Annotated in this window: 50 protein-coding genes and 2 pseudogenes (1 of these 52 running past the window's edge); 14 read left to right on the forward strand and 38 right to left on the reverse strand. The window is 44.8% G+C overall.

All coding sequences use genetic code 11. From position 1 onward, the window contains the following. Window positions 1-95: 95 nt before the first annotated feature. A complete protein-coding gene (gene ylbJ, locus PPM_RS21510) occupies window positions 96-1,394 on the forward strand; it encodes a sporulation integral membrane protein YlbJ (protein ID WP_013372942.1) in 1,299 nt (432 codons plus the stop codon). A gap of 66 nt (window positions 1,395-1,460) precedes the next feature. Next, window positions 1,461-2,264, forward strand: a complete 804-nt coding sequence (locus tag PPM_RS21515) for an NAD kinase (RefSeq protein ID WP_013372943.1) — start codon at window positions 1,461-1,463, stop codon at window positions 2,262-2,264. Between the two features lie 133 nt (window positions 2,265-2,397). Here PPM_RS21515 and PPM_RS21520 read toward each other — a convergent pair whose 3' ends face one another. Next, entirely contained in the window at window positions 2,398-3,261 is an 864-nt protein-coding gene (locus PPM_RS21520; RefSeq protein WP_013372944.1) for a YutD family protein, read from the reverse strand. 24 nt (window positions 3,262-3,285) lie between these two features. Continuing rightward, on the reverse strand, window positions 3,286-4,188 hold the full coding sequence (gene lipA / locus PPM_RS21525; RefSeq protein WP_016324696.1) for a lipoyl synthase: 903 nt from the start codon (window positions 4,186-4,188) through the stop codon (window positions 3,286-3,288). A gap of 243 nt (window positions 4,189-4,431) precedes the next feature. Between lipA and PPM_RS21530 the strand changes: the two genes are divergently transcribed. After that, the gene (locus PPM_RS21530) at window positions 4,432-5,538 is read left to right on the forward strand and encodes a M23 family metallopeptidase (RefSeq protein WP_013372946.1); all 1,107 of its coding nucleotides are present in this window, start codon (window positions 4,432-4,434) and stop codon (window positions 5,536-5,538) included. A gap of 46 nt (window positions 5,539-5,584) precedes the next feature. Here the strand turns inward: PPM_RS21530 and yunB are convergent, their stop codons facing one another. The 16 genes from yunB to PPM_RS21610 all read right to left on the reverse strand — a co-directional run bounded on the left by yunB (window position 5,585) and on the right by PPM_RS21610 (window position 24,203). Then, window positions 5,585-6,334 carry a sporulation protein YunB gene (yunB, locus tag PPM_RS21535; RefSeq protein ID WP_013372947.1) on the reverse strand — a complete coding sequence of 250 codons (750 nt, stop codon included), beginning with the start codon at window positions 6,332-6,334 and terminating at the stop codon, window positions 5,585-5,587. 196 nt (window positions 6,335-6,530) lie between these two features. Continuing rightward, on the reverse strand, window positions 6,531-7,463 hold the full coding sequence (locus PPM_RS21540; RefSeq protein ID WP_013372948.1) for an aldo/keto reductase: 933 nt from the start codon (window positions 7,461-7,463) through the stop codon (window positions 6,531-6,533). A gap of 83 nt (window positions 7,464-7,546) precedes the next feature. Further along, window positions 7,547-8,383 (reverse strand): carbohydrate ABC transporter permease, encoded by an 837-nt coding sequence (locus PPM_RS21545; protein WP_016324698.1) that lies wholly within the window; start codon window positions 8,381-8,383, stop codon window positions 7,547-7,549. Window positions 8,384-8,385: 2 nt separating this feature from the next. Then, a complete protein-coding gene (locus tag PPM_RS21550) occupies window positions 8,386-9,288 on the reverse strand; it encodes a carbohydrate ABC transporter permease (protein ID WP_013372950.1) in 903 nt (300 codons plus the stop codon). 32 nt (window positions 9,289-9,320) lie between these two features. Then, window positions 9,321-10,682, reverse strand: a complete 1,362-nt coding sequence (locus PPM_RS21555) for an ABC transporter substrate-binding protein (RefSeq protein WP_013372951.1) — start codon at window positions 10,680-10,682, stop codon at window positions 9,321-9,323. Between the two features lie 97 nt (window positions 10,683-10,779). Beyond that, window positions 10,780-12,624: a sensor histidine kinase gene (locus tag PPM_RS21560; protein WP_013372952.1), complete on the reverse strand. Its 1,845-nt coding sequence runs from the start codon at window positions 12,622-12,624 to the stop codon at window positions 10,780-10,782. 23 nt (window positions 12,625-12,647) lie between these two features. Next, the gene (locus PPM_RS21565) at window positions 12,648-14,243 is read right to left on the reverse strand and encodes a response regulator transcription factor (protein WP_013372953.1); all 1,596 of its coding nucleotides are present in this window, start codon (window positions 14,241-14,243) and stop codon (window positions 12,648-12,650) included. 70 nt (window positions 14,244-14,313) lie between these two features. Further along, window positions 14,314-15,003 carry a DNA alkylation repair protein gene (locus tag PPM_RS21570; protein WP_013372954.1) on the reverse strand — a complete coding sequence of 230 codons (690 nt, stop codon included), beginning with the start codon at window positions 15,001-15,003 and terminating at the stop codon, window positions 14,314-14,316. A gap of 19 nt (window positions 15,004-15,022) precedes the next feature. Continuing rightward, on the reverse strand, window positions 15,023-15,640 hold the full coding sequence (locus tag PPM_RS21575) for a DNA-3-methyladenine glycosylase family protein (protein ID WP_013372955.1): 618 nt from the start codon (window positions 15,638-15,640) through the stop codon (window positions 15,023-15,025). A 62-nt stretch (window positions 15,641-15,702) separates the two neighbouring features. Then, window positions 15,703-16,518, reverse strand: a complete 816-nt coding sequence (locus PPM_RS21580) for an SPL family radical SAM protein (protein WP_013372956.1) — start codon at window positions 16,516-16,518, stop codon at window positions 15,703-15,705. A 14-nt stretch (window positions 16,519-16,532) separates the two neighbouring features. Further along, a complete protein-coding gene (locus PPM_RS21585; protein WP_013372957.1) occupies window positions 16,533-17,066 on the reverse strand; it encodes a methylated-DNA--[protein]-cysteine S-methyltransferase in 534 nt (177 codons plus the stop codon). Continuing rightward, window positions 17,047-17,652, reverse strand: a complete 606-nt coding sequence (locus PPM_RS21590; protein ID WP_013372958.1) for a bifunctional transcriptional activator/DNA repair enzyme AdaA — start codon at window positions 17,650-17,652, stop codon at window positions 17,047-17,049. Before PPM_RS21590 ends, PPM_RS21585 begins: the two co-directional genes overlap by 20 nt. A gap of 153 nt (window positions 17,653-17,805) precedes the next feature. Further along, window positions 17,806-19,296 (reverse strand): alanine/glycine:cation symporter family protein, encoded by a 1,491-nt coding sequence (locus PPM_RS21595; protein ID WP_013372959.1) that lies wholly within the window; start codon window positions 19,294-19,296, stop codon window positions 17,806-17,808. A 221-nt stretch (window positions 19,297-19,517) separates the two neighbouring features. Next, a complete protein-coding gene (locus tag PPM_RS21600; RefSeq protein ID WP_013372960.1) occupies window positions 19,518-21,407 on the reverse strand; it encodes a beta-glucoside-specific PTS transporter subunit IIABC in 1,890 nt (629 codons plus the stop codon). Between the two features lie 250 nt (window positions 21,408-21,657). After that, the gene (licT, locus tag PPM_RS21605) at window positions 21,658-22,488 is read right to left on the reverse strand and encodes a BglG family transcription antiterminator LicT (protein WP_013372961.1); all 831 of its coding nucleotides are present in this window, start codon (window positions 22,486-22,488) and stop codon (window positions 21,658-21,660) included. Window positions 22,489-22,763: 275 nt separating this feature from the next. Then, complete coding sequence (locus PPM_RS21610) at window positions 22,764-24,203, reverse strand: 6-phospho-beta-glucosidase (protein WP_013372962.1); 1,440 nt, start codon at window positions 24,201-24,203, stop codon at window positions 22,764-22,766. Window positions 24,204-24,629: 426 nt separating this feature from the next. On the opposite strand from PPM_RS21610, the gene PPM_RS21615 reads away from it, so the two are divergent. From PPM_RS21615 to PPM_RS21655, 9 genes are all read left to right on the forward strand, one after another. Beyond that, a complete protein-coding gene (locus tag PPM_RS21615) occupies window positions 24,630-26,090 on the forward strand; it encodes an L-fucose/L-arabinose isomerase family protein (RefSeq protein WP_013372963.1) in 1,461 nt (486 codons plus the stop codon). A 23-nt stretch (window positions 26,091-26,113) separates the two neighbouring features. Beyond that, the gene (locus tag PPM_RS21620) at window positions 26,114-26,959 is read left to right on the forward strand and encodes a transketolase (protein WP_013372964.1); all 846 of its coding nucleotides are present in this window, start codon (window positions 26,114-26,116) and stop codon (window positions 26,957-26,959) included. A gap of 3 nt (window positions 26,960-26,962) precedes the next feature. Continuing rightward, window positions 26,963-27,898: a transketolase family protein gene (locus PPM_RS21625; RefSeq protein WP_016324699.1), complete on the forward strand. Its 936-nt coding sequence runs from the start codon at window positions 26,963-26,965 to the stop codon at window positions 27,896-27,898. 15 nt (window positions 27,899-27,913) lie between these two features. Continuing rightward, window positions 27,914-29,455, forward strand: a complete 1,542-nt coding sequence (glpK, locus tag PPM_RS21630; protein WP_016324700.1) for a glycerol kinase GlpK — start codon at window positions 27,914-27,916, stop codon at window positions 29,453-29,455. Window positions 29,456-29,586: 131 nt separating this feature from the next. After that, window positions 29,587-31,533 (forward strand): BglG family transcription antiterminator, encoded by a 1,947-nt coding sequence (locus tag PPM_RS21635; RefSeq protein ID WP_016324701.1) that lies wholly within the window; start codon window positions 29,587-29,589, stop codon window positions 31,531-31,533. A gap of 187 nt (window positions 31,534-31,720) precedes the next feature. Further along, window positions 31,721-32,077 (forward strand): PTS lactose/cellobiose transporter subunit IIA, encoded by a 357-nt coding sequence (locus PPM_RS21640; protein ID WP_016324702.1) that lies wholly within the window; start codon window positions 31,721-31,723, stop codon window positions 32,075-32,077. After that, window positions 32,074-32,373 carry a PTS sugar transporter subunit IIB gene (locus PPM_RS21645; protein WP_013372970.1) on the forward strand — a complete coding sequence of 100 codons (300 nt, stop codon included), beginning with the start codon at window positions 32,074-32,076 and terminating at the stop codon, window positions 32,371-32,373. Before PPM_RS21640 ends, PPM_RS21645 begins: the two co-directional genes overlap by 4 nt. A 156-nt stretch (window positions 32,374-32,529) precedes the next feature. Further along, window positions 32,530-33,831: a PTS sugar transporter subunit IIC gene (locus PPM_RS21650; protein ID WP_013372971.1), complete on the forward strand. Its 1,302-nt coding sequence runs from the start codon at window positions 32,530-32,532 to the stop codon at window positions 33,829-33,831. A gap of 75 nt (window positions 33,832-33,906) precedes the next feature. Further along, the gene (locus PPM_RS21655) at window positions 33,907-35,187 is read left to right on the forward strand and encodes a DUF4038 domain-containing protein (protein WP_016324703.1); all 1,281 of its coding nucleotides are present in this window, start codon (window positions 33,907-33,909) and stop codon (window positions 35,185-35,187) included. 133 nt (window positions 35,188-35,320) lie between these two features. On the opposite strand, the gene PPM_RS21660 is transcribed toward PPM_RS21655, so the two are convergent. From PPM_RS21660 to PPM_RS21730, 15 genes and pseudogenes are all read right to left on the reverse strand, one after another. After that, window positions 35,321-35,797 carry an RNA polymerase sigma factor gene (locus PPM_RS21660; protein ID WP_016324704.1) on the reverse strand — a complete coding sequence of 159 codons (477 nt, stop codon included), beginning with the start codon at window positions 35,795-35,797 and terminating at the stop codon, window positions 35,321-35,323. Between the two features lie 39 nt (window positions 35,798-35,836). After that, window positions 35,837-36,211: pseudogene (locus tag PPM_RS21665) on the reverse strand (polysaccharide deacetylase); the annotation flags it as partial. A gap of 143 nt (window positions 36,212-36,354) precedes the next feature. After that, window positions 36,355-37,569: an ABC transporter permease gene (locus PPM_RS21670; protein ID WP_016324706.1), complete on the reverse strand. Its 1,215-nt coding sequence runs from the start codon at window positions 37,567-37,569 to the stop codon at window positions 36,355-36,357. Continuing rightward, window positions 37,566-38,303: an ABC transporter ATP-binding protein gene (locus PPM_RS21675; RefSeq protein WP_016324707.1), complete on the reverse strand. Its 738-nt coding sequence runs from the start codon at window positions 38,301-38,303 to the stop codon at window positions 37,566-37,568. The genes PPM_RS21670 and PPM_RS21675 overlap by 4 nt, the downstream gene beginning before the upstream one ends. Continuing rightward, complete coding sequence (locus PPM_RS21680) at window positions 38,300-39,760, reverse strand: efflux RND transporter periplasmic adaptor subunit (protein WP_016324708.1); 1,461 nt, start codon at window positions 39,758-39,760, stop codon at window positions 38,300-38,302. Before PPM_RS21680 ends, PPM_RS21675 begins: the two co-directional genes overlap by 4 nt. A 35-nt stretch (window positions 39,761-39,795) precedes the next feature. Beyond that, window positions 39,796-40,905, reverse strand: coding sequence for a TolC family protein (locus PPM_RS21685; protein WP_016324709.1), 1,110 nt, complete (start codon window positions 40,903-40,905; stop codon window positions 39,796-39,798). A gap of 182 nt (window positions 40,906-41,087) precedes the next feature. After that, entirely contained in the window at window positions 41,088-43,100 is a 2,013-nt protein-coding gene (locus tag PPM_RS21690; protein WP_016324710.1) for an ABC transporter permease, read from the reverse strand. Next, complete coding sequence (locus PPM_RS21695; RefSeq protein WP_040102904.1) at window positions 43,066-43,845, reverse strand: ABC transporter ATP-binding protein; 780 nt, start codon at window positions 43,843-43,845, stop codon at window positions 43,066-43,068. The genes PPM_RS21690 and PPM_RS21695 overlap by 35 nt, the downstream gene beginning before the upstream one ends. A gap of 101 nt (window positions 43,846-43,946) precedes the next feature. Next, window positions 43,947-44,933, reverse strand: a complete 987-nt coding sequence (locus PPM_RS21700) for a sensor histidine kinase (RefSeq protein WP_016324712.1) — start codon at window positions 44,931-44,933, stop codon at window positions 43,947-43,949. Continuing rightward, the gene (locus PPM_RS21705; RefSeq protein WP_016324713.1) at window positions 44,930-45,631 is read right to left on the reverse strand and encodes a response regulator transcription factor; all 702 of its coding nucleotides are present in this window, start codon (window positions 45,629-45,631) and stop codon (window positions 44,930-44,932) included. The genes PPM_RS21700 and PPM_RS21705 overlap by 4 nt, the downstream gene beginning before the upstream one ends. 1,110 nt (window positions 45,632-46,741) lie before the next feature. After that, a complete protein-coding gene (locus PPM_RS28810) occupies window positions 46,742-46,936 on the reverse strand; it encodes a helix-turn-helix domain-containing protein (RefSeq protein WP_144399885.1) in 195 nt (64 codons plus the stop codon). A gap of 137 nt (window positions 46,937-47,073) precedes the next feature. After that, complete coding sequence (locus PPM_RS21715; protein WP_013372985.1) at window positions 47,074-48,144, reverse strand: hypothetical protein; 1,071 nt, start codon at window positions 48,142-48,144, stop codon at window positions 47,074-47,076. Beyond that, window positions 48,134-48,709: a sigma-70 family RNA polymerase sigma factor gene (locus PPM_RS21720; protein WP_013372986.1), complete on the reverse strand. Its 576-nt coding sequence runs from the start codon at window positions 48,707-48,709 to the stop codon at window positions 48,134-48,136. The genes PPM_RS21715 and PPM_RS21720 overlap by 11 nt, the downstream gene beginning before the upstream one ends. 820 nt (window positions 48,710-49,529) lie before the next feature. After that, window positions 49,530-50,318 carry a TrmH family RNA methyltransferase gene (locus tag PPM_RS21725; RefSeq protein ID WP_013372988.1) on the reverse strand — a complete coding sequence of 263 codons (789 nt, stop codon included), beginning with the start codon at window positions 50,316-50,318 and terminating at the stop codon, window positions 49,530-49,532. A 77-nt stretch (window positions 50,319-50,395) separates the two neighbouring features. Further along, a pseudogene (locus PPM_RS21730) lies at window positions 50,396-51,064 on the reverse strand (potassium channel family protein); the annotation flags it as partial. A 157-nt stretch (window positions 51,065-51,221) separates the two neighbouring features. On the opposite strand from PPM_RS21730, the gene PPM_RS21735 reads away from it, so the two are divergent. Beyond that, complete coding sequence (locus PPM_RS21735) at window positions 51,222-51,455, forward strand: small acid-soluble spore protein SspI (protein WP_013372990.1); 234 nt, start codon at window positions 51,222-51,224, stop codon at window positions 51,453-51,455. A gap of 152 nt (window positions 51,456-51,607) precedes the next feature. Here the strand turns inward: PPM_RS21735 and PPM_RS21740 are convergent, their stop codons facing one another. From PPM_RS21740 to PPM_RS21750, 3 genes are all read right to left on the reverse strand, one after another. Further along, complete coding sequence (locus tag PPM_RS21740; protein ID WP_013372991.1) at window positions 51,608-53,188, reverse strand: peptide chain release factor 3; 1,581 nt, start codon at window positions 53,186-53,188, stop codon at window positions 51,608-51,610. Window positions 53,189-53,486: 298 nt separating this feature from the next. Further along, a complete protein-coding gene (zwf, locus tag PPM_RS21745) occupies window positions 53,487-55,043 on the reverse strand; it encodes a glucose-6-phosphate dehydrogenase (RefSeq protein ID WP_013372992.1) in 1,557 nt (518 codons plus the stop codon). Between the two features lie 187 nt (window positions 55,044-55,230). Further along, window positions 55,231-55,995 carry a YwmB family TATA-box binding protein gene (locus PPM_RS21750; RefSeq protein ID WP_013372993.1) on the reverse strand — a complete coding sequence of 255 codons (765 nt, stop codon included), beginning with the start codon at window positions 55,993-55,995 and terminating at the stop codon, window positions 55,231-55,233. Between the two features lie 248 nt (window positions 55,996-56,243). Between PPM_RS21750 and PPM_RS21755 the strand changes: the two genes are divergently transcribed. Further along, window positions 56,244-56,699, forward strand: coding sequence for a hypothetical protein (locus PPM_RS21755; protein WP_025675777.1), 456 nt, complete (start codon window positions 56,244-56,246; stop codon window positions 56,697-56,699). Window positions 56,700-56,775: 76 nt separating this feature from the next. Here the strand turns inward: PPM_RS21755 and PPM_RS21760 are convergent, their stop codons facing one another. Then, on the reverse strand, window positions 56,776-57,426 hold the full coding sequence (locus PPM_RS21760) for a response regulator (RefSeq protein WP_013372995.1): 651 nt from the start codon (window positions 57,424-57,426) through the stop codon (window positions 56,776-56,778). Continuing rightward, window positions 57,404-57,671 carry the 3' portion of a sensor histidine kinase gene (locus PPM_RS21765; protein ID WP_013372996.1) on the reverse strand. It continues 812 nt past the right edge of the window, so the window shows 268 of its 1,080 coding nt (coding positions 813-1,080); its start codon lies beyond the right edge, outside the window; it ends in the stop codon at window positions 57,404-57,406. Before PPM_RS21765 ends, PPM_RS21760 begins: the two co-directional genes overlap by 23 nt.

Consider the following 57,671-nt stretch of genomic DNA (forward strand, 5'->3'; position numbering starts at 1 on the left):
AACAGCATTCCATGTAATCGTTTTCTTTACTTTTTTGTACTCTTTGTCCATCCCCGACATAGGTATAATAGTACAACTCCAAAGGAGGGGCCTCTATGTCGCTGTATCGCCGTTTCTCGCTTCCTTTGCTCATCCTTATGCTGTTATTCCTATTCATACTGATGGCCGCGTATCCGCAATCTTCTCTGAATGCCGGGCTTCGCGGTCTTGCCATCTGGTGGGATGTGCTATTCCCGTCCTTATTCCCATTTTTCGTTATTTCCGAGCTTCTTCTCGGCTTTGGAATTGTTCATTTCATAGGTGCGCTACTGGACCCACTGATGCAACCTCTATTCCGTGTACCTGGCTGCGGGGGGTTTGTCGCTGCGGTCAGCTGTGCATCCGGCTACCCTATAGGGGCCAAATTAACCGCAAAGCTGTGGGAGCAAAAATGGATCACACGCATTGAAGGTGAACGTTTGGTCGCGTTTACGACTTCCTCTGATCCGATATTTCTGATCGGTGCAGTTTCGGTTGGCTTCTTCCATCAACCCGAAATTGCACTCGTACTGGGAGCGGCCCATTACGGTGGTGTTCTCATCATCGGACTACTCATGCGTTTTCATGGTTCCCGTTCAGAAAAAAACGATATTCGCAGCGACCGTTCTCAGCTTCCTCAAAAAACCTGGTCGAAGTCTGCTAACACAATAACAACAGGTCGCAATAAGCAGCCTGGACCACTGCGCCAAGCGTTATATGCTATGCATACAGCACGTTTGGAAGACGGACGTCCATTGGGTGAGTTGCTTCGTCAGGCGATTGCTTCCTCCCTACGCCTTATTATTGTCGTAGGAGGGCTGGTTGTATTCTTCTGCGTCATTTTAGAAGCTTTGACGAACTCTGGCTTAATGAGCGGACTACATCTGCTTACGGCTAGCCTATTGTCTGCCTGTGGTCTTCCTCCTGCATTAACAGAGTCCATCGTAGGTGGTATTTTTGAAGTCACTTTAGGTGCGCAAGCTGCAGGTGGAGCCGCAGCAGCGGCATTACCGTTCAAGGTAGCTGCAGCAGCTTTTGTTCTCTCCTGGGGCGGGCTATCGGTCCATGCACAGGTTGCAAGTATTTTAAATATGACGAATCTCCGCTATATGCCATTTTTGCTGGCCCGGGCTGCGCATGGGATCATCTCCGCACTGCTAGCTCTCGTGTTATGGCGCCCGTTAATGGGACAGGGAAGCTCTCCGGTCTTTTCTCCGGTACATGATATCGCATGGTCCCCTGGCTTCTCGTCCGCTATGCTACTGCAAAGTCTGCTGCTTCTTGCTTGTATACTGACTGGAATGCTGGCTCTCTCCTGGTTAAGCGTGGGTACAAATCGCTTATTCGTACGATTGAGAGGAATACACCGGCAATGAACGATTGTGTTCTTGCTCATAATTGATTATGATCGGTATATACCCATGACAAAGGAGCTTTTCATCTTGAGATATTATGTTCTGGATCGCGGGGATCAGCACTCCATGGACTTGAGTCAGCAATTTCACCGTCTTGCCCAAGAAAAGAATTTCAAGCTGGATGCCGAATCGCCGGAAATCGTCGTGTCTATAGGAGGCGATGGTACGATGCTTCATGCGTTTCATACCTTCATTGACCGCATTCCGGATATAGCCTTTGTTGGTGTACATACCGGTCATCTGGGCTTTTACGCGGATTGGCGTGCGGACGAGCTGGAGGAGCTAATCCACCTGATGAGCCAAAGCGGATCTGAGGGACCGCTTAACCCGAGAATCGTTAAGTATCCACTGATTGAGTTGGAAATTCACAAGAAATCAGGCAATGCTTCTTTTATTGCCCTGAATGAGTTTACGTTAAAAGGGGTAGATGGCACGGTCGTTGCCCAAGTAGATATTAACGATATCACCTTTGAAATGTTCCGTGGTGACGGAATATGTGTTTCTACACCTTCAGGAACGACCGCCTATAATAAGGCACTTGGCGGAGCTATGGTTCACCCTACCATCGAAGCATTGCAATTAACTGAGATCGCTTCCATTAATAACCGTGTGTACCGGACACTGGGATCACCACTGCTACTGCCAAAACATCATCATTGTGATATTTTTTCACGGAAAGATCAGCGTCTTCTACTGACAGTAGATCACCTGAACTTTCCTGTGGATGACTTAATCTCTGTTCGATGTCAGGTTGCAAGTCAGAAGATCAGCTTCGCTCGTTACCGTCCTTTCCCATTTTGGGATCGGGTACGCAACGCTTTTCTCAATTAGAACTTGTAAAAGAGCCGACTCCGGCTCTTTTTTTAATTGATCAGGAGGGCATATCCCCACTTTAAATAGGCAAAAAGTTGGTCATAACTTGGCAGCCTTGGAGGAACTTACAAACAAAACGGCTCCTGAAAATTCAGGAACCGTTTTGTTGTGGAGATGTGAATGTTTTATTTTTTTGACGCTGGCCCTCGGGTTCACGCGAGACACGAACTTGCCGTCCCTCCCGATTTTCCTTGGGCTGGCGATCATAGCGTGGCCCACGCGATTCTTTTTTATCGAAATTTCCTTGCGGATTGCGCTGCCTACGTGGTTCACGGGCTTGCTGCCCTTCCCCCGAACTTCGCCCATCTTTTGCTTCACGCGGTTCTCTTGGCTGGCGCGAATCACGTGCTTCACGCTGCCGATTTCCTTCACGTCCTTCTCTGGATGGCCGACTTTCGCGAGCTTCACGTGGCTGTCGTTCACGCACTTCCTGAGCATCCTTCGGTTCCCTACGTTGCAACTCGCGTGGTTCACGGGCTTCTGAAGGCTGTTCCACTCGTGACTCCTCTGTAGCTGCGGAATCCTGCTGTGGTTGCGGCCATTCCGTTTGTCCAGCTGAAGGCTGCGATACCTCTTGGCGCTCTTCGGAATCTAACGTTCCCGCTTGTTCCCTTTGAGCATCTACCAACTGCTGGATGTCGGGAGGAACGAAGTCATCACTGGTGCCGTTCTTATTTTCAACTTCACGGCTTTTTTGCAGCACAAAATAGGCACAGCCAAAATTGCAGTATTCATTAATATAATCGTCCAATACCACAATGGATGTATCCTTATTGGCTTTGGGGTGCCCCTCTCGATAAAACCCCTTCAGACGAAGCTGATTGTAACCCCAATCGCCAATAATGTAATCATAGCGATCCAACACTTCACTATATCGATCACGAAAGGCTTCGGGATTCCACCCGTTCTTGTGATCCTGCAACACTTCATAGTTTTTACCACCGATTTGAAACAAGCTATTCTGACCGCCTTTCCCGGATCAAACCTGCGAAAGGGCGCTTTCTTCCTTATGCTGAGCGGCCGACTTCACCTGCTCATGCGCTTGGTAGGAGCTGCGGACCATCGGACCGGATTCGACGTGGCTGAATCCTCGCTGTAATCCCTCTTCCTTTAACTTCGCAAAATCTTCCGGTGGATAATATTTTTGCACATATAAATGTTTCTCGGACGGCTGCAAGTATTGACCAATTGTCATAATGTCACAATCGACTTTGCGCAGATCATCCATGGTTTGTATGATCTCGTCCCACTCTTCTCCGACACCTAACATGATGCTTGATTTCGTTGGGATCGCCGGATTTAATTGTTTTGCACGTTGAAGCAGCTCCAGAGAGCGATGGTATTTCGCTTTAGCCCGAACCTTGTCGGACATGCGTTCCACTGTTTCAATATTATGATTGAGAATATCTGGCTTGGCATCCATGACAATTCGCAGCGACTCAATATCGCCCATAAAATCGGGAATCAATACTTCTACACTGCAAAAAGGCAATCGGCGGCGAATCGCACGAACCGTTTCTGCAAATATTGTAGCGCCCCCATCTTTCAAATCATCACGTGCCACACTGGTTACGACACAGTGCTTTAGATTCATGTTCTCAGCCGCTTCCGCGACGCGTTCAGGCTCCTGCAAGTCCAGTTCCGTAGGCATTCCCGTATTTACTGCGCAAAAACGACACGCACGCGTACAAATATCACCCAAAATCATAAATGTAGCTGTCCTGTTGGCCCAGCATTCATATATATTAGGGCACCGTGCCTCCTCACATACGGTATGTAATGTCTTGGAACGCATCATGCTCTTGATTTCCTGATAGTTATCGCCTGTCGTAAGTTTAATACGAATCCAGTCGGGCTTAGCTTCCTTCACTTTTTTAGACAATGGCATAGACCTTCTTTCTGATGTGCTTAAGCTGTCATTGCCATACATTATAGCATGAAAGCCATGGAAAAACCTCCATTCATTGTTCCCTTTTTGATATGACATTGATGCCGGAAAAAGTAAACTCTTGAGATGGATAAAAGCGGCGGATATGGCTCAATCTAATCAAAAGCGCCCTATTTACGCGAATACGGGCCAAGAATTTACTGGGCGGTTAAGCCCTTTTATAGGAGGTCGGTTCACGTGCCTTACCCTACGCGGGCAGTCCGCGCTGTTCGTCTGTTATCGCTGCTGTTGTGCGCTACTACACTGACAACGGCTTGTCCGCTTCCTGCTCATGCCTCTGCAGAGCACACAAAGTCCTCGTCAGCCGGAAATAACCTGACAGCAAATATCGATGCTTCACACGCTTCGTCTTCATTGTATACGTCCAGACTTGCTTTATATCACTCCATCGAAGCCCTGACAGGAGTCCCTTGGTACAGACTGGCTGCCATCGACCAGTACGAACGCACACTTACGGTGGCCCATCCCAAGGATCGCAAGCATGCGGAACGGATCATAGGTATTTTTGTGACAGGACCAGTATGGTCCGGTCTGTTGAACCCTGATTCCGAGGATCAAAATCCACGTTCCATTGAACTATTTTCCGGGCTGGGACAAGACGGCTCAGGCGATGGAATCGCTGACCGCAATAATGACAAGGATTTGCTGTTCAGCATCGCTTCTTATCTCGGAAAGTATGGAAATAGCGAGGATGAATTTGGTATTGCCGTGTGGGAATATTACCATAACAGCCGCTCGGTTCAAAGAGTTCAGCAGTTTGCCAAGCTGTATCAGACGTATGGCAAGCTTGATCTGGTCAGTCAAGCTTTTCCGCTGCCTCTAGGCAGCATTTATAGCTACCGCAGCACTTGGGGAAGCCGTCGCAGCTGGGGCGGCTACCGTATACACGAAGGGACTGACCTGTTTGCAGGCTACGGAGTTCCGGTTCGCAGCACCTGCTACGGTGTGGTTGAAATGAAAGGCTGGAATCCCTTCGGAGGCTGGCGAATCGGTATTCGTGATCTCAACAACCGCTATCACTACTATGCACACCTTTCCGGCTTTGATAAAACCGTTCATAACGGAGACATCGTCAAGCCTGGTCAGACGGTTGGCTGGGTCGGAAGCTCGGGCTATGGAAAACCGGGTACCCAAGGCAAGTTTCCACCACATCTGCACTATGGTATATACCGGGACAATGGCTGGACAGACTGGTCCTTTGACCCATATCCGTTATTGAGACAGTGGGAGCAGAGCGAACGTAAAGCGCTAAAATCAGGAAAAACCAAAGGGACCTCCTCATAGGTCCCTTTGGTTTTTCCTGAGTATCTCACACCAATCCCCTCTTTGTTTATGGCGTTGGAGACTGCCTGAGGGAATTGGGTTCTTCCTGTATCTCTGGAACACTTTCTATGCTGGAATCTACAGCGCCGCTACTCTCTATAGAATGGGAAGGCAGTGCCAACTGCGGAGCGGTTGCACCATTTTTGCCGACAGGTTTACCCTGATTGTCATAGTAGTACATCGGGACGTTGCCCACCACCAACAGATAAGAAACCGGGATTTCCGTCTCCACAATCTGAGGTTGCATCTCAAACGGTATAACCACAGACACTTCCGTTGTAATTCGAATGTACACTTCCACCAAGATCATGTTTATGCCCGCATCCTGCTGACGTGTATTTAAATCCACCTTGATTGCTCCATGCGGCTCCACCTTTAGAGGGACCTTGGGTCCATAAGCTGCCAGGAGCGGACTCCCCAATGCCTGACCAATCGGAACGCTCTCGTCAAAATGACTCATACTGTCCATCGTTGCCTTGACTGCTTTGAGTGTGTCTGACGTAATTCTCATATGCTCCGCATAATTTAGAACAAATCCAGAGGTTCTCCCTTGTGTATCCGTTCTCCATTCGATCAAATTATCAGCAGTCTTCCCCTGCTCTACCTGCGCAGTAATTGCTGAATTAATTGCCTCCGTCGCCATTTGTTTGACCCGCACTTTAGCCAGATGCATCATGGGCGGCTTCAAATGCTGTTCCACATAAGCGGCCACCTGTACGATTCCTACCAGCAGCGCCAATGCCACAATGAGCCACATTCTGTGCCTGCCGCGTCGCCGTCTGCTCGGTCTGCTGTGCCATTGCGGTTTTCTATTCATTCTGATCCCCCCGCAGCGATGAGCTTACTTTAGAAGGATATGCCGCAAATAAACGAAAAAGAAGCCGCCCGTCCGGCAGCTCCTCCTGGTGTTAAACATATATGATTTCAAATCCGATTCAGTTCAACTCAACTTATTATTTGAAAATGTGGTCAATCTTTTCGATATCCGCCTGACTCAGTTGGACATTCAGCGTTTTCAGATTCGCCAGAACCTGCTCCGGTCCCTTCGCGCCTGGAATGAGGGCATCAATCGAATCGCGGGTCAAATACCATGCAAGCACCACATGAGCAACCTCTGCATTCAACGCATTGGCAATCTCACGTACCTGCTCCACTTTGTCCAAATTACGGGCAAATGCATCTCCCTGAAACAATGGATCTTTCGCTCTGATGTCCGTGAAGGTCATGTCTTTCGTATACTTACCACCTAGCAGTCCAGAAGCTAGCGGGAAATACGGCACAAACGAAATGCCATTTTCCTTAGTATAAGGCAGCAGATCCTTCTCAGCTTCCCGTTGCAACAGATTATAATGGGATTGAAGCACATCTACATAGCCGTCACTATTCGCATCTTTAAGTTGTTCAATGGTAAAGTTAGATACACCGATAGCCTTAATTTTACCTTCGTCTTTGAGCTTCTTCAGTTCTCCGACTGCTTCTGCCTTCGGTGTAGCTTCATCTGGGAAATGAATATAGAACAGATCAATATAATCTGTTTGCAATCTTTTCAGACTGGATTCGACGGATTCACGTAAAAAAGCAGGCGAGTTGTCAAAAACAACCTCTCCGTTCACAAACTTATGTGCTCCCTTGGTCGCTATGACAGCTTCCTCACGTTTGCCGCGCTCTTTAAGTACCTCACCGATCAACCGCTCTGAGTGCTCAGGCCCATAAATAAAAGCTGTATCCAGGAAGTTGATGCCGTTATCCAAAGCTGTGCGAACGACTTCTTTGCCCGTTTCATTGTTCAAACCGGAAAAAAGATTATGTCCTCCTACCTTATTCGCACCCAAACCGATTGGTTTTACATATAAATCTGTTTTGCCAATACGCACTTGCTCTGCCAATTCACGTCATCTCCTTTTCGAAAGTTACTTCCATTTTATTATTAAATTCCAAAAAAAGCAAAGTGCGTACCTGGCTGCTGCTCTTATCCCTTAATCCCCGTTAAGGCAATGCCTTCCATAAAATACTTCTGCCCTATGGCAAAAAGAATGATAGCTGGCAACACGACAATTAAAGAAGCGGCCATCAAAACACCCCATTGCGCCGAATATATTCCCTGAAACTGCTGTAGCCCAATCGCCAACGTAAATTTGCTTTCATCATTAAGATAAACGAGCGGTCCCATAAAATCATTCCATGTGTTCAAAAATGTAAACAATCCGATGACCAAAATCGCTGACCGGGACAAAGGTAAAATAATGCGAGTAAAGATCGTAAAATGGTTGCCTCCATCCACAAATACAGCTTCATCCAGCTCTCGCGGAAGAGTCATGTAAAATTGTCTAAGCAAAAAAATGTTAAAAACGCCTCCACCAAAAAACGAAGGTAATACCAATGGAACGTAGGAATTAACCATGCCTAATGCCTGCCAACCAATAAAAGACGGAATTAGCGTGACCGCAAACGGCAGCATCATACTGCTTAATAACACGGCAAAAACCTTATCTCTTCCTTTCCATCTCATTCGCGCAAAGCTATAGGCAGAAATGGTACTCGACAGAAGTACACCCACTAAAGTACCTGCAACGACGATAAATGTGTTCACAAAATAGCGCCCAAACGATAACTCTTCAAACGGCTGTAAAAAATTTTCGAATACAAAAGGCTCGGGAATCCATTTCGGCGGGATCAAAAAAATCTGACTTAAATCCATCATGGAGCTTCTCACCAGCCAGTAAAAAGGAAACATGCAAAAAAGTGACCCCACAATGAGCACTGTGTAGAGAAAAACTCTGCTCCAACGCAAGCCATGTTTTTTCATCCTCATGCCCCCCCACCTTCGTAATACACCCATTTTCGGGCTGTCTTGAACAGAAAGGCAGTGAATGTTAAAACTACAATAAAGAGCACCCAAGCAATCGCACAGGCATAACCCATATTCGAAAAAGTAAATGCCTCGCGGAATAAATAAAATGTATAGAATAAGCTAGAATTGTTAGGTCCACCCTGAGTCATGACGTAAGGCTGGACAAACACCTGAAATCCACCGATGAAGCCCATAATCGTATTAAAGAAAATCGTAGGCGATGTCAATGGAATTGTGATATAGATAAGCTTATGAAGAGCGCTACCACCGTCAATTTCAATGGCTTCATAATAATGCCTAGGTATATCCTGCAAGCCAGCCAGAAAAATAATCATTGTTCCCCCAACGGTCCACAAACTCATTAAAACCAGTGTAGGAACTACCGACCCTTCACTATAAATCCATTGACTTTCGGGCAAATGCAGCGCACGCAACACCACATTCAGCAAGCCAAGGTCCGGATCAAACAGCCACATCCAGATCATAGACGATGCTATGAGTGGGACAATCGTGGGCAGATAAAAAACGGTCCTGAAAAAAGCCAAACCTTTTACCTTTTGATTGAGCAATATGGCCAGAAAGAAAGCCACTATAATTTGCAGGGGCACACTCAAAAACACATAATAAAAAGTAACCGCAAGGGATTTGTAAAAAAATTGATCCGTACCGTCAAATAAGTGTACATAATTATCCAGACCAATAAAACGGGCCTGTGAAGCAACCTTGTAATCGGTAAGACTGAACCAGAGACTAGCGATCATCGGTCCCAGAACAAAAATGACAAAGCCCAGAATAGCAGGGGCGGCAAAAAGCCATCCCAACCCATTTTCCTTCTTACGAATAGAAGATAACGATTGCATTCTATCCCTCTCTTTCTGTCAAGACCCTCACCTTATTTTTTCGGATATGTTCCCTTAAATTCAGCGTTCGCCTTGGCGGAAACCTCCTTAAATGCTTGCTCCACCGTTTTCTTGCCCAGCCATACCTGATCTAGCGCCGGGTTAATAATCGCATTGATTTTTTCCGAGTTTTTCAGATAGTAGTCGTAAGAATTGACACCGTTATGCAACGTTTGGATCATGACTGCATCACGATATCCATCCGCATGGCCTGGCTTGACATCTGCCCATTTGCTAATCAAGTCTGGTTCGGTGTACCACTTTTTCATGACAGGCATCCACAATCCGCTGGAATGCATGTCAAGTCCGCTTTCAGCATCCAGCAAGAATTTATAAAACATCCACGCTTCTTTCGGATGTTTGGTTTTGGCAGAAATCACTTCCGGTTCACCAAACAGGATTGTTTTACTGCTTTTCAGTTTGGGTAACACGCCTACACCAAAATTCACCTTCGATTCTCCAAGATCCAATTGGACCCACTGCCCATCCAGATCCATCGCTACACGTTTGCTTTGCAATGCTACGGCCGGAGAAGGAATATTTTTGGACTGCGTCGGCGACGGTGCCACATGATACACGTTGATCAGATCCGCCATCTTTTGCACGGCTTCAATCACATCAGGGTTTTCAAGGTTAAGCGAGTCCCCTTTGTCTGAAATAACACTTACATTATTGGAAGGAACTAGCAGGTGCCACATCCATGTGTCAAACCGAACTCCATACTGTTTGATGTTACTTGCATCAAAATTGGGGCTGAGCGCATTATTTCCCGCTTTATCAATGGTGAGCTTTTGTGCTGTCTCTAAGAACTGTTCCCATGTCCAAGCCTCTTCAGCTTTGACTGGCGGCAAGGCAACACCAGCCTCATCAAACAAATCCTTGTTGTAATAAAGCGCAAAGGCTTCCTCCGTCACCTTGACCCCTGCCACTTTATCCTTATCCCAATAGATAACTGAATTAGGAATGAGGCTTTCCTTCGTTAGCTCCTTATCCTCCTTCAAAAATTCATTTAAATTATATAGTTTGCCTTGTTCAGCCCATTGCAGAGCCTGTGCTTTATAAATAGGAAATACATCTGGTGCCTGGTTGGCGGCAAACATCGTCGTTAATTTAGTTACGTAATCCCCGGGGATGTGCATATAGTTGATTTTGATCCACGGATATTTCTCTGTGAATTTTTTGGCAATCTCCTGCTGAACCTTCTTTTCATTGGTGCTCCCCCAGCTGGCATAGGTCAGTGTCACTTGCTCGTGCCCCTGCAAATCTACTGGCTTGCTGCTCTCATTTGAACTACAGGCTGACATAAGTCCAACGATCAAGCACATGCAGACGATCCATAACTTTCGTTTTAACATGAGTAGCGCCCCCAAACCGTTTATTTTTATCTTTTCGTTTGTTGCTTCGTCACTAAATCCATTCTAGCAAACGCTTACATTTTGAAAAGTCGTACTCTCATTGGATTGGTGTCATTTGATTAGATCTATGCGTTTCTCCGATTCGGATCAGGACAATTGTTCCCTTGCCTTCTGACGAGTGGAGTGCAACCCCATATAACAGCCGCACTCTTCTGTCTACATTTTTAATGCCTGTTGACCGGATTTCTCCAGCTTGAATTCGGCGTATATGATCTTCTTGAATTCCTAATCCATTATCCTCGACTTTAAAACACACCAATTGCGTTTCGATCCAGGCTGTGATCTTAATCTGACCGCCTGATTCCATTTCGGCGAAACCGTGAATAATTGAATTCTCCACAAAAGGCTGCAAGAAGAGTTTGGGAACCTCCATCTGAAGCAAAATGGGATCAATATCATATTCCACCGTGAACTTGTTCTCAAAGCGATTTTGCATAATGTAAATGTATTTTTCCAGCCAATTCAGATCGGTTTCCAGGCTCCATGTATCATTTTTGTTTCGAGTCGTAATTTGCAGCATTTCCGCCAGACTAATGATCAATTGGCCCAGTTCCTGTTGTTTATGCTCTAGTGCGATCCAATACATTGTCGTTAAGGTGTTATACAAAAAATGGGGATTAAGCTGTAAATTAAGTGCCATTAACTCCGACTCTTTAGCTCGCAGACGTGATTTGTAATTTTCTTCGATCAAATCTTTAATTTTCTCATTCATTTGATTAAATCGGATCACCAGGTCCCCCAATTCATCATAGCCACGTTCAGGAATTCGAATATCAAAATCTCCCTTCTCCATTACCTTCATCGCCTGTTTCATATCTGTAATGGGCTTACTGATGTATACAGACAGCAAATAAGCAAGGATAACAGCAATGAGCATCATAATGCCTAAAAAAAACAAGGTGTAGGTACGAATCGTTGACAGATGTCCCAGTACATCTTCCATGGGAATGGCTATATACGATACCCAGCCCGTCGTCTTCATCGCTTCGTAAACCAGTAATATGCTTTGACCCTTAACGTTTACCATTTTCGTCCCTTGTTCCGAAGTAATGGCCTTCTTCAGCCAATCTGCCACCGGCTCCCCCGCTTGTTGCTGTCGATCTGAACTCATGACTATCCCATTGTTATCGTGAATCATACCGTAGGATAGATGTGCAAATCCGCTGCGGGCTGCATAATCTTCAAAACCGACCTTTAGCAAATCAGGCCGGAAATTCAATATAAGTATAGGCTTTTCCTTGCCTTCAGGAAGCGTATGAAAGGTTCCAGCATCATCTAATGCAGTCAAATGAAGCTGCTTAACCACAGCAAATAAAGAACTAAAATCATAGGAACCTTGTTTTAAATCCTGCTGATGAAAGGTGTCGGCATACGAATAGGCAGGAATCCACTTGGTAGCCCCCTCTGCTTGCACCGCTGTTGTCGCCAAGGGAGAAGAATAAAACGGCTGAACGGGAATATACATCCGCTCTGTACTTCCGTATGCATACTTTTGCGTCATAATTTGAGAAGCGTATACTTCCTCCATATTGCCAAAGTATCTGTACAAAATTTTCGTAATACTGCGATCAGTTCGTAAAAGCGATGAAGAATCCGTAGTATCCACGTCTGTAATGGTCTGTAGAAGGTCATGATCAATTGGAATCATATCTACGGTTTTTTGAATAGCTGTCAGCTTGTTATCCAGCAGCTGGTTATTACTTCGAAGTACACTTGTAACACTATCTGTTACGTTTGCAGTAATATTCCGCGCACTAGTTTCGAAGTAGACAAAGCCCAGGATCAAAACGATAAAACCAGACAACAAAAAATAGGACAGCATCAACTTCGTACGAAAGCTACTGTCCAAAAATTTTTGATATATATATTTGACTCGGCGCATTGTACCTTCCTTTCACCTAACGATTAATTGAATTTTCTGCGAAATTCTTCAGGTGTGTGCTTTACGTTTTTTTTGAACACTTTAAAGAAGTATTTGATATCTTTATAACCAACCTGTCTACTAATTTCTGCGACCTTGGCGTCTGTATGCAGCAGTAAGTGCTGAGCCTTTTGCATTCTGAGCTTCACCATATATTCCGTGAACGAGAGCCCAAAATAGTTTTTGAACAGAATGCTAAAATAGGACGCATTATAGTGAAAGCGCCGGGCCACAATCTCCAGACTTAGGTCTTCATGTAGATGTGTATCCAGAAATTCCTTGCATTTTTTCATGATAGGTTCACCTTTGGAGCTGCCGTCAAGCTCAAGAATCAGCTCTTTTAACCATGCTGCAATACGATCCTCAAGATTCTGAAGACATGTGGCCTCTTCGACAGCTCGGTTCAACTGTTCCGAGTAACGTGAGTAGGCTTCCTCACTCCACCCTATATTTAACCGTGGTAAACTAACTAGGAGAAGGTGTATTAATTTAGCTTTAAGCGCATCAGGTGGAGGGTACCCTTGCGTCATTCGTCCAATGAAATGTTGTACCCATTCCAATAGCTGATCGGGCTTTCCATTGGAGATAGCGCTTTCAACGAATTTTAGAAAGGCTATTTGTTCATGAGTGCTCAATTCCTGTACCGGCTGGTCATCATCTGAAGCGACAAGGTTCAAACATCTGATGTGAGGTGTATAAAAACGCATGGAGATCAGGCGAACAGCCCTTTCGTGAGATGGGCTTATTTGCATTTCATCAAAATCAAAAGGCTGACCCCAAGCAAACCAAATGGAGATAGCTTGCTGCTGCTCCAACTTTTTCAGACCAGCTTGAAGTGCACCTTTGGCCTCCTTGCCTTCAGTCCTGTCTCTCCAATTCACCACGGCGATCATATGGTCTTTATGGACTTCAAGTGGGAACACGACAGAAGACGCCCAAGGCCGCAATATTTCAACAACCGTGTTTTGTAGCTTAGAATCCCACATATAAATATCCTCTGGGCGGGATGCAGATGCCCCCAATGCGAGAACTTCACCTACCCCCTGCCACCCAAAGTGACTTTTTAATAGGCTTTTCTCGTTCGACTGCAACTTGTCTGTCACGCATCTGCTAAACAAATGCTCCACAAATGCAGGCATGCTCTGCTCGATTTGATTTAACGCTGTTCGATTTTCACCGAGTACTTCCTGCTCCTCTAGAATGATCTTCTCCATGTGTTGAATCACTTCAATAAGCTTCTGTGATTGCACCGGTTTTACCAAATAATCATTCGCTCCGTATCGTACCGCCTGCTGTGCATAGCTAAATTCCTGGTAGACTGTCACTAAAATAACTTTGGTCTCATGCTGACCCGATGTCCTCAATTGTTGAAGATATTCAATCCCGTTCATAATCGGCATCTGAATATCTGTAAAAACGATCTGGATCGGTTGGGATAATGAAATGTTTAAAGCATCTTTCCCGTTCTTGGCTTCCCAAACCTCGTATTCTGGACGTAAATCCCGGACCATGGCAGCCAACCCACGGCGCTGCCTAGTTTCATCATCTACAACCAGCACTCCCAGCGGGATAGAATTCACTGACTCCCCTCCTGTCGATCTTATACACGTATGTTTTTTTCAGTATAACACTTACAGGCGGGGACCCATCCTATTTTCTTTTTCGTTTCATACTACGAATGGTCGTTTTCGTTGCCTGATCCACCCGGTATGATTCTGTGATTTTTTGCAGAGCCTTGTTGAAAGTAAAATCGTCTAATGCATTATGACTTAAATACGCCATCGTTACCTCAGGCAGCTTGATATAACAGATAGATATAGCCCAGGCTACCGCCATTTGTACATAATAATCCTCACGATGGGTCTGATCTAGCAAAGTAAGCACCCGGTTAATATACTGTTCTTCAATATAAAAATTCAGCAGCATAACCACCCCAAACCGAATTTCATATTCTTTCTTAGAGAACAGATAGGGCTGAATAAAATCCCATACTTTTTCTTTATGTTGTTTCGTGATTTTCAATCCGGCACAGAAACTATCGCATACGGACCAATTATCAATTTTAGGAACAAACTTGGCGGTATAACTCAAAACTTCCTCAATATCTGTTTTTACAGAACCAATCACCATACCTTGCAGCATCACTTCTTCAAAGTGCTCACTTTCGGCGGTCTCCAGATAAAGTCGCCAATCTCCTTTGGCAATATCTTGAGCCAGCTTACGCAGCACCGGCAGACGCACACCCAGCACATTATTAATCGTTGGCAGCAATGCAGCCGTAAATTTCTGAAAATCCGTATCCACTTGTGACAGTATCTGCTCTCTGATGGTCTTCTCCATATTTTCCACTCCCTGTTTGTTAACGAAATGAAATGCTCCACAAATAAATGGAAGCCACTGAACCATAAGGTGAATACACTCGGCGATACTCCTCAAATTGCTGCTTGGTCAGTGTATCTAAATGGTACAACTTCATCATTCCCCGCCGAATAGCCATATCGCCCCAACTGACGACGTCCGGACGTTCCATGCAATTAATCAGCATCATTTCAGCTGTCCAAGGGCCTATCCCTTGTAGCGAGGATAATTTCTGGATCACCTGTGTATCAGAAAGCTCATATAATTCCTGTAAATCCAACAATCCCTGCTCGATCGTTTGGGCTATATTCAGGATACATGCTGCTTTTTTCATGGTTATGCCACAGCTTTGAATTTCCTGAGCCGTCTGAACGGCTATATTTTGCGGAGTGATCGCGCCTAATTTCTCCTGCATCCTTGTCCATATGGTCTGAACCGCCTTGGCCGAAATAAGCTGCCCCACAATCGCATGAACAAGCGCTGCAAACAGGTCGGGAATGATTACGCGTTCTACCTTGCCCATTTGCGTTATAGCGGCACCAAGTACGGTATCTACCGTTTTCAGGTAGTTGATTTCCTTTTCTCCATAGTCAAAGTTTTTGGTCATGACCGTTTCCATTCGTTCTCCCGCTCCCCTTGTATGGTACACTCTTCATTTTAATTGCATAGGCTGCTTTCATATCAGGGCTCAAATCCTTCTTTGCTCACATAGAGCTGTTCTTCGGGAAAAACATGAAGAAAACGCTCATAAACCGCCTTATAGGCGGCAGGGTGATACCATTCTTCCAGCCCCAATGACTCGTACAGCGCACCAATGTTCAAGCTGCGCGTCCGCCTTCCCCCGCTGCCGTCTCCCATAAAATAATCATCAATACAGACACGGTTGACCAGAGGCACAAGCTTGTCTGCAAAATGCTCACTGCTTGGCAGCATCGGAGCAATAGTAGCTTGCGTCGGCACACCTGCCTCTTTTAAAAGTTGCAGCGTTTGGAGACGAGCCTGGATGGGAGGAGCTTCCGGAGTGAAATGTTTGCGTATATCCTCACGGTCTGTTTCTACCGTGATACTCACACGTACACGTTCCTTCAATTGGAGCAATAAATCAACATCTCGTCGTACAAGCGGACTACGCGTCTGTACAAAGAGAAAATCTGGCGGATCTTCCACCATCACTTCCAGCAGAGATCGGGTCACCTCTTCCTTGTACTCGGCCGGCTGATAAGGGTCAGTGCTTGACGACATAAAAATCGTGACTTTCCCTCTAGATTGGGCCCTGCGAAGCTCCTTGCGAAGAATATCTGCCGCCTCTTTTTTAATATCAACCCATGTTCCCCAGGCTTCCCTCCGAAACGTAGAGACTGGCAATTGGCGTACATAACAATACGAGCAACCAAAGGTACAGCCGGTATACGGGTTCAACGAGTGTGTATACCCTGACAAGAAGCCGGTTCCTTTATTCAATAGAGTCTTGGGAGATTTGTAATACTCATTTTTCATACCTAACCTCACTACTATATTGATTTGTGTGTGCGATTTTTTTCAAGCTGCAAAAGCTTCACCTTCATGTCCAGCCCCCCACGATACCCGGTCAAAGCTCCATTCTTACCAATGACCCGGTGACAAGGGATGGTGACCAAAATCGGATTAGCACCGATGGCAGAACCTACCGCACGAACAGAGTTCGGCTTTTGAATAGCGTTGGCAATATCTGAATAGGATTGTGTCTCCCCATACGGAATATTACACAGCGCGTTCCATACAGCCATTTGAAATGCAGTTCCATGAAAGTCAAAAGGGAATGTAAAATGTGTGCGCTCCCCTTGGAAATATTCAATCAACTCCTTGGCATAGAGCTGTAAAACGATATCCTCTTCAACTAAAGGACTGTCGGGAAATCGACTTCCTGCCCATGTTATCAATTCCTCTACAGGTTGATTAAGCGAACCGACATAACATAATCCTTCCGATGTAGCTGCAATATATAAATTCCAATCCTCGTGCGTCAATAATGACCAATAGATCGTTTTATTCATTTGATGTACCATGCTGTGTACCTCCTTTTTGAGTTGCTTTGGATTCGAGTTGGCGATACTGCAACGGGGTGTAACCTGTATTCTTTTTAAACAACGTAATAAAGTAAGGGATATTGGACAGACCTACGTTCTCCCCCACTTCCGCAACAGATTGATGTGAGCAAATAAGCAGCTTCTTCGCTTGTTTCAACCTAGTACGCTGTATATATTCCATCGGAGTGACATGCATGATTCGCTTGAAGGTACGATGTAAATGATACGGGCTTCCATGACTTATCTCTGCCAGGACGTGCAATGTTAAGTCCTTCATATAGTTCGAATCTACGTATTCTGCAACTCCTGCGATCCAGTCGTGATCAGGCAATCGTTGTCCTGTCGGTTTACATCTTTTACACGGACGAAAATGCTCAGCCAAAGCCTGCTCTGCTGATGTAAATAAACGGATGTTCTCTCTTTTAGGAGGTCGGGATTTGCAGGAGGGGCGACAAAATATTTTCGTTGTCTTCACAGCATACAAAAATACCCCGTCATAAGACTTGTCATTTTCTACAATAGCTCTCCACTTTTCGTCTGTTATGGATAAATCGGATGTGCTCATGTTAATCCCCTCTCTTGTGCAATGTCCCCTTCCTCATATCCAAATTATAAACTAAATAGTGAACATATGTACCCCTCCTGGAATGTAAAAGCAAGATAACGAAAAAAAGTGACTCCGCGCGGAGCCACCTTTGATTTTAGTTCTCTATCTTATTTAGGCTTGCAGCTTACCGGGTTCAACCGTAATCTTCGTCTCATCTGAAGGATGCTGATATGCCTGTGACCAATAATCTGCATTTGAAATTCCCGCCTGCTTCGGGTCAAATACCGGGTCTAGCCCTTGGCGCCGTTGCCGCTCGTAATCCTTAAGCACGAGAAGCGCAGGCTTGGCCAAAAGGATCATAGCAATCAGATTCACCCACATCATAATACCGACCCCCATATCCCCCAGTGTCCACGCCAACGCAGATTCCTTGACGACCGTTCCATAAAAGGTCGAACCCAGAATAACCAACTTTAACAGGAACATAGGCCATCTGGCTTTACGGTCGGCAACCAGGTAGGCCATATTGGTTTCAGCGATGTAATAATAGGCGATAATGGTGGTAAAGGCGAAAAAGAACAAGGTTATGGACAAGAGGCTTGATCCGAAACCCGGGAATACCGATTCAATAGCAGCCTGTGTATATTGTGTTCCTTCTTCAACACCCGGGAGATGCTGCACAATATAACCCCCACCCGGTCCCTTCACGTTGTACATCCCTGTAAACAAGACCATGAAAGCCGTGGACGTACAGACTAAAAAAGTATCTACATACACGGAAAATGCTTGAACCAGCCCCTGTTTTGCTGGATGGGACACTTCTGCGGCTGCTGCCGGATGCGCACCAGAACCTTGTCCCGCTTCATTCGAATAAATGCCTCGTTTTACCCCCCAGGCAATGGCTGTCCCTGCTATACCACCGAACACTGAATCGATACCGAAGGCACTGCGAAAAATAAGGGTAAATACATCGGGAAGCGCAGTAATGTTCGTCACCATAATATAGAAAGAGACAAGGATGTAGCCAAGTGCCATGAAGGGTATGACTACCTGTGCCACATTGGCAATTCTTTTTACACCACCAAATATGATAAGCGCCAGCAACACGACAACTACTATCCCGGAAACCTTCATATCCATACCAAACGAATTATGAAAAGCTACCGCAATCGAATTCGATTGAGTTCCCGGCAACAGTAAACACATAGCGACCAACGCTACAACTGCGAAAATAACCGCAAACCATTTTAAGCCTGTCCCTTTTTCAATATAAAAGGCCGGGCCGCCTCGATACTGACCATCACGCTTTACCTTATAGATCTGAGCCAGTGTAGATTCAACAAACGCAGTGGCCGATCCGATAAAAGCCATGACCCACATCCAAAATATTGCCCCAGGTCCCCCCATACCGACTGCCAATGCAATCCCAGCAATATTTCCCGTCCCTACACGTCCCGATAGCGCCATCGTAAAGGCTTGAAAAGAAGAAACGCCTGCCTCTGAACTTTTTCCTTTAAAGACGAGGCGAATCATCTCTTTGAAATGTCTGATTTGCAGAAATCGAGTCATAATTGAAAATAATAGCCCCACGCTCAAACAGACATATACCACAGGATTGCTCCAAATGACGCCATTTACTGCCTCTGCCCACTTCTCTAACATTCCTTGCATTTCCCCCTGATCCATCAATTCATATTCAGTTAATGTTTTCAGAAAATTTTTTCATATTTACAAGAAATTATAGATTAGTTTTTACAACCGTACAAGCTAATTTAATTGACATATTGTCAATTACAAATCGACTTATCTGCTACCTGAAAGGACGACAAAAAAGCTCTGAGGACCCAAAAAAGTGGATCGTCAGAGCTTGGTCTTTAAGAAATTCAGGCGATATCTTCTTGCACATTTGGAGCACTAGATAGTTTCAACAGCGGTGCCTGCTCAGCTATCTGCCCTTGAGAGATTGGGAGAATTTCCGTATATTCAGAAGAATTTGTGATGATAACCGGCGTAATCGTAGGATAACCCTCTGCCTTGATTTGCTCAACATCAAATTCGAGCAGCAGATCTCCCGCTTTAACTTGATCGCCTTCTTTAATATAGGAAGTAAAATGTTTACCGTCCAGCTTAACCGTATCTACTCCGACGTGAATTAGAACTTCTGCGCCCTGATGCGAAACCACTGCCAACGCATGCTTTTTCTTGAACGCCACCGTAATGGTTCCATCGAACGGGGCTACGACTCTGCCTGTTGTCGGCTGGATGGCGATACCTTTACCCATAGCTTCTGAAGCAAACGCAGGATCGGGAACTTCCGTTAGAGCGACCACAGTTCCTTCAATCGGGCTTAATACCTCCTCATTAGAAACGACAACTGTAGAAGTCGACTCTTTAGTCGAATTGTCAGTGGTTTCTTCCTCTTCAACTGGATCTTCGAAGCCTAAAATATAAGTCAAGATAGCTGAGATCAAAAATGAAACAGTAATCCCTAAAATCAATCCCGGGAAACCTTGTCCGCCAGGACCGTAAAAGATCGGCAAGGTCAGCAATCCAGGTGCGCCAGAGGCAAATGCCTGCGTCCCAGCTTGGCCGATAATGGCACCACCGACAGCACCGCCGATAATACCTGCAATAAACGGACGTTTCAGCGGTAGCGTAACCCCATAGACCGCTGGCTCTGTGATACCGAACAACGCTGTAAGCGTAGCGGAACCCGCTAGCGTTTTCAGCTTTTTATTTTTCGTTTTCAGCATGACCCCAAACGCTGCACCGGTTTGAGCAAAGATAGAAGCCGCAGCAGAAGGCTTAATACCGTCTCTGCCGTTAACAGCAATGTTATTAATAAATACAGGTACAAGACCCCAGTGAACCCCGAAAATAACGAGCAACTGCCAGCAAGCACCAAGAATTGCTCCAGCCAGCAGCGGACTAAAGCTGAACGCAGCAACGAGCGCGGTAGCGATTGCGTTGCCCACATACACCCCGACTGGACCAAAAACCATCAGGGTCAGAGGAAGCATAATTACAAGTAGAATTAAAGGTGTAATAAAGTTTTTGACGCTCTCATGGATCACGCGATTGCACCATTTTTCCAGCTTACTCATGACGATCACGGCTAAAATAATCGGAATAACGGTAGATGAATAACTCATCATCACAATAGGAATACCGAAAAAGTCTGTTGCTGTACCTTCTGTTTTCAGCGTGACAATCGTCGGGTAAAGCAGCCCTCCGGCGATGGTCAGAGCAACGAAGATATTACCTCCGAATTTCCGTGCCGTTGTAACCGCTAACAAGAGCGGCAGGAAATAAAACAAGCTGTCGGCCGCAGCATACAAAATCATATAGGTAGTGTCTTTCGGAACCAGCCAGCCAAGGTTGCTCGCAATCAGCAGCAGACCTTTCAAAATACCGGACCCCGCCATAACTCCGAGCAACGGTGCAAAAATGCTGGAAATTACGTCGATTACAGCGCCAAACCCTTTCTTGCCTTTAGCTGAATTCTCTTCTTTTCCAGTTTCATTCAAAATGTTGGATACTTGGCCGATGGCATTATATACTTCTGGTACTTTGTTACCGACCACAACCTGGAACTGGCCACCGCTCTGCTTGACCGTAATAATTCCATCGGTTTTTTCCAGCTTTGCCTTGTCTGCTTTTGCCTCATCTTTTAGCACAAAACGCAGGCGTGTGGCGCAGTGTACGAGCGATACTACATTTTTTTCGCCGCCTACCAGGTGCACAATTTCTTTAGCCAGTTTTTCATAACTCATGATGGACACCTCCATGTTCTAAGGGGCTTTTTACCATATTTAGGCACACAAAAAACCTAAGCCTTGAAAAATGGTGGGCACTTGAGTCCCGCAATTTTTCATGACTTAGGTTTTGCCTGCATAACCAGTAACAATCCCAGTTAAAACTTATTAAATTCCTGTTACTCACATAATATAATTAAACTACCATATTTGTCAACAAAAACATTTAACCTTTTATTTTGATCCTTTTTCGAATAAAAGGTTTAACTTATCTATTCACCACTCGTTCAATATGCACAGTCAAATACAGCTTTTCTTCGTTCGTCAATTCGTGACCGTATTCTTTTTTTACAAAGGTTCCGATTTTCTCCGTACAAGCGGCTGCTTCCTTGTGCTTTTCCTTAATCATGTCATATAAATGATCATAGTTATTTTCATAGTGATTTCCCTTAAATACACGCTGGGCGAAAAATTTCAGATGCGTAATAAAGCGGAAATAACTCAAAGAATCCTCGTCAAAATCCACCTTAAAATGGTACTTGGCGATATTGATAATTTGCTGGATGAACTTCGTAATACTCATGGTCGTAATGACTTCCTCGTTCATTTCAGCATTCACGATGTGAAGGGCAATATAAGCCGCTTCATCCACAGGCAGTTCAATACCGAGCTTTTGTTTGATTTGTTCCAGCGTTCTCAGACCAATAGCGAATTCTTCTTTGTACAGCTGCTTGATTTCCCACAATAACGCGTTTTTGATTTCCAGTCCTTCCCGGTACCTTTCAATAGCAAAATTGATATGGTCGGTCAGAGAAACATAAATATTTTCGTTTAGCTTTCTGTTCAGATTATGCTTGGCGTCATTAATGACTTCCTCCACAATCACGATCAAATCCATCGGTACCTCGCGCAGCAGCATTTTGAAGTTATCGGATGTCTGCTTGTTTTTCAGCGCAAATACCTTCTGAATCCTGGTTTCGTCTACTTTGTCTCCTGGCTTTTTCTTAAAAGCAATCCCTCGACCCATGACCACGAGTTCTGTACCGTCTGTCTGGTAGACACTAATTACATTGTTGTTGATGACCTTTGCTATATTCATCTCGATCCCCCGTTCCCTATGCCAGCAAGAGCCACTCATGCTCCATCCACTTTATTGCAAACAAAAAAAACCGAAGCACGCCAAATAAACTAGACTGTAAAATCCGCTTATTCGTGGCTTAGGTTTTGCCTGCTATGCAGTAACAATCCTAAAAATGATGGAATTGGGTCAAGTATAGCCCGAAAAGGAACGATTGTCAACGCTTTCAATCAAGTAACGAGGATCGGAAATCCCCGTTGATTCAGGACGTCCGATCCTATTTCCTTGTGGTACGATTATTCGCCGAGATTCTCACCGTCGGAATGAATTACGTTTTTGTACCAGTGGAAGCTTTTCTTTTTAACACGCTTCAATGAACCGTTGCCTTCGTTGTCACGGTCTACATAAATATAACCATAGCGTTTTTTCATCTCTCCGGAGGAAGCGCTGACAATGTCAATCGGTCCCCAGCTGGTGTAACCGATAATTTCGACCCCGTCTTGAAGAGCCTCGCCCATTTCGGCAATATGCCGCTTGAGATAGTCGATTCGGTAATCGTCATTCACTTCTCCTTCAGGCGAAACCACATCATTGGCCCCAAAACCGTTTTCCACTACGAATAAAGGCTTTTGGTAGCGGTCATGCAGTTGGTTGGCTGTGATGCGAAATCCTTTTGGATCGATCGTCCAGCCCCATTCTGACTTGTCCAAATATGGGTTGGCCACGGAGCCGAATACATTACCGCTGGTCATGTTTTTGACAACTTCCGGGTCTGTGCTGGTTGTCCGGCTCGAGTAATAGCTAAATCCGATGTAGTCGACGGTATGATCTTTCAAAATGGCTGCGTCGCCGGATTCCATCTCGATGTTTAGTCCATGATCCTTGAAGAAGCGTTTCGCATAACCAGGATATTCGCCGCGTGACTGCACATCGATGAAGAAGTAGGATTCGCGGTCTTTTTCCATCCCCTGATACACATCTTCGGGATTACATGTATACGGATAGAAGCTGCCAGCAGCAAGCATACAGCCAATCTTTGCATCTGGAATGATCTCGTGACATGCTTTCACCGCCAGCGCACTTGCCACAAGCTGATGATGCGCAGCCTGGTACTGAATTTGTTTAACGTTTTCACCTTCTTGAAATACAAGCCCTGCACCGAGAAACGGCAAATGAAGCAGCATGTTAATCTCATTAAACGTCATCCAGTATTTGACTTTATCCTTGTAACGAGTGAATACAGTTTTGGCATAGGTTTCAAACAAACCTACCAGTTTCCGACTGCGCCAGCTTCCATATTTCTCGATCAGAGCTACTGGTACGTCAAAATGAGCAAGGGTCACAACCGGCTGAATGCCATGTTTATGCAATTCGTCAAATAAATCATCGTAAAATTGCAGCCCCGCTTCATTTGGAGTAGCGTCTTCTCCAGTTGGAAAAATACGAGCCCAGGCAATAGAAACACGCAGTGCCTTGAATCCCATTTCCGCAAATAGTGCAATATCCTCGCGATAGTGATGATAGAAGTCAATGGCTTCGTGGGAAGGATAGAATTCGCTTTCAAGTGGAGTCAACGAAGGAACATTCCCTTTCATTATGCTTCTTCTCTTCTCTCCGGTAGGCAGCAGATCCACCAGACTCAACCCTTTACCGTCTTCCAAATAAGCCCCCTCAGCCTGGTTGGCAGCAAGAGCACCACCCCATAAAAAGTCTTTAGGAAAAACATAACTGGACATAAACGTTCTCCTTCCAAATGTGTAATAAAAGGGATACAGAAAGGGTGATGAGTAATAAAAAAACCCAAACCAGCCTGATTACACTTGCAGTGTAAACAAGCCAGTTCAGGTTATGCCCTATCGGTAACATCCCATGAAAAGGTTATTCATATTTGATTGAAACTCTAACAAAGATTTAGGAGCCTGTCAAATTTAATAGATATGATACATACGTGATTCACTCTAAATCAAATACATTTTTTTAGTTTATTTTCGAAAAATAACTAAACTAAACACCTAAATTTTTATAAACAGACTAATTGACAGCGGTTTATAGAGGTGATACGATGACTTTGAAAATAAAACTTTATATAATTCGTACACAATAGTTTAGTTTTGTTTAGTGTGATTTTAATTTGTTTACTTCTAGTACAAGGAGAGTTATTCATGAAAAAGCTGAAACTGGGGTATGCGCCTACTCGACGATTCACCTTCAGTGCTGAGGATGCATTCCGCTACAAAGTTGCCATTCGCAAACAAATCGAGAGCTTCGGAATGAACATGGACATCGTGGATTTGGAAGGACTTAATGAAGAAGGTTTACTGTATGACGATCATATTAACGCAGACTTGATTATCAAACGTTTCAAGGAAGAGGAAGTAGACGCCGTTTTCTTCCCCCACTGCAATTTTGGTACCGAGGATACGGTTGCCCGTGTGGGCAAGGCGCTTGGCAAGCCGGTTCTATTGTGGGGTCCACGTGATGAGGCTCCTCTAGCCGACGGGATGAGATTGCGGGATACCCAGTGTGGATTGTTCGCCAGCGGAAAAGTGCTTCGCCGCTTTAATGTCCCTTTTACCTATATCACAAACAGTCGTGTAGCTGATCCGGTATTTGAACGAGGCTTTAACAACTTTATCTCAGCTGCCAATGTAGTACGACAGTTCAAGAGTTTACGGATTCTTCAGATAGGCCCTCGTCCTGCTTCCTTTTGGACCATGATCTGCAATGAAGGGGAACTGTTAGAGCGATTCGGTATTGAAATTCATCCAATCACACTAGTAGATATTCAGCTCCGTTCAAAGAAAATTGCCTCCGGGATCAGTGCTGAGCTTTCAGAAGCGATTGATTATATCAAAGAAAAGCTGGACTACAGTGAAGTCACCGAAGAAGATATCAGACGTATCGCTGCACTTAAAGTAGCCATGAAATCCTACGCTATCGAAACGGGAAGTACAGCTATCGCCATTCAATGCTGGTCCTCCCTCCAGGAAGCCATGGGAATTATGCCTTGTCTGGCAAATGCTATTTTGACAGATGAACAAATTCCGGTCACCTGCGAAACCGATATTCACGGAGCTATTACTTCGGTTATGGTGCAAGCGGCTGCGATGAACGAACTGCCAACCTTTTTTGCTGATATCACAGTACGTCACCCTGAGAATGACAATGGAGAACTTTTATTTCACTGCGGGAACTTTCCAGTATCCATGTCTATTGAGAACAAACCCAAACTGCGCAAGCACTTCCTGTTCGATGATCACGCACCAGGCACACATGAAGGACAAATCAAAGGCGGCGGCATGACCATCGCTCGTTTTGATGGTGATCATGGAGATTATTCCATTTTCCTCGGCAAAGCTAAAGGAATTGAGGGACCCTATACCCGCGGCTCGTATGTCTGGGTAGAAGTCAACGACTGGCCGTTTTGGGAAGAAAAACTCGTCAAAGGTCCTTACGTCCATCACTGTGTTGGCATTCACGCTAACGTCATCCCGGCTCTGTACGAGGCCTGCAATTACCTTCCAGGCGTTAAGGCAGATCCGGTCGATCCTACCGAACAGGAAATCCAACGCTGGTTGCGTGGTTCCGATCTCGCTGTCACCAAGTCGGGTATTCTGGTTTAACTATATTTTTTCAGGAGGACACTATGGAAATCCTAGACTTGAAAATCAAAGCCGCACAAATCCGTAAGGACCTGCTCACCATTATTCATCGTGCCAAAACAGGGCATACGGGAGGCTCGCTGAGCAATACGGATATACTCACCGCCCTATACTACGAAATCATGAATATTGATATCGCTAATCCTAAATGGGAAGAACGCGACCGCTTTATTGCCAGCAAAGGACATTCCGTCGAATCTTTATGGTGTATTCTGGCAGACCTTGGTTTCTTCCCTAAAGAAGAACTGGAAACCTATAGCCAATTCGGTACCCGTCTGATTGGGCATCCGAACAATAAGGTTCCCGGTGTTGAGATGAATACAGGCGCATTGGGCCATGGCCTCCCCATCTCCGTCGGCATGGCACTGGCTGCCAAGCGTGACGGACGATCCTACCGTGTATTCTGTCTAATGGGTGACGGAGAGCAAGCTGAAGGCTCCAATTGGGAAGCCGCTATGGCAGGTGCCCATTACAAACTGGATAATCTTGTCGGCATCATTGACCGCAACGGCCTGCAAATCAGCGGTACAACCGAGGAGGTTATGGGACTTGAGCCGCTGGAGGAGAAGTGGGCCGCCTTCGGCTGGAATGTTATCTCCATTGATGGCAACAGCATGGAGGAACTAATCCATACATTCCGCAATGTCCCCGAAATTGAAGGCAAACCAACGTTGGTGCTGGCAAACACGATCAAGGGAAAAGGAGTATCCTTTGCCGAGGGTGTTCCAGGCTGGCACCATCGTATTCCAAGTGATGATGAACTTGAACGCGCACTGGCGGAACTAACGCAAGAAATAGACGAATTATCCGGGGAAGGACAGGTGAGATAAACAATGAACAAAATCCCTAATCGTCAGGTCATCTGTGAAACGTTGCTTAGTCTTGCCAAAGAGGATCGGGATATTATGGTGTTGGCTAGTGATTCTCGCGGCTCTGCTGCTATGGCCCCCTTTGCCGATGCCTATCCGGAACAATTTGTGGAAGTAGGCATTGCCGAGCAAAATATCGTCGGTATGTCTGCCGGACTCGCACACAGCGGTAAAAAGCCGTTCGTCACCTCTCCTGCCTGCTTCCTGAGTATGCGTAGTATTGAGCAAATCAAGGTAGATGTAGCTTATTCCGGAACCAATGTAAAACTGATTGGGATAAGCGGTGGTGTTAGCTACGGCGCACTGGGGATGTCTCATCACTCTGTCCAAGATATTGCTGTGGCCAGAGCGATTCCTGGTTTGATGGTCTTACTCCCCGCCGATCGTCATGAAACCAAGAAAATGACCGAAGCGCTGGTTCAGCATGAAGGAGGCGCATATGTACGGATCGGACGTAATGCTGTTGAGGATATCTATCCGTCTGATGATTATCCATTTGAGATTGGAAAAGCTGTCACCTTGCGAGAAGGATCAGACATTACTCTGATTGGCGCTGGTGAGACCGTCCGTATTATTCTGGATGCGGCTGAGTTGCTCCAGCAGATGGGTGTGAAAGCTTGTGTTCTCAATATGCACACCATCAAGCCACTTGATGAGGAAGCGATCATCGCCGCAGCCCGGGAAACGAGAGGTATTGTCACCGTGGAGGAACATAGTGTATTCGGAGGCTTGGGTGCTGCCGTAGCAGAAGTGGTGGTTCAACATCAACCGGTTCCTATGAAAGTGCTGGGCATACCGGATGAACCGGCGATTGCCGGCAAAACAGCTGAAGTCTTTGAACATTATGGACTTACCTCTGACAATATCAGCAAGATTGTGCTCGAATTGATGAACAAGTAAGGAGCTGTAGCTGTAATGAATATCGAGACCTATATTCTGGCGATCGATCAAAGCACTTCTGGAACCAAAACTCTGCTGGTCAATCAGCAGGGCGATGTGATTACCCGTTATTCTTTGGAGCACAAACAATATTACCCACAGCCGGGCTGGGTTGAACATGACCCGCTTGAGATATATCACAATGTGCTTATTGCTGCGAAAGGCGTACTGGAGAAAGCCGGACTTTCTCCCTCCTCGCTGGCCGCAGTAACGATTACGAATCAGCGAGAAACGGCTCTGATCTGGGACCGTTCTACTGGCTTGCCTATCTATAATGCCATTGTATGGCAGTGCCAGCGAACGGCAGAGGTCTGCACACGCTTGAAGAATACTGGCTATGAAGATGTTATACGCTCCAAGACAGGTCTAATGCTCGATCCTTATTTCTCTGCCGCCAAGTTCAATTGGATTTTGGAACATGTACCTCATGCCTCCCAATTGCTTGCTGAAGGTAAACTACTTGCGGGGACCATTGACAGCTGGCTGCTATGGAAACTTACAGGCGGTCAAATACATGCAACCGATTACAGCAACGCCAGCCGTACTTCCCTTTTTAACATTCACACGCTGGCTTGGGATATGGATTTGTGCAGTATATTTGGTGTGCCTTCCTCCATACTCCCTGAGGTAAAAGCATCCGATGCCTTGTATGGCTATACACAGGAAGCGGAATTATGGGCCGAACAAGTAGCTATATCAGGCATAATCGGAGATTCACAGGGTGCACTGTACGGACACCGTTGCTTCGAGACTGGCGACGCCAAAGCGACATATGGGACTGGAACATCTGTACTTATGAATATTGGTTCGCAACCCGTGCAGGGCGGTGACGGCCTGGTCACAACGATTGCCTGGGGGGCTTCAGGAAAGATTACTTATGCATTGGAAGCCGTTATACGTACGACCGGAGACAGTATAAAATGGACAAGGGATAATTTAGGATTATTCTCGTCATTTGAGGAAATGCAATCCATGATCACCGAATTGCAGGACAATGAGGGCGTATATCTGATCCCTGCTTTTGTTGGTTTAGGTGCTCCCTACTGGAATCCCTCTGCACGTGCTGCAATTGTGGGTATGACCCGTGGAAACGGCAAAGCACATATTGTGCGCGCAGCGCTGGAGAGTATCGGGTATCAAGTGAGAGATGCGGTAGAATTTATACGTGAACAATCCGGTGTACCCCTTACTAGTTTACGTACAGATGGCGGGGCCTCATCTAACAGCTGGCTCATGCAGTTTCAGGCAGATATTTTGGGTACCCATGTTACCCGCTCTACCTGTGCCGAGCTGTCTGCAATGGGCTCTGTGTATCTGGGCGGTCTTGGAGTCGGATACTGGTCAGATTCTAAAAGCATCGTCACGGGAAACACCTCTGATCAGAATCTATATGAGCACTACACTCCTAGTATGGATGAAGTCAGGCGCCAGCGGCTTTATACAGGTTGGCAAAATGCTGTGCAGATGGTAATACGTTCAGACCAACCGCTTACATCATCTTCTTCCGCTAACTGTTGATTGAATCTTCCTCATTTACTTTTGAGCTTACTACAAGCTTCCGGTTATTTTACAGGTGTTACACTTGGATAATCGGAGGTTTTTTATGTACACTGCTTGTATTCCGCTTTACAGAAAGGGGGAAACCTTGAATGAATGCACGCATGGTTTCAATTCTTCAGCACTTGCTGGCTGCCGATGCTCCTGTCAAAAGTGATTATCTCGCCAAATTGATTCAGGTTACTTCACGTACCATCCGCAGCGATATCCGGGAACTGGATGAATTTCTATCCAAGCACGGGGCAGCAATTGAACCTGTTCGTTCAAGGGGATATGAACTAAAAATTACGGATAATCGTAGCTTTCGTGCGCTGCTGCAGCAGTTGTTCCTGTCCGGCGAGCCCGATGATCCAGGTTCTCCCGGCTACCGGCAATTGTATTTAATCAAGCGTCTCCTGCTCGCTGATCATTATGTGAAGCTGGAAGACCTCGCAGATGAGCTATATATAAGCAAGTCTACGGTGCAGAATGATTTCAAAGAGGTCAAACAAACCCTACAAGGCTACGGAATCACCATTGACAAACGGCCAAATTACGGAGTCAAACTGAAGGGTGATGAAGTTCAGCTTCGGTTTTGCTTGTCCGAGTTTATTGTAAGTCGTTCCGAAGAACAAGGCGGAACACTTCATGCAGCGCTGCGCATCGTCACCCCGCACGAAATGACGCTGATTTGCGGAATCGTTCTGGAACAGACTCAGAAATATGAAGTAACGCTCTCCGATATCGCGTTCAGCAATTTATCTATTCATATTGCAATCGCCTGCAAGCGTATTCGTGACGGAAACCAGGTAGCTATGCTCTCGACGGAAATAGGAGATCTGCGGGGCACCGACGAATTTCGGGCTGCCGAGCATATTGTCGGGCTGATCGAAAAGGAATTGCAGTTGTCTTTTCCCGAAGATGAAATCGCCTACATTGCCATGCATCTTGCCGGAAACAAGTGGTTTGTCGGAATTGAAGGACAACAAATAGAGGACATGGGACCCGAGAAGCTGCTGGACTGGAACATCTATGAATTGGGCAAGGAAATGCTCGCCGAGATCGACAGGGATTTGAATCTGAACATCAGCCGTGATACGGAACTGCTCATAGGCATCTGCCTTCATCTGAAGCCGGCGCTGAACCGGGTAAAGTACGGGATGAACATCCGAAACCCCATGCTGGAGCATGTCAAGAGCAACTACTCTCTGGCTTTTCAAGCGGGAGTCATTGGTGCCAAGCTGGTCGAGAGCAAGCTGAATATTGCGATCCCGGAAGCGGAGATGGGCTATCTCGCCATTCACATCGGAGCAGCCATCGAACGACAGCGTATGAACACCCGGCCAAAACGCTGTCTGGTCGTCTGCACTTCAGGAGTTGGAAGCGCCCGGCTGCTCAAGTACAAACTGCAAAGCACTTTTGGCAGCTCGCTTGAAGTGGCGGGTACAACGGAATATTACAAGCTTCAGCAGGTCCCCCTCCATGACATTGACTTTGTGGTGAGCACCATTCCCATTCAGCTGCCATTATCGGTTCCGGTCGTGGTCGTGCAGACACTTCTTGGCGGCAGCGATATGGGCAAAATCGGAAGTTTTCTGACTGGTGAAGCCGAGTTTGATTTTCATTACATTCGGGAGGAACTCGTATTTCTGAGACAAAATTTTACCACCAAGGAAGAGGTCATCTCTTTTCTGGGCCAAAAAATATATGCTGAAGGGCTGATCCGCTCTGCAGAAGGTTTTATAGGACTCGTTCTGGAACGAGAACAGGCTGCACCCACGGCTTACGGAAATTTGGTAGCCGTTCCTCACCCTATCATTCCGCAAAGCAATCAAACCGTATGGGCGGTCTGTACCCTTCAACAACCTATCGAGTGGGGCGACAAACCAGTGCAGTTCATCTGTCTCCTCAGCATTGAAAGAAACGGTAAAGAGCCACCGTCTAAAATGTATAACCATCTCATGGAACTGGTCGACAATTCGGATATCGTCCAGCAGATGTTAAAATGCGAAACGTACGAGGAATTCTCCAGGATTATCGTTAAATATAAGCTGTATTGAACCAAGCTTCGCAGTGCATCTAGCTGATATTCACAGAGCGGGTGCTGCTTGGAGCTTTTTAAAATGAAAGCGTAGTAGCAATGAATGAATTTCCGTTACTGGCGGAAAAGACTTGGGTTTAGATCTCGGCAGCAAACCTATACACTGAATCTGTAAGTTAAAGAGAAAAAAGCATGAGGTGAACGAGATGGAGGAGTATCAAGAAATTATTATGGGAATTATCACTAACTCAGGTGTTGCCAAGAGTAAAGCGATGGACGCGATCGCTCTTGCTCAAAAAGGTAACACACAGTTGGCGGCAGAGCGGCTTGAAGAAAGCAAAGCCGAGTTGGTTAAAGCGCATAAATCACAAACGAGGCTGATTCAACAGGAAGCTGGCGGAACCGTCCACGAAGTCACACTGCTTATGGTACATGCTCAAGATCATCTTATGTCAGCCATCACAACTAAAGATCTGGCTGGACATATGATTGAGCTTTACAACAGATTGAATCGCTATGAAGAAATCACAAATCACACTTCCAACGGAGGGAACAACGGATGAAACAAATTACACTGGTATGTGCTGCAGGAATGTCTACAAGTATGTTGGTACAGAAAATGCAAAAGGCCGCACAAGCGCAAAACCTTGAGGTTGAAATCAGGGCTACTTCCGAAGGTTCGTTTAAAGAATATGCCGACAAGACGGATGTGCTGCTGATTGGACCACAGGTCGGCTACCTGGAGGATGATTTCAAGGCAAAATATGAACCTAAAGGCATTAAGGTAAGTGTTATCAATATAGTAGACTACGGTATGATGAACGGCGAAAAAGTGCTAGGAGACGCGCTTAAGCTGTAATGGTCAGAGTCAGATGCTCACTCATCAGCCCGAACAAGGAGGTTGGTCAAATCGGGCAACGATATATGATGATTCTACATGGTGTTCCATCAAATGAAAGCGTTATCTAAGTTATTATATAGGCGGATGAAAGTCTATAGTAGGAGTTGAATAAATATGGCTAGCCAACAAAAATTCTCTTATAAGCTTCAAAAAGTGGCGGGTACAATTCAGCAAAACCGTTACATGAGCGCAATTTCCAACGGGCTGATGTCCACCCTTCCTTTTCTGATTATCGGAGCATTTGCAACTCTCTTCTCTGCACTTGCTTGGGAACCTTACCAGAATCTTATTGCGCCCGTGAAGGCCATAATCGGGTTGGCATCAACGATGACCACCGGCATCATTGCTCTGTATGCGGTATTTTTTATAGCCTACAGACTGGCGCAAGCTTTTGACAAGGACCCCCTTGTTCCGGCGGCAACCGCCCTTCTCTCTTTTCTTATTGTTACACCGATCCAGACCTTTGATAAAGTCCGTGCTTTGCCACTTCAATGGCTCGGCGCGCAGGGATTGTTCGTTGCCATGATCGTCGGTTTGATTGCCGCACGGTTGTATATTTGGATTGTCGACCGCAATTGGACGATTAAAATGCCTGACGGGGTCCCGCCTACCGTTGTCAAAACCTTCTCAGGCTTGATCCCGGCCGTCTTGGTAGCCCTTGTGTTTGTTATCGTTGCTGGTTTGTTTATGCAGACTTCATTTGGTACAGTCCACGATTTTATCTATACTTATCTCCAAATACCACTGGAAGGGTTGGGCGGATCACTCGGCGCTTTGATTATCGCGCTGATCATTATGCAGGCTCTGTGGATGTTCGGAATTCACGGTGCAATTGTTATACTCGCTATCGTGAAGCCCATCTGGATGAGCCTGGATCTAGCCAACCTTGACGCTTTCCAGGCAGGCGCTCCACTTCCAAACATTATCGGGCTGGCCTTCTGGTCCATCTTCTGCAACTATGCACCAATGCTCGGATTTGCCCTACTATTGGTTTTCCTGGCCAAGAGCAAACAGCTTCGCACGATCGGCAAGCTTGGTCTTCCAGGTACCTTTTTCTCAATTCACGAGCCGTTGATCTTCGGAATTCCAATGGTATTGAACCCGTTGCTAGCCATTCCGTTTATCGTTGCCCCCATCATTTGTGCGGTGCTCGGCTATATTGCCACCAACATCGGCTTGTTGCCCGCACCAATCGGGATTTACCCGCCTTTCGGCACCCCTATCTTTGCTCTGGGCTTCATCGAGGGCAGTTGGAAACTAGCCGCCGCACAACTGGTACTCATCCCGATCAGTATGCTGATCTACTATCCGTTCTTTAGAGCGCTGGACAAGCAGGCTCTGAAGAAGGAACAAGAAGCGCAAGAGCAATTGGAAAAGCAAGCAAGTGAAACCACAGCAAGTCCCGCTATCCTATAATAGAAAAAAGGCAGAAGCGGCGGACGGATACACGGTCACCGTTTCTGTCATGACAATCGTTAGGAGAGGAAGCTTTTGATTCAACTGAGTATAGCTGAGAACAAACGATATTTCATGAATGAGGGTAACCCCTTTTTTTATTTGGCCGATACGGTTTGGAGCGCATTTACCAACATCACGCTGGAGGAATGGGCCTATTATCTGGATTACCGGAAAAGTCAGGGCTTCAATGTCCTGCAAATCAATATGCTGCGCCAATGGGATGCAAGTGGCAGCGATTTGAACTATGAGCCTTTCGCATATGCCGAGGATGGCAGCTACAATTTCTATATGCTGAGCGAAGAATACTTTACCAGAGCCGAGACGATGATCGAAATGGCTGTAAACAGAGGTTTTGTTCCTGCACTGGTCCTATTATGGTGTAATTATATCCCGGATACGTGGGCTGCCAAGCTTCGTGAGGAGAAAAAAATGCCGCTTGGGGCAGTGGAACCTTATGTGCGTTATGTTGCCGATCGGTTCTCCAAATTCTACCCCATATATATTATAAGTGGTGACACCGATTTCCCCTCCGAGCGTGCCAACCAATATTACCGACTTGCTCTCCATACCATCAAACAGCACAGCCCGCAGTGCCTGACCACTCTGCATATTCAAGGAAGATTAGCTTCACTGCCAGAGGAATTTATTAATGACCCCCATTTGGATTTTTACATGTACCAGTCAGGACATAATTCACAATTTCAACCAACAGCGTATACACTCGCACTGGACTTCTGTAATAAGCCTGTCACCCGACCGGTGCTCAACTCAGAGCCCTGTTATGAACAGATGGGCTACAGTCGAAAAGTCTATGGCCGCTTCAGCCGCGCCGATGTTCGTAAGGCAGCTTGGCAAAGTCTTCTGTCCGGGGCGTCTGCTGGCATAACCTATGGAGCCCACGGTATTTGGAGCTGGCATCGGAAAGGCAAAAAGTTCGGTGTAACTGGGGAGGGATTCGACAGTCCATATGATTGGCAGTCTGCACTTAAGTTTGAAGGGGCATGGGATTATGGATTGGCCAAATGGCTCTTCGGGATATATGGAATTACGGATATGCAGCCTTGGAACATAGTGCTTAAAAATACGGAAGAAATCCGTGCGGCTGTAAGCGCCGATTACACCAAGGTCGCCATCTACGTTCCAATCAACACTGTGCTGAAGCTAAACGTGGATTTAAGTGAATATGACTTCACGGTCATTGACCTGGAGAATCGTCGTTTTGGCACAGCTTCAATCTCTATGCAAGAGCAGATCACGATCATTGGTATGCATGATTTTGAAGCTGATGTCTTGCTGATCGGCATAAGAAAATAACCGTGATTACTTACCGCCTTTTTCACCATTTCACCTACTATGTACAACATACAAACAGCCCCGCAATCAAGAACTTTCTCATCGGGACTGTTTGTCTTACTTCTTGTTTTAAAAAGCAAGTACTCCATATTGTTTAAGAAATAAATCTCAATTTAATACGTTGGGAAGCTCTGTGAAGCGAAGACTTCACTGCATTTTCACTCTTGTTTAAAATTCTAGCCGTTTCCTTTATGGAGTATCCTTGGACTAATCGCAATTCAAGTACCGTTCTTTGCTCTGTATTACTAGCCAGCAAAAGAATGCGATTGACCTCTTCCTGAATTTCAAAATCGAAGGTATCCCAGTGGTAGTAGAGCATTTCCTTACGCAAAGTATATTCATCCAATTTTTTTCGTTTTCTCATTAAATCTATAGCTAAATTTTTGGCAATTCTCAAAAGATAGAATCGAATACGATCTTCGGGCAAATCAGGAGAAGCTCTTATGAACCGAATAAAGCATTCCTGCAACAAATCTTCAGCATCCTGTTTGTTATGCAACATCCTCAATAGATAACCAAAGAGATCTGATTTGCAAGATACATATAGATCCTCCAGATCTTTAATATCCATATTATTGCTTATCCCTTCTGTTTTGATTGAATCGGTACGTTACTTGATCGTTTTAAATTCATATCCCTGCTTTTTTAAATATCTTATGATTTCAGGCAGGGCTTTGGCTGTTTCTTCCTTCCCGTAAGTGTCATGCATGAGTACCACTGCTTTTTCTCTATTCCCCATATTCCTCATGAATTCGCTAATTAATTGCTCAGCATTCTTAGGTGCACCTTCTGCATCTTTAGGTAACACATTCCAGTCAATCTGATGATAATCCTTATCATGTAGAGCTTTGTCCAGCACTTCCATACCATCGGGGTCGTTTTTCTGCCATGTCATATGACCGCCTGGAAATCGAATCACTCTTGTCGAAAAATTCTGCCCCAGTACTTGTTTTAAAATTTGATTTGTTTTTTCAATATCGCTCATAAAAATGCTCGAATTCTTCTTCTCTTCCTCTTCATTCGATGAGCTCTGGTTCTATTTTGCACATAGCTTTTTTCCATAGTATTTGTTCCTCCAAAAATCTAGAAGCAGTTCACGTTTTATGTTTCGACCATATGCCCATTCAATTATTCGTATCTCAATGCATCTATTGGTTTTAATCTTGCTGCTTTATAAGCCGGGTATACCCCAAATAGAATGCCTGTGCCTGCGGAGCTAAGAAACGAGTATAGGATCGGCGAGATTGTAAATTCAATGGTCATGTGTGCTGTTACTTCGATTATTTTGGAGGCGCCTATGCCTGTAACCACCCCGAGCATACCTCCCAGCAGACCAAAAATGACGGCTTCGGACAGGAATTGAATCATAATATCTCTTGGCTTGGCACCGATGGCTTTTCGAATCCCAATTTCTTTCGTGCGCTCTATAACCGATACCATCATAATATTCATAATTCCGATTCCTCCTACCACGAGCGAGATCGCAGCTACACCTCCCAGCAAGCTGGTCATGATATTATCTACACCGGATGCTGCACCTGCTGCTTCGGACAGACTCATTACTTGAAATTGATCCGGTTCCGAAGGTTTTAGCTGATGCGTCACACGCAAGCTTTCCAATATGTCTGATTGAGCCTGACCCATCAAGCCTGGTGACTTGGCGGATACCTCCAGACCAGTAATGTTTTTCTCACCCAGACGGTTCATCATGGTTGTAGCAGGGATGTAGATTTGATCATTGGTACTGTAGCTTAAATTCGTAACAGGCTGGGTATTTAATACTCCGATTACTTTGAAAGGGATCTGTTTGATTTGAATCGTTCGTCCCAATACATTTTGGGTATCCCCACCAAAAAGACGCACAACCGCTTGGCTTTCCAAAATGGCAACATTCCTACGTTTATCCATCTCATCGTTGGTAAATGTTCTGCCCTCGGCAAAGGAAAACTTTTTGGCCTTATAAAATGAAGCAGATGTCCCTACAATGGTTGCATTATAGTTATATCGACCCCACGCAGCTTTTGAACTGTTTGAAATGCGGGGCATCATTGCTGCAATCGAACTCTTTTGTTCCAATGCCTCGACATCTGTCCAAGTAAATGAGGGCAAGGTGTCCTGATTTATTTCTTCCTCGGTCATTGGCATGACGGGAGCAACCAGAAGCACGTTATTCCCTAACTTATTGATTTCCTCCTTAATACTGGCCTTTGAGCCGTTTCCGATGGCCATAATGGCAATCACCGCTGCCACCCCGATAATAATACCGAGTATCGTTAAAAATGAGCGCATCTTGTTGGTAGTTAAGCTATTCATCGATACACGGATCGTTTCCATCAAATTCATAGACTTACCACCCTTGATGAAATTCGTCTATTCTTAATCGGCTCATCTCGCTCAATGTTACCATTCCGAAAGCTGATCAATCGTTTGGCATATTCCGCTATTTCAAGTTCATGAGTAACCAGGACAATGGTTTTTCCCTGCTCATTCAAGCCTTGGAACAGCTCCATAATCTCGATGCTTGTCTTCGTGTCCAGTGCGCCCGTAGGCTCATCCGCCAGCAGAATGACCGGATGATTCACCAAGGCTCGGGCGATGGAAACCCGCTGCTGCTGACCACCAGAGAGCTCATTAGGCTTGTTATACATCCGTTCTGCAAGACCCACCATCCGAAGCGCCTCTATTGCTCTTTCCCGACGCTCCTTGGCAGGAACACCTGCATACATCATAGGCAGTTCCACATTTGCTAAAGCTGTAGTACGAGGCAGCAGATAAAATTTCTGAAATACAAAACCTAGCTTCTCATTTCTAATCTCCGAAAGTTCATTTTCACGAGCATCTAATATGGAATATCCATCCAGGTAGTATTCGCCTGTATCCGGATGATCCAGACAACCGATGACATTCATCATGGTGGATTTGCCTGAACCAGAGGGTCCCATGATAGCCACAAACTCACCTTCGTTAATAGATAAGTTCACACTGCGTAGAGCCTGAATCTCCTGACCGCCTACCTCATATCTTTTTTTCAACTCTTTAATTTCAATAACGGTTTTACTGGATTGAGTTTCGCTCATTGTGCCTGTCCCCCTCCACTGCCATTCGGGTCAGCACTGCTGTTCTGAGGAGGAATCACAATGGTTTCACCCTCTTTGACACCGGATTTGATTTCGGCCTGGTCCGCTGTATACACACCCAGTTTCACCGGTCTAAACTCATAATCCGCCGGATTCGCCTCGTTCTTCGCCACATATACTCCGTCCACACCGCCTTCAGACCTCAAGGCAAACAACGGCACAGACAGCGCATTTTTGTGTTCAGCTAACAGTAGGGATACATCCATATTCATCCCCGGTTGCAGCCTTATGTTTTGGCTATCCAAAGACAATTCAATTTTGTATGTAGTCACATTCGCTTCCGTCACCGGCTCTGGTGAAACAAAGCGTACTTCGCCTTTAAATTGTTTGTCTGGGAATGAGTTCGAGTGCATTGTCGCCTGAAGCCCGGTCTTTAATTTAGCAATATCACTTTCGTTCACCTTGGCAAGAACCTTCATAACCCCTGTGTTGGAGTTATTCATGACAATAAAAGGTGCAGTAGGACTAGTGCCTACATCGCCGTTGACCTTCAAAATGATTCCGTCCCACGGCGCCGTAACCTGCAATTTACTCAGAACACTTTTCTTCTGCTCCAATGCCGTTTCAGCCTGCAATAAAGAAGCTTGTGCAGATTGGATGTTGGAAGCTTCAGGCGGGGACTGTGCAGCCTTTAATTGTATTAATGCTGTTTTATAGCCCATTTCCGCCTCTTCGATCGCCTCAGTTTGCTTGGTCTGTGCCTTCTTGTACTGCAGCTCCGCATTGCTCATATCCAGTTTTGCCTTGTCCAGATTTTGCTTGGCTGTCGCCAGGTCACTTTCTGCAGCCGCATCATTCTGAACCAGATAAGCCTGGTCATCATAATCCTTCTGGGCTTTATCCAAAGTCACCTTGGCTGCCTCCTTTTGCGCAGCAGCTTCCTCTAATTCCATCGCGTTCTTGGCTGTTTTAATCGCCATCTGTGCCTTTAAGACATTTGCTTTCTGTAGCTCGATATCATTCGTTTTGGGTCCGCGCTTGGCTTCGTCCAGTTTGGCCCTTGCAATTGCGACATTGGATTCGGCATCCTTAATTTGCAGCCTGGCATCTGAATCATCTAGTCGTGCTAGCACCTGACCTGCCTTGACGCTATCTCCTGCTTTGACATTGACAGCGACGAGCTTGGCACCCTCGACATTTGTAAAATTAATATTTACTTCCTTGGAAGCCTGAACGGTTCCAGTCACGCTAAGCGACTCGGTTATGTTAGCTTTCTGTACCTGTACGACCTGATTCGCCGGAGCCTCCACAGGCTTTTCCTGGCCCCTTTTCATGTAGATCGTACCGCCAATTCCCGCTATAATGAGCAAGATCAGAATACCTATGCTCCTTTTCACTCTTCTTTTCTTTCTTAATACTTGTAATGAATCTTTATCTTTCTTTTCTGTTTCCGACAATGTTATATCCCCTTAAATTGTATTTTTGCTAAATCCTATACACTCCACGGCTTGTTTAAAGCATGTTGCAGCAGCGTCATTTGAACAATGAGTTCATCCATATTCCGTTCGATTTGCTTTACTTTCAACTGATTCGTGGCGACCTCCGTACCTGTTGCAAGTCCACGTGCCTTTCTTTTGCGAGAAATGTCCAACACTTTATTAAGGTTCTGTAGATTACTTCGCATTTGCTCGTATTGTTCTTCATTTTGCTGTAAGTTAAAGTACATACTCTTCAGTGTTTCTGCTAGTTGATCCTTGGTATTTTCCAGTCCGCCTTGTGCTGAATCTACATCTATCTGTTTAATTTCATAGTCATCCGTCCCCGAGTTCCACGTGTAATATTTAATTTCCATTTTTGCTAGCTTGACTGCCTCCTCCTGTCTCCATACCGAAGGACTCGCTGAGATGGCACGCGACACCAGTGTATCCAGATTTACGTTATCCATCTTCCGGTAAACGGGTCGGTCCACCAGTTCATATAAATTTCCTTGTGACTGTCCCATTTGTGTATTAAGCGAATCCTGCGCTTTTTGCAGTGCAGCTTTAGCAATGTCTACATTTTTTTGAGCCTCTATACGAGTCTGAATAATCGTACTTCGATCACCTGGAGAAATTTTCCCACGGTTGGCCTTCGCTTCAGCAGCTTTTTCCTCCAATAACGCAAGCGAAAGTGCATCCTCACTACTCTTGACTTTGTTATCAGCCAGAAGTACGTCATAATAATTCTTCATTGCAGTGTAATCTGTCTGATCTTGGGCAAGTTCGATTTGCTTTTTGGATTCCAAATAAGAAACTGTCGATGAAGCATACCCCTTCCATGCTGAACTACTAGCCGCATCTTCTTCACCGTTGCCTTGACCTGCAGGAATGAAATCCAGATTCTTGCCTGCATTTTTCAGCATAATCCGGTTGCGATCTATCGTTTGCTGGGCTTCCTTCAAGCTAAAACTATTGGATCGTGCCCACTGCTGGGCTTGACTCAATGTTAATTTCACACTTGCTTTGCTAACCTGCTGCTGTGCCTCCTCTGCTTGAACAAAGGACTCTGATAAAGAACTGGCCGACAAGGCGAGCAGCAATAAAATGAACATACGTTTTTTCATAGATATCCCCACTTTAAAAATATGGTATCGATTTAAATATAGTTTATAATTACGTTGTTATACGAATTATGTGTTTTCTTCTGTATCCCACTTGAGACTTTTCTTCTTTTCAGTGCAAAATTCCAGAAAGGAGGAACTTCATCCTACCCTTCTGCAACTTTTTACACACAACTTATCCTTCCTTACAGTATCTTTAAATCTAATTGACGAAGATACAGGGAACGTACAATAAGAAAGGAAAGAAACTGGATAGACCAGAAGCACATCATAATCTGAATCAGCGTAAGATGAACGGGTAATCCATATATTCCAGACGGTTCTGACATCACTAAACAAAGCACTATTCCTATAGATGATACGACTAATGGCAGAAGAAACAGAAATGCAATTTGTCTGGAGGCAGCTTGTCTCATTTCCCTTGAGTTTAGTCCAATTTTCGATAAAGCTCGGTATATTTCCTCATCCCGCTGAAGATCTACATACAATCTGAAATACAGCAGGCTTACCGTGCTCGCCAACATAATAATGGCGATAAATCCACCAATAAATTCACTAATAACCAGATCCATTTCCGATGTCAAATAGTCTACGGCCCTAGAGTTAAGCACTCCTTTATTCACCTTGTTGGCCAACACAGAATACAACCATACCTCTTGTTGAGTTTCAGAAGTTTCTAAGGAAAGCTGGCCATTCTTCCATTTGGGCACAAAATAATAAATAGATTTATATGCCAACGGATCATTGAAATACCGATGTTCAATTAAATAGTCGTAAGTTCGATCAGAAACAACAAGTAAGCTTCCTAGTTCAGAGACGATATTTCCATCAAACTTCAGGTTATGATCTATTATCTTAGTATCCATAATCTGAAGATTCATCATATGAGATTTCCCTTGCTTGTAAGTTAGCTTTTTTTCAAAAAAGGTTTTCTTTTCTTCGAAAGACATCCCGTTTGGATCGAAAAGGAAAAAACCTTGATTCTCCCGAAGCGTAGGTACCTGTTTCAGCTTCTTAAACTTGGAAGCAAGTGCTTCATAGTTGGATTGTTTCATCACTGGCGCGACCTGTTCCCGAAAGGGGAAGACTAACACTTCACCTTTCCCATAATCTACCCCAGCCGTATAAAGATTTTGGTCAATCTCTTTTTCAAGCTCGTTAGAACTTACAACATCAGAAGTAAATGCAAATGAATAAGACTGCTCCCTAAGAAATCTTTTTTGCTGCTGCATGGAGTCAAAGGTTGACGCTGCTCCTACACAGGAAATGATAGAAATGAGGGTAATCAATGAAAAAAGCCCGGCATTATTTCGCATTTTATATGTGATCTCAGATAACCATAACAAACGCGATCCGCTCCAAGACCATTTCCTGTTAGCTCTAAGCAATTGAATGAATAGTACACATGATTGATTATAAAATAAGTAAATACCCAGAGATCCCATTATAATTGTATATTTAAAGGTGTCTCCGACCGAATAGTGCAATATATAAAAAGAAAGGGTCCCTAAACGATACGGTGCCAGATAAATGTATGGTGAAAAATCAAGCTTCATTAAACATACAGCTGCTCCTATGAATACTATGGCAAGAATGGAAAGACTCCAAAAAGCTTTAGGTTCTTTGTTAAGCTGAGGAGCCTTGCTAAAAAGCTGCTGTAGTTTAAAATGTCGGATAAAGAAAACAGACACAAGTGAGATCAATATAAACAAAAACATAAAGCCGATTCCTGTAAAAGCCAGTGCTTTCCAGGGAAAATAAAATCTTAAATACATTCCTGTGACATTGGAACCCATAAGCAGGAAAAACTTCGCTAAAACAAATCCTCCGATCATCCCGGTAACCAATGATAAAAAGCCTATAATTAGATTTTCAAAAGCTACCAAAAAACAAATTTGCCTATGACTTGCTCCTAAAATGGTGAGTATACCAAATTCTTTCTTACGTGCAGCAACAAAGATATTATTTGTGTATAATACGAAAAAAAAGGAAAATACAAAAATCAACAGATCCGCAACCTGTAATCCCTTTTTTACATTAGCTGCTGTGATTACATTCGAGACATCCGGGTGAAAAATAAATACCGCATATACGAAAAAAATCGTAATCATCAAGGAGCTGCTTAAATAATAAGGAACGTAAGCACGCGCATTGCGTTTGAGATTATTCCATGCTAACAGACGAAAGCTCATGTGCATGTCTACTTCCCCCCAAAAAGGAGAGCATATCTATGATTTCCTGAAAAAATATTTGCTGACTATGACTACGACGGATTTCATTATATAACTCACCATCTTTAATAAAAATTACCCGGTCGCAATAGCTGGCTTCCAAGGCGCCGTGTGTTACCAGCACAATTGTAGAATAGTCTACACGGTGGACAAGGCTCAGCATTTCCATTACAACACGCGAAGACTTGGAATCGAGATTTCCGGTTGGTTCATCTGCAAGCAGGAGCGAAGGAGAGTGAATCATAGCTCTGCCTATGGCTGCACGTTGTTTTTGTCCCCCTGACACCTCATAAGGCCGTTTGTCCAAAACATCTGTAATATCCAGTTTTTTCGATACTTCTTCCAGTTTGTGCTCCATTTCCTTTAACCCTTTTTTATTCAGCATCAGAGGAAACAGTATGTTTTCACCCAAAGTGAGGGTTTCCAACAAATTATAATCTTGAAATACAAGCCCCAGTTCTTTGCGGCGAAATAAAGCCAGCTTATCCTTCTTGAGCAGATGTGGATTTTCCCCTTTAATGCTAACCTCGCCAGAAGTAGGCATATCAATGGTCGAAATCATATTTAATAATGTTGTCTTCCCACTACCAGACGGACCCATAATGCCGACAAACTCACCTGGTTGAATCGTTAAATGGATATTGTTGAGAGCTCGGTGTGGAACCTTACCATAGTATATTTTGGTGACTTGATCCATTCGTACAATCTCCATCGTTCATTCCTTTCTTTTTCCTATGTCATGATCATAATCCATCCGGAACAGAGCGTCGATCGATTAACATTACAAAAACCTTAAATGTGTTGTAAGGTTTCTTATGGGTGTATTGGAAACAGAATCTCAACAGTCGTTCCTTCACCTACCGTCGATGTGAGTTGAATATTATGATTCAACCTTTTGCAGATTTCTGCCACCAAATAGAGCCCCATCCCGGTAGATTCACTATACTTCCGTCCATTTTCACCTGTGTAATAAGCCTCAAATACCCGCTCTATATCTTTTTTAGGGATACCAATCCCTTCATCCTGTACTTTCAACACAATCACATGATCTCTTACGTCAGATATCAGTTTCAGGCTGTAAGCATAACCTGAAGAATACTTTATCGCATTAGTCACCAATTGATTAATGATAAATCTTAACCATTTGGCATCGGTAATCACACTCAACTGCTCGTCCACTTCATTGGAAGGATAAATTTCGTTGCGGATCAATAACCTTTTGTTATCGTAAATCACTTCACTAACCAGCTTTCGTAATACAACAGGCTCTACATGAAAGTCTGGTTCAAAGGATTCCAATCGTGACATATACAAAATCATTTCCAGTCCTTTTCCCATTCGATCAATCTCATCGTGAATCTGATCCGACTCGGGATCTATTTTTCCTTTGAGAATTAAATGAATCACAGATAGGGGCGTTTTCATCTGGTGAACCCACTGGTTAATGAATGTGATGTGATCACGCTGCTGATGCTCCAATTGATGAATCCGAGACTGGTGCAACTGGTAGAACTGCAAAAGCAAATGCTGTAAAGAAGAGGCTAACGGATTAAGTACCTTCATCTGAATAAGCTCATCTAAATCTCTAATGTTAGCAGTGGATAAAATTCGATATAAACCAGAATACATGACGTACCGAAATAGCAAATAGACCAGCAAAAGGATAAACCCAAAAAAGACCGAATACAAGGCCGTCGACAAGTTACGATAACCATCCATCCAGTAAATAATCAACACAAGAAAAAGTTGGATAATATTAAAAATGATCATGGAAAAATGATCACGCCAAAACAGCTTCACTGTTCTTCCTCCTCAGTCAAGTGCAGCCGGTATCCAGCTCCTCTAACCGTTTCTATAATATCCTCCAACCCCAGTTCGCTCAGCTTTTTACGGACACGGGTAACATAAACGTTCAGCGTATTTTCTCCTACATATTGGTAATCATCCCATAACGCTTCTAAGAGATGAACTCTCCCTACAACCTGCTTGGGATATGTCATCAGTAGCTCCAGCAGTGCAGCTTCTTTATGGCTCATTTCTACTTGCTTGTCATGAAACACCAGCTCCATAGTATCAGGATATAAAGTTAAGCCTGACACTGTTATGGTGCGTGATTTTTGGGCAACTGCATATATACCATAGGCACGTCGCAGATTGCTTTCTACCTTGGCTAACAGTACTTCGGGATGAAACGGTTTGGTAATGTAATCATCTGCTCCGTTTTGCAAAGCAATGACCTGATCCATTTTATCATCACGCGCGGACACAAACAGGATGGGACAAGTAGATTGAGTACGAATTTGCCTGCACCAATAAAATCCATCAAAACGAGGTAAATTCACATCCAGTATGACCAAATCAGGCTTTACCTTCTGGAAAACACCTAAGACTTGATCAAAATTTGAAACGACAACTCCTTGATAACCATATTTCTCAAGATAGGATTGGAGTAAGGAGCTAATTTGAGGGTCATCCTCTACGATTAATATTTTATGCATCGTGTTTTCTACCTTCTTAGTGCTTGAATTTTAAATCACATGATTTTCTCTATATAATGCCTTTATTTGATCGTCCAAGCAATAACAACAACCGAATTCCTTTTATTTGTAGCTTAGGAGAGTCTCATGGTGTAAATTGAATCCCGAATGATATGCATGGTGCCAAACACCAGAGTGATTAACATGATAATTATAATGGCGATAACTATTACTGTAATCATGATCTCTTTATAGTTTTTTAACGTTTCATTACAACATAATTTCGACTTAAATACCTCTTTAATTTTATGCTTTGAATATTTCATACTTTGCTCACTTCTCTCCTCGGCTCGCTATTTTCCATACTAATTAGCTTCTATCTAAGGAACAACAGCCAAAGCTTACAAAAACATTACTTTGTTGTAAGGTATAAAGAATTCAGATCATCAGAAGCGTGTGTCTTTATAAAAAAATGAGTCGGGTTCTATGACCCGACTCATTTTCCGTATTTCTACTAATCCCCATAGGAATGTCCCGCGCTTATGCCTCTTAATTTTGACTTGATGCACTTCTCTCTTGAAGTGATCTACACTTCAAACTTATTTAGATAAAGAAACTGCACCTCTGTTTGTCGTATCCCCTTGTTGTTCCGCTAGTGATATACCTAGCTTCAACTCAGAAAGAATGCTCTCAAAATCACGGATCGTACTTTCAATGGAAATTGTGAAACTTCACATATTTATGCAGTCCAGTTCGCGAGTTGTTTGTTTAGTGTCAACAAAAGTTCTTCCTTCAATTAGTTCAGATTTAAACTCTGCGATACGTAATGGAGCAAGATTCCCCCCATACCACCTGACGTCCGCAAAGTTGTTCCGGAAAATATCTTCTTGTAATCGGAGCTGAGGAATGTTAAAAGCCCTCAATTTTTGTCATAAAGATACAACTTCCTTCCTATTAATGTCACTCATTTCTTAACTTTCACAAAATCAATCTCAAACCAAAAAGTTAAGCTTAAGGTATTCATTTGATACAATGCCATGCTTAAGGAATCTATAGTTGTAGTCAAAGAATAGCAAGACTTATAGTATAAACTCTTTTTAAAAAATATCTTTACCAAGTTTAGTGTCCTTATTATCTTTTATTAAAAATTCTATATTTTTGCGGAGATATTCCCTCCCAGTTCACAAACCACCCTGTAAACGACGATGAATTCTCTAATCGCAATTCTTCACTAATATCAGACATGGACCACTCTGTTGACTTGAATACATGTTTCGCCTCTTTCAATCGAAGTTCAGATATGCATACTGTTGGGACTGACCCCATAACGTGAGACAAATCATAGTGAGCTGACAAATGAAAAGAAAGCTTCAGACCGGATGAATCAGTCTGAAGCTTTCTTTGTTTCGTTTATCGCGTTTTACTTAACTATATCAAACACCATACACTCTGTATTGCTCTCCCTACCAAGGCGTTTCCGTTTTGTGTTCAATCACTTTCAATACTTTGGGTTCAAGAATCCGTTTCAATAGTTCCAGCGTACGATCGTCAACAGTAGCTCCACCATGCGGATCGGCTTGGATTTGTTTTTTAGCCTGCGTACTTGCGATAACGTCCATGACTTGTTGTTTGGAAATCTTTTTAGATGCTGCGATCTCGACGACAGATGCCCCCTTTGCCAATTCTTCTTTCAAGTCTGCTGGACTCATGTGAAGTAAAGAAAAGAGCTCTTCATCGTTTAAAAAGGCATCTGCAGTATAGTCAGGCTTGCCGTTAGTCATGAAAAAGCCTTCCACGGATGGAGCAGGGCCGCCTCCGATCAGAGAAACGCTGATCGTATTCCCTTGAACGAATGCCTGATAAAACGGCGTTGTTGATCCCTTTTCGGTGTAGTTCAATATAAATGTTTTTTGGTCCGGTGTCTGCATCGGCTCCATGTTACATTCGTACTTACTGGAGCTGCCGTACAGTTTGTTAATGAGGTCATCTACTTTCGATTTGATTTCTTGATCGGATAAGGAGTTGACCGGCTTCTCCTGAGGCTCCCAATTCTCTTGGTTCACTTGTTCGATTTCACCCGTGATACCGTTCAAATCAAGTCTGACCTTTTTGCCGTGAGCTCCCTTTTCCTGCAGCACGATGCTTGTTTGAATGGCTTTCCCCTGACTTGTATTCGTGGGGTCTCCTCCAATCTGGCTGGCGTCGATAATTTCAAACGATTTGGTTTCCGGATAAGAGCGATACAACTTTTCAAGCGCTGCTTGGCCAACCGCATCCATCTTGACTTGTTTGGCTGTCATCGGTGTTCTCGTAATCATTTCAATCAGGGGAGGGGCCGCGAATGCCGCGGTTGGAATCATAATTATTGCAGCGACGATGCTGCCGATCAATCGTTTTTTCATCGTTTTTTTGCTCCTTTGCCGTTGTACGTATTGAGAATAGGATTGTTCGACTCGTTTGGAAACAGCCGGGGGGCATTCCATGGTCTCTGCTTCTTGGTGCAGGTACTCGCTGATTTGGCTTTCAATAGGCATTGTTCTTTTCCATCCTTTCCAAGGAGAGATTTCCCAAGTGTTTTCGAAGCGACTGCAGGCCGGCATGATATCTGGACTTAACTGTACCCAGCGGAATATCGAGTAATGTCGCAATCTCCTCCAGCCTATAGTCGTGGTAAAAGCGGAGTATGATCACCGTTCGCTGTTTATCGGTCAGCTTGTGCATGGCCTTCGATATTTCAGGGTCTGTCCCATCCGTCCTCACCGTGGTCTGATCCCAATGACGCTCTTCCCGAGAAAAGACACGGATGCGTTCGAAAATTCGGAATCTCCTCCAGCTTTTCACCCGGAATCTTTGCACTTGTCGGATGACCAAGCCGTGCAGCCAGAAGTGGAAAGGACGATTCGGATCGTAGTTGGGAAGCGAGGTCCACATTTGCATGTAGATCTCATTCATAATATCTTCGCGATCCTGCGGATGATCCACCAGAAAAGAGACAGTCCGATAGACATCCTTATAGGTGGCATCATACAACGTGTGAAACGCCTGCTGATCTCCTTCAATCATTTTTGTGAGCACGTGGTACATAGATTCACTTTGCATTCAGAGGGCCCTCCTAAGTAAGCAGCTTACACCCTATATTGTCGCTCGATGGAAAAAAGGTTCGGTTTTTATGGTCTCGGTTGGGAGTCTATGGATTGCGGGAAGGCGAGCAGTGGCATGAAAGCGTGGAAGACATCTTGTTCTTTCCGTCAGATTGAACGGTGAGTTCAAAGAACTGGGCCTGCTGTCGGACGATTATAACAAGGTCTGGAGATGTAAAAATGGCCTTCATGCAGCAGGTTATATTTCTACTAAAATCAGAGACAATAATTTGTTAGGTCAAATTGAATATGGCTACCAATACCCCCAATTTGCAAGAGACGAAGCCAACAAAACGCAACACTGGCTGCTATGCAGCTTAAGTTTCCAACTATGTCTACAATTGTGAAGGTCCCTGTTGCTTAACGACGTAGCTAATCCCAAAACGTGAGACACATCAAAACATCTTCAAGAGAATCAAGCCATGTCGTAAGATATGGAGATAACCTTGTAGGTGTTTTTACGTCTGAGATTAATCTGGGCTCAAGCTCATCAACTTGTACGCTGAAAAAACCTATGCTTCTATTAATGCTCCTTGTGATACCCCAATGATCTGTGAGAATTCAGTTTGATTATGTTGTTCCTCATTAGCCCTCCTTCTGTCTAAAAATTAAAAAACAGCCCCAAAAATAATTTTATTTATCGGGACTGTCAAGTTATCTAAGCTATTAAGTTATTCTTATGAAGAGGTTTATCTTACAACATCATATATAAAATACCCTGTCCATTTTCACTATAAAAACATGAAAACTCGAATCAGTGAATAATAAACACTCAGGTATTATCTTCGCTGTCTCATCGCCTCGAATAATAACACCGTAGAGGCCATGGCTGCATTCAGTGATTCCGCTTGTCCCTGCATTGGAATGAATACTGATTCATCCACCATACTTGCGGTAGCAGCAGAAATACCCTGGCCCTCGTTGCCAATCACGAGCCAAGTGGATACACGCAAATCTATGGTATAGCATGATAAGCTTGCATCGAGCGAGGTGCTGAGCAAGCGGGCACCTTTGCTTTTGGCCTGCGGCAAAAGCTCTTCCAGACTGCCTTCGATCACTGGCAGATGAAACAATGATCCCATCGTGGAGCGGATCGTTTTGGGATTATATAGGTCGGCGCAACCATGGCCCAATATAACGCCTGCGGCTCCAGCAGCGTCCGCACTGCGAATGATAGTGCCTACATTGCCGGGGTCCTGCACACCGTCCAGCACCATAACCAGCGCATCTGGTTGCTCCAGCAATGCTGCGAATGCGCTACGCTCCTCCTTACGCACGATGGCAAAGACAGACTGCGGCGTCTTGGTATCGGTGCATTTGGCAATGACTGCCGCCGACACGGGAATCCATTCCACCGGCTGATCGGCTGAATCCAGACCATTCAGCTCGGCAGGAATCCCCTTGTCCAAATCATAGGCGACGCTTTCAACAGCCGCGTTCGAACGCAGCGCTTCCTGCACTAGATGAATACCCTCGACAATATATTTATGCTGCCGTGTGCGATGCTTTTTTTCGAGGAGTTGCGACCATTCTTTTACACGTGCATTATTCGGTGAAATGATTTCCATTGGTTTAACCTTCCGTTTCTAGGTCTGTTTCTTTAAAAATAAATGATGCATCACTTGTACTTGAACATCAAACCTCTCTAAGCTGCAAAAGCCAGCTCCAGCTTGGTTAGATCGTCCTTGTGACCCACAATGATCAGCACATCACCCGCTTCCAGACGATCCTCGGCATACGGTGAAATGTTCATCTCCTGGTTTCTGCGGATCGCCATTACATTGCAGCCGAAGCGTGCCCGTATGTCTAGCTCCTTCAAATTTTTGCCGATCATGGAATCAGCGGCTCGCATCTCCAAAATACTGTAGTCCTTGGACAGCTCAATATAATCCAAAATATTAGGAGACGTTAAATGGTGGGCTACCCGCAGTCCCATATCCCGTTCAGGATAAACCACTTTATCCGCACCTATTTTTTGCAGCACTTTTCCGTGCAGTTCATTTTGTGCTTTGACCACAAGAGCAGGCACACCCATGTCCTTGAGAATCAATGTCGTTAGAATGCTGGCTTGTATATCTTCACCAATTGCGACTACAATTACGTCAAAATTGCGGATACCCAGTGCTCGTAGTGCTTCCTCATCGGTCGAATCGGCAGACACCGCATGCGTCACAATATTCGACATTTCCTGTGTACGTTGCTCGTCCGAATCGATAGCCAGCACATCAAACCCCATCTCACTCAGCGCGCTGGCAACACTGGAACCAAAGCGCCCCATGCCAATGACCGCATACTGTTTTTTTGCCATTCCTTCTTTACCTCCCGCTCACCATACTATCCGTCATAGTATAGCATATCATGCTACAAACATAAATTTTGACATCCCTATTCCAAATGCTTCTCCATGTATACTGGGCCACAGCCCAAGCCATAATACATTCGATCACTATTACAACATACGGGAGGTACACATGCCCATTACAATGGATTTACGACAAGCGATTGTTCACAAAGTTCACGGCAAATCAGAGGCTGATCTTACGGATATGATTATTGGGTCAGTGGATGGACCGGAAGCCGCTTTGCCTGGATTAGGTGTCATTCTTGAAATCGCATGGAAGCATATGAGTCCAAACCAGCAGCAGGATTTCGTCCATTTGGCACATGAACAAATCGATAAAATCAAACCCGTGCCCTTAACCTAACCCTAGCTATTCAACTTCTTGTTATGCTTTAATTGTGCTCATTATTTTTACCCGTATTCGAAAATGAGAATAGTCCACTCGCATTCATGTCGAGTGGACTATTCGTGGTATATATCAAATGACTGAAATCAGACTGCACTGCATATAAAATTTTATGGAGCCATTTCCAAAAACTTAGCGGTCGGATTTTTTTCTATAGCCGTACGCATGGCATACTCATTTTCGAACAAGGCTACATAATTGCCTTTCTTATCTTTTACCAGCGTAGAGTTGATACGGAACTTGCTCGGATCAATCTGCTCATCCACAATCCAACGTGCAAATTGGAACGGCATACGTTGAAGCTGTACATCTACCCCATATTCACCCTTCATGCGGTATTCAAATACTTCAAATTGCAGTTGGCCGACTACACCTAGTAGCGTATCATCAAAGCTTACCGTACGGAACACCTGAATCATACCTTCTTCGGTCAACTGGTCGATACCTTTCAGATACTGCTTGTGCTTCAAAGCATTTTTCACAGTAACCTTGGCAAAAATCTCAGGTGAGAAGGTCGGCAGTTCATCAAATACAACCTCGCTGCCTTGACTGAGTGAATCGCCAATGCGGAAAATACCCGGATCAAACAAACCAATAATATCCCCGGGAAATGCCTCTTCGACAATATCACGGTCCTGTGCCAAGAACTGCTGTGGTTGGGACAGCTTAATTTCCTTGCCCATCCGAACATGCTTAACACTCATCCCACGTTGAAACTTACCGGACACGATACGCAAAAATGCGATACGGTCACGGTGAGCCGGGTTCATATTGGCCTGAATTTTAAATACATAACCGGTAAATTTCTCGTTCGTTGGCTGAATTTCCCCAACTGTACTGTGGCGCGGTTCCGGCTTAGGAGCAAGCTGAAGGAAGTTTTCCAAAAATGTTTGCACACCAAAATTATTAATCGCACTTCCAAAGAATATAGGCGTTAATTCTCCACGCTGTACTTTTTCCATATCAAAAGGGTCACCTGCGACATCAAGCAACTCTAAATCTTGGCATAATTGGTCGTGCAAATATTCGCCCGCCATCTCGCGAATAATCGGATCATTGTAACCTTCCACTTTTTGTACTTTGATCGTGGAATGGTCATCTCCCTGAAACAACTCAACCTGATTTTTGACACGGTCATAAACACCGCACAGATCACGCCCTGTACCAATCGGCCAGTTCATAGGCACTGAACGGATACCAAGCACCTGTTCCAGCTCCTCCATTAGATCAAAGGGACTGCGTCCTTCACGGTCCAGCTTATTAATGAAGGTGAAAATCGGTATTCCGCGCTTCGCACAAACCTGAAACAGCTTGATCGTTTGCGCTTCCACACCTTTTGCTACGTCAATCAGCATGACCGCACTATCTGCGGCTGTTAATGTGCGGTACGTGTCTTCACTGAAATCCTGGTGACCCGGGGTATCCAGAATATTAACGCGATGCCCATTATAATCAAATTGCATCACTGAGGATGTTACCGAAATCCCCCGCTGTTTTTCAATCTCCATCCAGTCACTCGTCGCATGCTTGCTGGCTTTACGAGCTTTGACTGTACCTGCAAGACGAATAGCGCCCCCGAACAGCAGCAACTTTTCCGTCAATGTCGTTTTACCCGCATCCGGGTGAGAAATAATCGCAAACGTACGCCGTTTGTCGACTTCCTGTTGAAGTATATCTGTTGTTTTACTCATTTCACATATCCCTTCATGATCAAATCCATTGCATTTCTGCTCAAGCTATTCATAAAAAGGCCATGATGCACGCCTATTTTCATAAGTTCATCGGCTCATTGCCGTTAGCTCCAGTATTCGGCATACTCCGTCACCATATTCATGATAAATACGATCTATTTACATGTTTTAGCCTGCCTTTAACGTATAATCAGTTGCAAACTGAAAACCTGAGACTAAGCTATTATAGCATACTCCGAACGCAAAGCATCCCCTTACATCCTAAACAGGACATAGGGGGATGCATGACAAATCGGGATTACTGAGTGCCGCCTACTCGCCAGATGACATTATCTTCATCCTGACCGCTAACCGGCCACCACTTATAGCCATCCTGCTCCAACAGCTTGTGAGCACCATCAGGTCCCCATGAGCCTGCAGCATAGGTTTCCAGTGTATCCGGGGTCTGCTGCCATGCTTTGGCGATTCGATCAACGAATCCCCACGCTGTGGCAACCTCATCCCACCGCGTGAAGTACGTCGAATCACCCTCGATCGCATCCATCAGCAACCGTTCATACGCCTCCGGTGAGTTGATCCCCACCATACAGCTTTGGCAAAAATCCATAGCCAGCGGCTCAATATCTGATTCCGAACCGGGTTTCTTGGCATTAATTTTAATGTAAATGCCCTCCATTGGATTGACCCGAATGACGAGCAAGTTTGGTTCCAGCTTATGCTTTTGACCGAGATATACATTGGTTGGCATGCTCTTAAATTCCACAACGATCTCCGTAGTTTTTACAGGGAGACGTTTGCCTGTACGAATGTAGAACGGTACACCAGCCCAACGGAAATTATCTACAAACACACGTGAAGCAAAATAAGTCTCTGTATTCGATTGTGGATCAACCTTGTCTTCTTGACGATACCCTGGCAACTGCTGACCTCGGTAACTGCCTTCAGTATATTGACCACGTACCACGTTGGTCTTCACATCCTCAGACGATTCAAAAGGTCGTAGTGAACGCAACACTTTCACCTTTTCATCACGGATATCCTCTGGTAACAGACGACTAGGCGGTTCCATCGCGATCATCGTAAGCATTTGCAGCATATGGTTCTGTCCCATATCACGCAAAGCGCCAGAATGATCATAGTAACCTCCGCGTTCCTCCACCCCTACCGTTTCACTCAGCGTAATTTGCACATTGGCAATATGCTTGTTATTCCATAGTGGTTCAAAAAAGGCGTTAGCGAAGCGAATCACCTCGATATTTTGAACCATTTCCTTACCAAGATAGTGATCAATCCGATAAATTTCTTCTTCGGCAAATACTTCACGTATTTCGATGTTCAACTCTTGTGCAGACTCGAGGTTGTAACCGAAAGGCTTCTCTATAACTAGACGATTCCAGCCCTTGCCGTCCAACATGCCGCCCTCTTTCAAGCTCTTCGAAACACTTCCGAATAATTCAGGCGCCAAGGCCAAATAAAACAACCGATTTCCCGGTATGTTAAACTTACCTTCTATAGCCTCCGTCTGCTGTCTCAGCTCATGAAACCCATCAACATTGTTGATATCCAGCGATTTATATTCAAAATGCTCGGCAAATGCCTGCCATTCTTGATCATTTTCTGCTTTGTAGCGACTAAACTCCTGTATGGAAGCGTACAGGTCATTACGGAATTCTGCTTCTGTGCGGGGACGTCTTGCTACACCAATAACAGCAAAATCTTCAGCAAGCTTGCCTTCGCGGTACAAGCTGTAGATAGCAGGAAATAACTTGCGGCGAGCCAAATCGCCCGTAGCACCAAAAATAAACAGAACTGCACCTTGTGTCACAAGAGATTCTTTAACAGGTATGTCAGCCATGAAGTACCTCATTCTTCCCATGTCAAGATTCCGCAATCCACAATCCTCGAAATCCGCATGTAGTATTGTGTATATTTATACAAGATCATACTTGATTTTCGAAAAACATGGAACTAAAGATTTGATGACATTTTAACATATTCTACATGGATAAGCTATCCGATGAATCATAAATTTACCTTATAAGTCAGTATTCAATTGTGATAATCGGAAAACCGAGTGTTATACGTTTATTCTGCTGCGCTCTATTTTCATGTACCGCCATCTGCATCTGGACTTGATGCTCACCGCTTTGCACCATTAATGGCAGTTCTGGAGCTTCATAAGATACAGCTACTGTGGTTGCATCTGTGTATCTTTCTTTAGCCTGCATGGAGATATCCCCTGCTAAGCTTGCTTCTGTCCGTTTCATCAGTTGATCCACGCTTTCCTTTGCTTGCAGCGAACGCTGAACGGAGGTGTTCCACTGCGCTTGAACCCCTATCGAATGTAATTGCTCGGCACAAAGCTTATGAAGCTGAATCAACTGCTCACGTCCTGTGTCGCTGCTTTCCAGTTGAACGACTACATACCATTGTCCAGCTTGACGTTCCATCATATTTAAACGAATTTTTAAATCCTCACGATCACGAACAGAGCGATATAGTGTGTGCCCATTTTCTACGAGTTTGCTTGCTGTGGGTATATTCAGTTGCTCAGCTATCTGTGCCACTATATCTGCCGGATCTCCATGATTAGGAATCCAATCGCCTTGCCATTTTACAACCAGCTTATCCAGTGTACCCGGGGTTTGATCCGAGAGGATTAATAACGAGCGTAAAGCCGTTTCTGCCTCACGGGAATCAGTTCCGTTGGTCTGAAGAGTTCCGTAACGCCAGCCAGCCAGTACCAACACCGTTCCTAATACCAAAATTGCAATAACTCCCTTTTTAATCATTTCTACTTTTAACATGGCCGTTCTTCCCCCTCCATAACCATTCATTCTCCGCATACACACGATGGAATGCTTCTTTTTTCGGCTCGATTGAAATCTATGAATCTATCAATAGCATGCCCGTTGCCAGAGGTTTTATACGCAGAGGAAGTCAGCACAACCTTTCAGAAATATTCATTCGCCTACTGGGTGTTCGACCATACACCGTAGGCACGATAAGAATAGACTGTAATCACAACGCATCTTACACCAAAAGAGGTGAAATCATGTTTCCCATTTATCCAGTAAATGAAGCCAATGTGGCACCTCATGGCGGACGGATGGTCTGTGCCGTTATGCGTGATGGTACACGACACATTGGCATCTTAAGTGGGTGTAGCAAAGGTAAGCTGATGTTGAACGGATATCCATCCTCCTTTCCTGGTAGTCTCTATGCCGGAAGCTACAGTAACAAAGGAAAACAAAAAGCTAAAAAAAACTCCTCTAAAAAGCAAAAAAAGAACTCTAAAAACAAAGCTCGCTCTTCTGCCAAGCTAAATTCCTTTAATAGACCGCCGGACGAACTTCTAAATCCATACTTTCCTTATAACGTAGGCGCATTTGATTCAAATGGAAATAGGGGTTATGGAAACGGCAGAGCAGGCTATCGCGGCAGATATGGATACGGGGCAGGACTTGCACTAGATCTGGCTTTAATCGCCTTTCTATTCCTCCTTATCTAAACGCCGTGTTACAGAACACAAAAAAACCGGAGGACCATTCATCGTCTCCGGTTCTTTGTATTCGTCGTTTTACAATTTACTCTGCTAAGCCGTTCTTATAAGCATAGATTGCCGCCTGTGTGCGGTCTTCCACTCCTAATTTGGCGAGAAGGTTCGTGACATGGAATTTTACCGTCTTAATCCCGATAATCAGTTCATCTGCGATATCCTGGTTGGACTTCCCTTGTGCCAATAAGCGAAGAACCTCCATCTCACGATCTGTTAGCTCCGTATGTGCGGGCGCTTCAGCCTGTGGCTGGCGAAACCGATTCATCATCTTAGAGGCCACCTGCGACTCTAGTACGGACTGTCCACGTGCAGCTGCACGGATCGCATCCGCGATCTCGGAAGCACGAGACGTTTTAAGCAAATAGCTGAATGCCCCTGCCTCAATGACCGGATACATTTTCTCATCATCCAAATAACTCGTCAGTACAATCACCTTTGTCTCTGGAAGCAGGCGTGTCACTTGGCGTGTCGTTTCGATACCATCCATGCCATCCATGACCAAATCCATTAAAATCACATTTGGCTTGTACTCTGATGCTAAGCGTATGCCTTCTTCTCCGCTACCGGCCTCGCCGACCACTTCAATCCCTTCTTCTGTCCCCAGCACCGCCGCAAGCCCGATCCGCACCATTTCATGGTCGTCTACCAGCAGTACGCTAATCGGTAATTCCGTTTCCATGATCATCGTTCCTTCCGCTTTCATCATAAATAACTGGCACAGACACCTCGATCCGTGTCCCTTTTCCCGGAGCCGTTATATACTGAATAGCTCCCCCAATTTCACTGACCCGCTCCTGCATGGTGGATAATCCATATGATGTCTGCTTTTTCTCATCCATTTCAAAACCAATACCATTATCCCGAATCGTCAACCTAATGGAATCCGGGCGTTGCACAATACGAATTTCCATACGAGTTGCTTTG

It is taken from the genome of Paenibacillus polymyxa M1 (assembly GCF_000237325.1).
GTDB lineage: Bacteria > Bacillota > Bacilli > Paenibacillales > Paenibacillaceae > Paenibacillus > Paenibacillus polymyxa_C.

Bases quoted from the DNA above. Each gene is read 5' to 3' on its own strand.
- yunB (WP_013372947.1), bottom strand. From the start codon at position 6,334: ATGTGGCTCATTGTGGCATTGGCGCTGCTGGTAGGAATCGTACAGGTG.
- PPM_RS21620 (WP_013372964.1), top strand. From the start codon at position 26,114: ATGGAAATCCTAGACTTGAAAATCAAAGCCGCACAAATCCGTAAGGAC.
- PPM_RS21585 (WP_013372957.1), bottom strand. From the start codon at position 17,066: ATGGTACATCAAATGAATAAAACGATCTATTGGTCATTATTGACGCAC.
- PPM_RS21670 (WP_016324706.1), bottom strand. From the start codon at position 37,569: ATGAATTTGATGGAAACGATCCGTGTATCGATGAATAGCTTAACTACC.
- PPM_RS21640 (WP_016324702.1), top strand. From the start codon at position 31,721: ATGGAGGAGTATCAAGAAATTATTATGGGAATTATCACTAACTCAGGT.
- PPM_RS21560 (WP_013372952.1), bottom strand. From the start codon at position 12,624: ATGCGCCGAGTCAAATATATATATCAAAAATTTTTGGACAGTAGCTTT.
- PPM_RS21675 (WP_016324707.1), bottom strand. From the start codon at position 38,303: ATGAGCGAAACTCAATCCAGTAAAACCGTTATTGAAATTAAAGAGTTG.
- PPM_RS21740 (WP_013372991.1), bottom strand. From the start codon at position 53,188: ATGAGTAAAACAACAGATATACTTCAACAGGAAGTCGACAAACGGCGT.
- PPM_RS21600 (WP_013372960.1), bottom strand. From the start codon at position 21,407: ATGAGTTATGAAAAACTGGCTAAAGAAATTGTGCACCTGGTAGGCGGC.
- PPM_RS21685 (WP_016324709.1), bottom strand. From the start codon at position 40,905: ATGAAAAAACGTATGTTCATTTTATTGCTGCTCGCCTTGTCGGCCAGT.
- PPM_RS21555 (WP_013372951.1), bottom strand. From the start codon at position 10,682: ATGTTAAAACGAAAGTTATGGATCGTCTGCATGTGCTTGATCGTTGGA.
- PPM_RS21690 (WP_016324710.1), bottom strand. From the start codon at position 43,100: ATGCACATGAGCTTTCGTCTGTTAGCATGGAATAATCTCAAACGCAAT.
- PPM_RS28810 (WP_144399885.1), bottom strand. From the start codon at position 46,936: ATGGGGTCAGTCCCAACAGTATGCATATCTGAACTTCGATTGAAAGAG.
- PPM_RS21720 (WP_013372986.1), bottom strand. From the start codon at position 48,709: ATGCAAAGTGAATCTATGTACCACGTGCTCACAAAAATGATTGAAGGA.
- PPM_RS21615 (WP_013372963.1), top strand. From the start codon at position 24,630: ATGAAAAAGCTGAAACTGGGGTATGCGCCTACTCGACGATTCACCTTC.
- PPM_RS21625 (WP_016324699.1), top strand. From the start codon at position 26,963: ATGAACAAAATCCCTAATCGTCAGGTCATCTGTGAAACGTTGCTTAGT.
- PPM_RS21595 (WP_013372959.1), bottom strand. From the start codon at position 19,296: ATGTTAGAGAAGTGGGCAGAGGCAGTAAATGGCGTCATTTGGAGCAAT.
- PPM_RS21750 (WP_013372993.1), bottom strand. From the start codon at position 55,995: ATGTTAAAAGTAGAAATGATTAAAAAGGGAGTTATTGCAATTTTGGTA.
- PPM_RS21550 (WP_013372950.1), bottom strand. From the start codon at position 9,288: ATGCAATCGTTATCTTCTATTCGTAAGAAGGAAAATGGGTTGGGATGG.
- PPM_RS21715 (WP_013372985.1), bottom strand. From the start codon at position 48,144: ATGCCTATTGAAAGCCAAATCAGCGAGTACCTGCACCAAGAAGCAGAG.
- PPM_RS21575 (WP_013372955.1), bottom strand. From the start codon at position 15,640: ATGGAAACGGTCATGACCAAAAACTTTGACTATGGAGAAAAGGAAATC.
- PPM_RS21725 (WP_013372988.1), bottom strand. From the start codon at position 50,318: ATGGAAATCATTTCACCGAATAATGCACGTGTAAAAGAATGGTCGCAA.
- PPM_RS21590 (WP_013372958.1), bottom strand. From the start codon at position 17,652: ATGAGCACATCCGATTTATCCATAACAGACGAAAAGTGGAGAGCTATT.
- PPM_RS21645 (WP_013372970.1), top strand. From the start codon at position 32,074: ATGAAACAAATTACACTGGTATGTGCTGCAGGAATGTCTACAAGTATG.
- PPM_RS21545 (WP_016324698.1), bottom strand. From the start codon at position 8,383: ATGAAAAAACATGGCTTGCGTTGGAGCAGAGTTTTTCTCTACACAGTG.
- PPM_RS21735 (WP_013372990.1), top strand. From the start codon at position 51,222: ATGCCCATTACAATGGATTTACGACAAGCGATTGTTCACAAAGTTCAC.
- PPM_RS21705 (WP_016324713.1), bottom strand. From the start codon at position 45,631: ATGCATAAAATATTAATCGTAGAGGATGACCCTCAAATTAGCTCCTTA.
- PPM_RS21650 (WP_013372971.1), top strand. From the start codon at position 32,530: ATGGCTAGCCAACAAAAATTCTCTTATAAGCTTCAAAAAGTGGCGGGT.
- PPM_RS21570 (WP_013372954.1), bottom strand. From the start codon at position 15,003: ATGGAGAAGACCATCAGAGAGCAGATACTGTCACAAGTGGATACGGAT.
- PPM_RS21695 (WP_040102904.1), bottom strand. From the start codon at position 43,845: ATGGAGATTGTACGAATGGATCAAGTCACCAAAATATACTATGGTAAG.
- ylbJ (WP_013372942.1), top strand. From the start codon at position 96: ATGTCGCTGTATCGCCGTTTCTCGCTTCCTTTGCTCATCCTTATGCTG.
- glpK (WP_016324700.1), top strand. From the start codon at position 27,914: ATGAATATCGAGACCTATATTCTGGCGATCGATCAAAGCACTTCTGGA.
- PPM_RS21635 (WP_016324701.1), top strand. From the start codon at position 29,587: ATGAATGCACGCATGGTTTCAATTCTTCAGCACTTGCTGGCTGCCGAT.
- PPM_RS21760 (WP_013372995.1), bottom strand. From the start codon at position 57,426: ATGGAAACGGAATTACCGATTAGCGTACTGCTGGTAGACGACCATGAA.
- licT (WP_013372961.1), bottom strand. From the start codon at position 22,488: ATGAATATAGCAAAGGTCATCAACAACAATGTAATTAGTGTCTACCAG.
- zwf (WP_013372992.1), bottom strand. From the start codon at position 55,043: ATGGCTGACATACCTGTTAAAGAATCTCTTGTGACACAAGGTGCAGTT.
- PPM_RS21660 (WP_016324704.1), bottom strand. From the start codon at position 35,797: ATGGATATTAAAGATCTGGAGGATCTATATGTATCTTGCAAATCAGAT.
- PPM_RS21755 (WP_025675777.1), top strand. From the start codon at position 56,244: ATGTTTCCCATTTATCCAGTAAATGAAGCCAATGTGGCACCTCATGGC.
- PPM_RS21580 (WP_013372956.1), bottom strand. From the start codon at position 16,518: ATGAAAAATGAGTATTACAAATCTCCCAAGACTCTATTGAATAAAGGA.
- PPM_RS21610 (WP_013372962.1), bottom strand. From the start codon at position 24,203: ATGTCCAGTTATGTTTTTCCTAAAGACTTTTTATGGGGTGGTGCTCTT.